The organism is Ectothiorhodospiraceae bacterium BW-2 (genome assembly GCA_008375315.1).
GTDB lineage: Bacteria > Pseudomonadota > Gammaproteobacteria > Thiohalomonadales > Thiohalomonadaceae > BW-2.
Window position 1 is genome coordinate 3,507,510 of the sequence record CP032507.1, and the last position, 57,671, is coordinate 3,565,180.

Here is a 57,671-nt window from a genome sequence, read left to right on the forward strand (position 1 = left end):
CTCGCTAAGCCCTGAAAATAGCGCTTATCTGCGGTAGTGCTTTGGGTATTAAACCGCGCTAGCCGTAGCGCCGCCGCTGCGGTATAGACAAAAGCGACCAGCCAGCCAATTTTGCCAAGGCTGTACAGCGACCACTCAAAGATCACCAAAGCGGGCGCTAAACCGAAAGAGATCATATCGGCCAGACTATCGTACTCGGCCCCAAAAGCGCTTTGGGTATTGGTCATGCGGGCTATGCGCCCATCGAGACCATCAAAGATCATCGCCAAAAAGATAGCGATAGCCGCCTCGCTAAAGCGATCTTCCATCGCCGAAATAATGGCAAAAAAGCCGAAAAAGAGTGCGGCGGTCGTAAACAGATTCGGTAACAGGTAGATACCGCGCCGACGCTCTCCCTCACTCTTCTGCTGCATAGCTCCCCCTGATGTGAATCACAATGGCACCCATTATCTCACCGTTATCGGTGAAAGGGTACAAAAAACCCCGCCTTAGGCGGGGTGAGTTGAGAATTTATCGCCGTCAAGCTAGCCTCAAACCGCAGGGGCATCGCCCCCCTTATCGCTCTCTTTTTTAAAGCCGAGCGCCTTGAGGATAAAAAACATCGGGCAGAGGCCGGTAAAGGCGGTCTGAAACAGATTCAGCCCCACAAAGGCGGTAAAGAAGAGCCAGTAGGAGTGGTGATAAATCGGACTCGCCTCCACTCCTAGCGCCAGACTTAACATGATGAAAAAGCCGGCCACGGCAAAAACGATACGCTCAATAGACATAGTAGCACTCTCCTGCTTTGGTTAATGAGTAAAATCTAATTTGTTTATATTGAACCGGTTTGATCTCAAGATCAATAGCTGCGCCGTAACGCATTAGCCATATTGTGGCGATATTTCACCGCCAATCAACCATCAGATATTCGCCGCTCGCCAAATAAGCGGGTATAATCCCCGCTTTCAGTCCGATATTTGACCATATTTCAGCCATTAAGGAGAGAATCGCATGGGTTTTTTGCAAGGAAAAACCGCGCTCATTGTTGGGGTAGCTAGTAACCGTTCTATTGCTGCCGGAATCGCGACCGCGATGCACCGCGAGGGCGCCTCGCTCGCATTTACTTATCAAAACGATAAACTACAGAGCCGCGTTAGCAGAGTCGCTGCCGAGTGTGGCTCCTCGTTACTCTATCCTTGCGATGTTAACGACGACTCTGACATTGATGCCCTCTTTAGCGCACTACAGCAGCAGTGGGCTCAACTCGATATCTTAGTCCATGCGGTTGCCTTCGCCCCAGCAGGCCAGCTTGATGGCAACTATCTCGACGATGTCACCCGAGAGGGATTTCGCATCGCCCACGAGACCAGTAGCTACAGCTTTGTCGCCCTAGCTAAAGCGGCACGCCCCCTGCTGACGGCAGGTAGCTCACTCATGACCCTAAGCTACTTAGGAGCCGTGCGCGCGGTGCCTCACTACAATGTGATGGGGCTGGCCAAAGCCTCACTAGAGGCGAATGTCCGCTACATGGCCTCCAATATGGGGCCAGAGCGGATTCGAGTTAACGCTATCTCCGCAGGGCCGATTAAAACGCTAGCTGCCAAAGGGATTAGCGACTTTAACAAACTACTCGACTATGGTGAGAGAAACTCCCCCCTGCGCCGCAATGTCACGATTGAGGAGGTCGGGAACGCAGCCGCCTTTTTAGGCTCCGATCTCGCCTCCGGCATCACCGGCGAGGTACTCTATGTCGATGCCGGCTACCATGTGCAGGCGATGTCGGTACCGGAGGAGGTTCAGTAGCCCTGTTCGAGCTGCGCCCTAGCCGCCACAACTGCCAAACGCACCTGCGCCGGTGCGGTGCCCCCTAGGTGGTTGCGGGCGGCGACCGACCCCTCGGGGGTTAAAATCTCATAGACATCGGCGGTGATCACCTCGCTAAACTGCTGTAGCTGCTCTAGAGCCATTTCAGCGAGATCGGAGCCGCTCTCTACCCCTAACCGAACCGCCTTACCGACTATCTCATGCGCATCGCGAAACGCGACCCCTTTACGCACTAAATAGTCGGCTAGATCGGTCGCTGTCGAGAAGCCCTCCACGGCGGCTTGACGCATCCTCTGCCGATTAAAGCGCAAATGGGACTCCCCGCCCCCCCCCTCTTTCGGGCCGAGCATATCGGCATAGACGCGCAAAACCCCTCTGACCGTATCGACAGTATCGAACAGCGGCTCCTTATCCTCTTGATTATCCTTGTTATAGGCCAACGGCTGCCCCTTCATTAAAGTTAGCAGACTCAGTAGATGGCCATAGACACGACCACTCTTCCCTCGCACCAACTCCGGCACATCGGGGTTCTTCTTCTGCGGCATAATCGACGAGCCGGTACAGAAGGCATCGGAGAGCTCAATAAAGTTAAACTGCTGCGAACTCCATAAAATCAGCTCCTCTGAAAAGCGCGACAGATGCATCAATAGCAGCGCTGCCCACGCCGTAAACTCAATCGCAAAGTCGCGATCGGAGACCCCATCTAGCGAGTTACTACAGACAGAGGCAAAACCGAGTAGCTGTGCCGTGCGCTGACGCTGAATCGGATAGGTCGTCCCTGCTAGAGCAGCAGAGCCGAGCGGCATCACATCGACCCGCTTGCGACAGTCCATTAGCCGTTCACTATCCCGTTGCAGCATACTGTGCCACGCCAGCAGATGGTGGCCTAGGGTGATCGGCTGAGCGATCTGTAGATGGGTAAAGCCGGGCATAATCGTCTCGGCCTCGCGTTCGGCGTGGTCTATGATATTGCGCCGCAGCCGCTGTAGCTCCTGCTGGAGCAGATCGATCTCATCGCGCAGATAGAGGCGAATATCGGTCGCCACCTGATCATTACGGGAGCGGCCGGTATGGAGCTTTTTACCAGTCACGCCAATCAGCTCGGTGAGTCGCTGTTCGATATTCATGTGGACATCCTCCAGCGCCACCGACCACTGAAACTCGCCCCGTTCGATCTCAGCCTCAATCTGCTTTAGTCCAGCCACGATCTGCCCAGACTCAGCATCAGTCAACACCCCCACCTCGGCGAGCATAGTCGCATGGGCTATCGAACCGCGAATATCGTGCTGATAGAGGCGGTAATCGAACCCAACCGAGGCACCAAACGCCTCCACAAAAGCGTTAGTCGGTTCCGTAAAGCGGCCAGTCCACGGCTTAGCAGCTATTTGACTCATCGTTTAACTCCGTGTTTTAACAGTTTTCGACCGCCTCGGGGCGCCAATATTTTAATAGCGAATCGCGTACCCGATTAAGACGACCATGAAAAAAGTGATCCGCATCGCTCATCCAGCGCAGAGTCGGCCGCTCCGGCTGCTGTTTTACCCACTCGGCCACTTTAATCGGCTCAATAACCTCATCTTTACCCCCCTGAATGACCATCCACGGAACATCGATCTCAGGCAGGGTATTAAAATCGAACAGCGTTACCGGTGGCGCGACGAGCAACAATCGCTTCGCACCGACCTGGTGATAACTCTTTAGTACAATGTATGCACCGAACGAAAATCCGGCCAACCAGAGCGGTGTGCGGGGATAGCGCCTTTGAAAATAGTGGCAGACAGCGATAAGATCCTCACTCTCGCCTCGGCCCTGATCGTAACGCCCCTGACTTCTGCCGACCCCGCGAAAATTAAAGGTCACACTCATCAATCCCATGTTCGCAAAGGTCTCAGCTAAGATATGCACCACTTTATTTTTCATCGTCCCCCCATGAAGTGGGTGGGGGTGACAGGTAATAACAATCGGCAGCTCACCCCGATAACAGTCGGGACAGGAGGTTAAAACCTCTATCCTACCGCTCGCCCCAGAGACAAAGATCGTCTCCCCGGTGCAGAGATCCTCCTCCAAGCCATCGTAAATATGGTGCAGGTGCAGATTATCAAAATAGATATCGCTCATTACAGCGATCTATCGACCAATAACCGCTCGACCACTTTGCCACGCTGTAGGTGCGATTCGATAATCTCATCAATATCATCGCGATCAACATAGGTGTACCACACTGCATCGGGATAGATAACGAGTACCGGCCCCGCCCCACAACGATTCAGGCAGCCAGCACTATTGACCCGAACACCACGACCCTCTTGGGTCAAATTGAGCTCCTTACAGCGCTTTTTAGCATAGTCGCGCAACTTATCGGCGGCAAAGCGGCCACAGCAGGGCTGCTCCTCATCGCGGCGATTTTGGCAAAAAAAGAGGTGGTGCTGATAGTATGACATGGCGCATCCAATAACAGACTATGTTTAAGTTTAAGTTTAATTAGGGGGGAAAGCTCCGCTCGCCGCCAGCGGACGGCGAGGGGCTCAACCCAGACAATAGCTCGCCACGAACAGAGCGTTCACAGCGAGCTAAACAGAGCAGGATGACAAGGTAACCGAAGTTACTCGATAACCCCGCGTTCCTGCGCCACTTTAATCGCCTCAGCGCGACTTTTGACTTTAAGAAATTTATAGATTTGGGTCAGATGGGAGCGAATTGTCTTCTCTTGGCAGCCGATCTGATCGGCAATCTCCTGATTAGGCAGCCCTTGCGCAATCAACTCCAGCACCTGGGTCTGGCGTCGGGTCAGATGACCTGTGCGCTCCCCACACAGCGGCATGGCCAACACCTCGCTAGGAATGTAGTGGCCACCGTAGTGAATAATCTTAAAGGCCGCCTCCATCTGCTCAGGGCGCATCCCCTTACAGACAAAGCCCCTCGCCCCCATTTTGAGCGCATCCCAAATCATTTTAGGATCTCTTAGGGTCGAGACTATCACCACCGGATTACCGACACGACGCAGAACCTGCTCCAGACACTTCAATCCTTGGGTATCGGGCAAGTAGATATCGAGCAGCACCATGTCGAAGACATCTTGCGAATTAATAATTTCCATGGCATTTTCGCAGTCCACTGCGTCAACAAAATTAGCATTTTCATCGATGCTTTTCAGGATAGCTTTTAGGCCATGGCGTACAAATGCGTGATCATCAACAATTAAAATCTTCATAAAATCAATACTTTCATCACTTTTAAGGTTAGTTAGTCAGGAAGGATGTTAAGCCAAGAAAAAAATAAACATTCATACATGAATGTCTTTAGACCATCAACAAAACATTGGCAGCCGCATTTTTTTTGGCTAAGATAGCCCCGTTGTGACAGCACATCAGAGTTTGACATCCCTACTTGGTTTTCATCTCCAGCTTCATTGAGAAGCTGATTTTCAAGCCTTCCCCTAGTGGCATGGGGGGAGGTTTTTTTTTGCCAGTTCAGTGCAGCAACATTAGCCGCCCATCCCCAGCTTCTCCTTAATCGCCTCAACCACCGCATCGCTTGAAGTGGCGTTGACATTAAGCAGATTGCCCTCTTGCTGATAGAAATCGACCAGAGGAGCCGTCTTTTCATTGTAGGTGTCGAGCCGCTTGCTAATCGCCTCTTCGGTCTCGTCATCCCGCTGTACGATCGGGCTGCCACACTTATCACACACCCCCTCTACTTTAGGCGGCATGCTTTTGACATTGTAGATAGCCTGACACTCAGGGTTAACGCAGGTACGACGAGTGGTGAGACGATCAAGGATGACATCGCGCGGGACATCCAGATTAACCGCGCCATCTAGCGCAATATCGAGCTTCTGCAACATCCCTTTGAGCGCTTCAGCTTGGGGAATGGTGCGGGGGAAGCCATCGAGCAGAAAGCCCTTTTGACAATCCTCCTGCTGTAACCGCTCCGCCATAATATCCAGAATCAGCTCATCAGGAACCAGATCACCGGCCGTCATATAGCCCTCAGCCTTCTGGCCTAGCTCAGTACCGGCACGAACCGCGCCGCGTAAAATGTCACCGGTGGAGATCTGTACCGAACCGTCAAGTGCGGTTAACCTCTTCGCCACAGTCCCCTTGCCAGCGCCAGGGGCACCTAACAGAATCAATCTCACGAGTCAACTCTCCTTACAATCAAATTTAGAACACTATTTGTGAAATGTAAGAGTATCAGAAACCGGCCAAAATGGAAAAGAAAATCGTACTTTTATTTCAATAAATTTGCCCCGATTTTTTCTCTAAAATGGACATGTTCAGAGACATTATAAACTTACTGACTCAAAAACATTAAGCTAACTTACGATGCTTATTAGGGTGTAAATCAGCGCCCACAGCCCATCAAAACCCACTTTTACGGCTCTTCGATTAGGCCTTGAATCGACTGCAAAATCTGCGCCTGATCCCACGCTATCGCGCGATTGACTGAGTAGCGGGCAGCGCCGCTGCGATCTAGGATAAATGAGCTAGGAAAGCTAAAGACCCGCCAAGCGTGCGCCACTCTACCGTCACTATCCATCATGATCGGAAACTCCACCTGAACCCGCTTAATGAACGCCTCAATCGTCGCCGTTGACTCACGAAAATCGACCGAGACCACCTTAAAATCGTTATCTGAGAAGCGACGCTGTAGTCGATTCATCGAGGGAATCTCCTCCACGCAGGGGGGGCACCAGCTAGCCCAGAAGTTGAGCAGCACCACCTTGCCCCGATAGTCGCTAAGGCGTAGTAGCTCGCCACTGACCGCCTCTTGCAGCTCAAAATGGCTATAGTGTTGCGGCGGCGATAGCGGCACCAGTTCGGCGACGGTGTGCTGCTGATTCGACTCTGGCAGCGGCTGCTGCGGTGCCTCGGCCTCAAGACTCAGCAGCAGAGTCGCATAGCGCTGTAGCAGCGGCGCTAGTCGATCAATTTGGTACTGATGCGCTGCACTCTGCGGCGGATGCATAATGTACCAGTCACGCACCCCCGGGAGTAGCTCAATAAAGGCCGGTCGCCGCTGCTGCCACAACTGCGCCATCACCGGCTCAATCAGCCAACGGTGGGTACCCGCCTCCGGCTGTAGTACCACCAGAGGTAGCGTGGTTCGCTCCACAATCGGGGCAATTTGCGGCAGCTCCCCCGCCTGCTCAGCCAGCCGATAGAGATTAGGGTAGAGCAGCACCGCCCCCGCTAACCGCCCTCGTCCCTGCTGCTGTTGCCAAAGGTAGGCTCCCCTTAGTAGCGCTAACGGCATTCTATCGTACCCGACGAGCAGAATCCTCTTCTCGCTCTGTCGATGCGCCTGCTCGATAACGGCCCTTACCCCCTCGCCAGAGAGGTTGACCTCGTTCTCGGCGCTACGAGCTAAAAAGTAGTCGCTCAACAGGTCGATACGCCATAGCTCGATCCCCGCTCGATGGAGCTGCTGCACCACCCTATCTAGCCCCTCGCGGCGCTCTTGGTGATCATCGAGCCAGATGACTAATAGCTCCCCCTCAGTCGCCATCCGCTCGACGCTAATCTGATTACCTTCGTTATCGATAACCTCCATCGGGGTCGCTAGCAGCGGCAGCGCGACCGAACCGAATAACAGTGCCGTCAAAAATCGGTATAATAGCGCCCTGCCTCCGCTGTTATTCAATCGAGTTGTTAGTCTCACCATGTTTATCGCTCTCCTATTACACACCCTCATCGGGATCGTTATCGCCCTGCTGCTCAATGTAGGGGGCTGGTTCTATCTTGTCTGGATCATTCTACTTCCACTGCTGCTGCTGCTGCTACAGTTAGCCCTACAGCGCTGGCGAAAGAGAGGCGATCATTCTAACGGCCACGATAGCACAACTGACCATTGACCCGCAGCAGGCACAGCGTTACCCTGCTCACGACTCTTTGATAAGCCTAACCATAGCGACAGGATACCTTATGAAACCGGAACTGATTAGCTTTAAACTCTGCCCCTTTGTGCAGCGCTCCCTCATTGTGCTGCTAGAGAAGGGGGTCGATTACGATATCACCTATATCAACCTTAAAGAGCCGCCCGACTGGTTTGGCCAAATATCCCCGCTCGGCAAGGTGCCGGTTCTTAGGGTGGGCGAGACGGTGCTATTTGAGTCGGCGGTGATTATGGAGTATCTCGATGAGATATCGCCCCCTTCGCTGCATCCTGCCGATCCACTCCAAAAGGCGCAGCATCGGGCTTGGATTGAGTTCAGCTCCACCCTGCTTATGAGCCAGCATGGGATGATTCATGCCGCCGATAGCGATATGTTTACCAAAGCGCAACAGGAGTTAAAGGCGAAACTAGCCACCTTGGAGGCTCAAATTGACGGCCCACTGTTTGCCGGTGAGTCGTTACACCTGATCGATGCCGCCGCCGCCCCCCTCTTTATGCGTCTAAACCTACTGGAGTCGTGGCGACCCATGGCGCTGATGGCCGATACCCCCCACACGGCCCAGTGGGCAGCGCAGCTACTACAACGAGAGGCGGTAAAACAGTCGGTAGTGCCCGAGTTTGCCGAGCTCTACTACCGCTTTGTCACCGGTAACGGCAGCTTCGGCGGCTCCCAATTTGCCACTGAGGGTGAGAGCGCGTGACGATAAAAGCTGACCGTTGGATAAGAGAGGCGGCAGCGGCGGGGATGATCGAGCCGTTTGAGGCCGGTCAGATCCGCCAGCGTGATGGTGAGAAGATCGTCTCCTACGGCACATCGAGCTACGGCTACGATGTCCGTTGCGCCAATGAGTTTAAAATTTTTACCAATATTAACCACGCTATCGTCGATCCTAAATCGTTTGATGAGAACAGCTTTGTCGATCTCTACAGCGATGTCTGCATCATTCCACCCAACTCCTTTGCCCTAGCGCGAACGGTGGAGTATTTTCGTATTCCGCGCAATGTGCTGACCATCTGTCTCGGTAAATCGACCTACGCCCGCTGCGGTATTATCGTCAATGTCACCCCGTTAGAGCCGGAGTGGGAGGGGCATGTCACACTAGAGTTCTCCAACACCACTCCGCTACCGGCCAAAATTTATGCGAATGAGGGGGTGGCGCAGATGCTCTTCTTCGAATCGGACGAGGTGTGTGAGGTCTCCTATCGAGATCGGGGCGGCAAATATCATGGTCAAACCGGCGTCACGCTACCTAAGGCGTAACGCTGTTAGCAGCTAGCACTCCGAACTCAAAATCGCCGCAGTAAAGGCCGGTCGCAGGTAGAAACCGCGCGGATTGGTCTGAATCAGCTCCCCCTCGCTGCCGATAGCGGTGACTCGAACGCGGCTGTGGGCCGCTTTGGGGCGAATCTGTAGCACCTGCCCCATTTTGCCGTGAATCTGCTCAATCTGCCCCTGCAAAATGAGTTCGGTCAGCTCCTCCCAATCGCACTGTAGTCGCTGCTGCTGGCTCTTTGAGGGGCTCCAGAGCTTAGGCCAGCCGATACGCCGCTCGGCAACCGTTAAGGTTCGCTCCCCCTGTAGCGGCAGCCACAATACCCGTGACAGTTTTCGACTCACCCACGAATCGAGCCAGCAGCCACAATCCTCCCCCAACATCGGTACGGTGCAGACATAGGTGCTCTCCAGCGGCTGCCCCGAGTGCGACAGCGGCACTGTCTTCAGTTCGACACCGATAGCGGTAAAATCGGGCTGCTGACGACTTTTGGCATCGGCACCTAGCGCCTGCTCTAATAGCTGTCCTGCCCACCCCTTATGGTGTAACAGCGTCTTTGGCACCTGATGGTGGAGCGAGTCGGCCAGCTCCGCCAAGCTGAGCCCAGCTAGCGCCAGCGCTCGCTGCCACAGCTCCGCCTCTGAGTGGGGCGCAGCCGCCTTAATCGGACTCGATAGCGCCATCCTCTGGTGCCAACCCTTTAGGCCAAAGCCCCTGATTCGCCTGACTCAGCCCGCCATTACCGACCACCAGCGAGACAAATAGCGCAATAATCGCCGGCATCACCCCAATGCGAATGAGCGCCACCGCCAAGAGCTGCTGTGGGCTATGGCCGGTCACACTCGCTTCAATGAGATAGCTCAACAGCAGCAGCGCCACCGTTATCCCATATCCGATAGCCATAATAGTGTACCGCCGCAACGCCAAGCGCCAGTGAGCGGCGACAAAGGGCGGCTGTGACCGATTTAGACGCTGTCGGGTCATAAGCCAAAATAGCATCCAGACCGCCAGCGGCAGCGCAATGCCCCAGCGCCCTAAATCGACAAACAGCGCCACCGGCCCGAGCAGTAGCTGAATACCGATACCGACCATAAATAGCTCGTGCCCCTTTTTTGCCTGCCGACGCAGACTAAAATCTTCAACGACTACTGAAGTTGCCATAGTTCACTCCTTGCTCTCAAACTAGGGGCAGAGAGTAGCATGAACGCCCATGTGGGGCCATATTTCTCATGACGACGGGTGTGATCGGCGACACATCGGTATAGCTTTCACATCGGGCTCTGGTAAACCGCGCTGGCCGCTTGATCAGCTACGCCCACCTATGGCATAACACACACTTAAACCAACAAAGGAGTCCCTTTTATGTCAAATACCCCCTCCACCTCCCTGCTTCTGCTCTCTGCACTCACTTTAGGTGCTACCACATCCGCTACCGCTAGTGGCTGGACCTTTGCCCCCTTTCTCGATGAGGGGTGGCAGGCTGAACCAACCCTAGCCATTACCGCTGGCCCAATCTCGTTTGAAGATGAGAGTGAGAGCAGCTACGGCATACAGCTTTCACTAAACTGCCCCTGGTTTGCCCCGCCTGAACTGCGCCTGCGACAGCAGATTAACTACCGTGTCAGTGATCTTGGTAATAGTAGCGACTATAGCTCACTGGAGATTAACCCCCGCTTCTTCTTCGACTTTGCGATGGAGGGGCTTACCTGGGGCATCGGTCCCGGTTTTGGCTATGCGTGGCTAGACGATGGTCAGAACAGAGAGGGTGGCTGGTCGCTACAGGCCGGTGCAGAGGTCGAGTATCGCAGCGGCGCCCTGTTTGCCGGAGCCGGTGTGCGTTATCAGGCGACCGAAGATTTGGAAAATAGTAACGATAATATAAATAACACCACGGCCCAGTTAAAACTGGGGGTTAATTTTTAGAACAGGGTGTGTAGGTCGGGTTAGCGCAGCGTAACCCGACAATCCTCCGAATCTATCCGGCTGTCGGGTTACGCCCCGTGGGCTAACCCGAGCTACATAGCTACATAACTACCACGCTTTCGCTTTAAAACCTTTCCGGTTCACTAGCGCCGCCGAGCTACCGGTCGCACGAATACTGAGCAGGCCACGCTTTTCGACCATCTTCTCCGCACCAGCATCGGCCTGCAACCACGCCATAGCACCACGCACTCGACCATCTTCTCCGCACCAGCATCGGCCTGCAACCACGCCATAGCGCCATAAATCGTGTTATGGCTATAAGGCTTTAACATCGTCTGGGCGCAGGGTGGTTTTGACTTCGATAAAGACCACTTCGTTGCCATTATGGGCGATGATATCAAACTCATAACTGCCACCATCTTTGCGTTGCCCCTTCAGGCGGGTGGTGGTATCGGCTACCTCGATACCATAAGCGATCACGCACCACACACTATTTACAGATCTTCTGGTTTTAACCCGGTATGTTTAGCAATACGCGCCAGCATATGTGGACCAATATCTTCTGAATCATGAAAAGCGAAGGTAAAATTAGGCCAACCTTCACGCACCAAAGTTCGATGAGAACCGCTTTGGCGCTTTAGCAACCAGCCTATTCGTAGCAGAGCAGCATAGAGACGCCGAGCTTTAACCGAACCCCACTGGCTCATGCAGCTACTGATAATGAAAGGTTAATCACCACTGGCCCGGTTTCACTATTCTCCAACTGCTCTGCGACGACCCGAAGAGCCAAAATCTCAGCTCTGATCATCGCCTCACTCTCGGTTTGACCATAAGCTAACACACCAGGCAGTTGAGGCACTTCCGCTATCCATCGACCATCATTTTCCTGTTCACACTCAAGGGTAAAATTCATTTTTTCACTCATCTATAACTCATAATTTCGCTGCATTAAGGATCATCACTATCTATCACAGATCGAATTAGCACAGCATAACCCGACAATACCCCTACCACGCTTTCGCTTTAAAACCTTTCCGGTTCACCAGCGCCGCCGAGCTACCGGTCGCACGAATACTGAGCAGGCCGCGCTTTTCGACCATCTTCTCCGCACCGGTATCGGCCTGCAACCACGCCATAGCGCCATAAATCGTGTTATGGCTATAGCGCGGTACCCACTGTTCAATGTGGTTTAGTTTATGCAAAAACGCTTTAACATCGTCCGGGCGCAGGGTGGTTTTGACTTCGATAAAGACCACTTCGTTGCCATTATGGGCGATGATGTCAAACTCATAACTGCCACCATCTTTGCGTTGCCCCTTCAGGCGGGTGGTGGTATCGGCTACCTCAATTCCATAAGCGGTCAAAAGTGGTACTAAGTCCCCTTCAACTAACGACTCCATTAACCGACCCCACTGGCTGGTAAAGAGGTCGTTAAGCTTTTTAATTCGCTTATCAGTCTCTTTAAAGCGTTTATCGGTCTCTTTAAAGCATTTATCGGTCTCCTCCCTTTGCTCTTTTATCAGGCGGTCGTTCTCCTGAATGCGGCGGTCGGTCTCTTTAGATTGCTCGGCCACTTCGCGCAGGATTTTCCAGACCTCTTCAGGGCCGACTCTCTCTTCTGTGTTCATATTCAACTGTTCCTAAAAACCTAAGCAAAGTTGCTCATGGCGGTTTTTGGTAATTCGCTCTCCGTTGATAACACCCTTGCGGGCGAGCAACTGGAGTCCTGGTTGAGCAGTCCCAACCGGATGGCCGGTCAACACCGGCAACATGGGCAGTTTCAGCCATCGAAACCCAGCTTGCGCCATAAAAATTGCCTCGATGTTCATCCTGAACAGAGAACAACCTTGCGATTCGACTTCGACTCTAACCATGGCACGCAAAACTTTCGCGCTTGTAGATAACCTATCTACGGTGGAAAATTCTAATGACAAATAAATAAAAAATCAAGAACTGTTTTTTGCTCCTGTAGCGGTTCGGTTAAGCGTAGTCATTATAACCTGAACCCAATAAGTTGGGCACGCTGTGCTTCAACCCCTACCCGTCACAAAACAAAAGCACGATCCGCATTCCCACGCCAGAGCGTGGGAACGAGATAAAACAGAGTCAACCATACCCCCACAGCCACAGCGGAAGCAAAGGATAAAAAATAAAAAATCAAAATCACTGTCCGCTACGAAACAGCCGCACACCGAAAGAGTTGGCACGGTTGCCGTTGTCGGAGTTGCCATAGTTGAAATCGACATACCAGGCATTGCCACTATTGTAGGCATTGGCCGAAGCCGACCAGACAAAAGCCGATGGCGTATTGGGAAATATCGTCTCATTAATGGCAGGATTGATACGACAGTTTTCCACCAAAGTTAACAGCTCTTTAAGGTTGGGCAGGTGCCAATCTGTATACCCAGCAAAACCACCACCGGCATTTAGGGTTACCGGACGCTGTAGTGCTACATCCCAGGTTAGGTTTTCTGCACCGCCTGTGGCACAATCAGGATCACTTAAACCTTCAACACACTGTTTCCACATCAGCAATTCAGAGTCACCGCCAAACCAGCATCACTACATAGCCTTGCTTTCTTGGCGACAATAACCCCCCCTCTTCTCAACATTTCCTTGTTGAAAAGTCAGCTATTTCAAATTGTACAGCGGTGTTGAGTGAGCTTGTCTCCAGTGTGTAATGAGGGTTATCCCGAATTTCGGAGCGGGGATCTCCATCGTCTTTTAATTATGGCTCTGCGATAGCGGGAAATTCGTGGTTTAAATCGGCCAATAGGGGCATCATATTCTCCGCTTAATGGGAGGAGCTGTTAACAGTTGTAGCTGCATTCGCTAGGCTGTTTAACCCGCTTACCCCTGCCCTATTCTCGAGTTTTTGGCTCAGGTGTTAGTTTTTAATGCGAATTTATCTCGATAACTGTTGCTTTAATCGACCCTACGATGATCAGTCTCATCTGACTATTTTGTAAGGAGTACATTCAATGACCGATACCGAAATCAGGCTGCGCGGCATGGAGCTTTTAGCTAATGGCCTCGGCGAGGTAGAAGCCGAGCGGTTTATTGCCCTAATGATGCGCGAACCCTTTGATTATACTCAATGGCGCCAAAATAACCTGCCACAAGAGACCTCGGTTGCTGAGTTAAGCCGGTTAGCGATGAAACATCAAGATATGATTCCCCCCTCCAACCTCCCCCCGCTGGGGGGTCCCTAACCGATCCTACACAGATCACGACTAGACTGCCGCCATGCGCCACCACCGACTCTACCAACCCCACCTGAGTGCGGCTTGTCAGCTAGCGCTCTCTGCTGACAATAGCCACTATCTTTGCCATGTCGTCAAAGCGCGTGTCGGGGAGTCGATTAGGCTATTTGACGGCCACTCTGAGGGTGAATATCACGCGACCATCGTGCAAATGGATCGCCGCCACTGCCTCGTCGAAGTCGGCGCTTGGCAGCCGGTTGAACGCGAATCGCCTCTGCATATCACCCTGCTACAGGGGGTCTCTAAAGGGGATCGCATGGAGTGGGTCGTACAGAAGGCGACCGAGCTAGGGGTGAGTCGCATCGTGCCCATTTTGAGCGACTACAGCGTAGTCAAACTCAACCTAGAGCGGCAGCAGAAGAAGCAGCAGCAGTGGCAAGCTATCGCTACCGCCGCCACAGCGCAATCGGGGCGCTGCCGTATCGCTACCATTGAGCCGTTGCAGAGCCTACAGGCGTGGTTACAGACCCACCCCCCCGAACCGCAGCAGCTGCGTTGGCTACTCCACCCGACCCCCCTTGAGGCCCCTTTGCAGCCACCGCCTCCCCTCCATCCGGCCACGGCTCTGCTCTATATCGGCCCAGAGGGGGGGATCAGTGACAGTGAAATTGAGCTGGCACGACAGCAGCAGTTTATCCCTATTACCCTCGGTCGGCGGATTTTGCGCACCGAAACGGCGACGATTGTGGCGTTAAGCCGACTACAGTTAGCCTTTGGCGATCTGGGGGGTGGGTAGCGAATCGTCACTCTCTGCCGTCACTGCCTGCTCAAACTGAGTTCGCTCCTGCTGTAGCTGCTCCCACAGCGGCTGGTAGTGGGCTGAACAGTTCGCTTTGGCAGCCATTTCGAGCTGTAGCGCCGCTACTCTCAGCCTCTCAGCGGCGACATTGCCCGCCATCCCTTTTAATTTGTGGCAGGCTTGAACTAGCGCGTCGCTATCGGCTGCCACCACGGCGGCGCTAATCGTCTCCATCGTCTCTGGCAGTAGCTTGATCACCTCCGCTAACACTAGGCGCAAAATCGACCAGTCGCCACCGAAGTTACCCTCCACTAGCTTCGCGGCAGGCCAGGTCGGACACCCCTTATCCACCCACGCCAAGGTAGCTCCCTCTAGGTCGTTCGAGCCCTCGTCCGCCCCACAACCCTGCCCCTTCAGCCAGCGCTGCAATTTATAGCCAAGATCGGCTTCGGTCACCGGTTTAAGAACAAACTCATCTAGCCCCGCCTCTAACACCCGTTCGCGCTCACCGGCTAGGGTATTGGAGGTCATCGCAACCACGGGAACAGTCGCGGCTGTCGCCCCCCCTGAGCGTTGACGCAGCCGCTGAGTCGTCTCCACTCCATCCATTGTGGGCATTTGAATGTCCATAAGTACCGCGTCATAGGGGCTCTCGGCTAGCTGTTGCAGCGCCTCGGCACCACTGGCGGCGACATCGACCTCCAAGCCGAGGCGCTGCAACACCAACCGCGCTAACATTCGGTTAGGCGCGACATCATCGACCACCAAGACCCGTCCATGTAGGCGGGTAACCGGCTGCGAGAGCTGACTCCGCTCTAACGGTAACATCACTGCGAATATCGTCCCCTCGCCTAACTGACTCTCTAGCTCAATAGAACCATCCATGAGTTGAATCAGGCGGGCGCTAGTTGCCAGCCCCATCCCCGCCCCCTCATAGGATCGCGATAGGCGGCTATCGAGCTGGGTAAGGGGCTGAAACAGCCGTTTTTGATCTGAAGCGCTAATCCCGATGCCGCTATCTTCGATCTTAAACCGCACTTTGCAGCCGTTTTGGGTCAGCTCAGCGAGACGGCACTGTAGTAGCACTCGCCCAGTGGGGGTAAATTTAAGCGCATTGTCGAGTAGGTTAGAGAGGAGGCGGGTGATGCGGGGCAGATCACCTCGCAACACTAGTGGCTGGTGGTGGAGCATATCGATCTCAAACTGTAGCCCCTTCGCTTCGGCTGGGGCACGAAACTGCCGCTCTAGCGAGTCTAGCAGCTCGGTTAGATCAAAATCGACCGGTTCTAGTTGCAGTCTCTCCTCTGCCGCTGCCGAAAAGTCGAGCACCTGTTCGACCAGATCTAGCAGTACCTTGCCACTTCGCTGTACTAGCAGTAGCGCTTGGCGCTGCTGCTGTGACAGTGAGTCATCGAGTAGCTGCTCACTCAACCCTAACAGAATATGTAGCGGGGTACGCATTTCGTGGCTCATCGTCGCCAGAAAGTGGGCTTTACTCTCGCTCACCTCTTGGGCAATCTCGACGCGACTCTCTGCCGCAGGGGGAGGCGGTTCGGGATCAACTTGGGGGGGGGTGTGGCTGCCCAACCAGAACTGTAGCTGCTGCAATAGCGCTTTTATCCCTATCGGTTTGGCGAGGTAGTCATCCATTCCCGCCTCTAGTGCCCGCTGCCTGTCGGAGCTCATCGCGTTAGCGGTCATCGCTACCACGACTAGTGGCACCCGCCCCTGCTCACTCTCCCACTGCCGCAGCCGTCGGGTCGCCTCTAGCCCATCCATAATGGGCATCTGTACATCCATTAATACCAGATCGTAGGGGTGCGACTCAATGAGCGCTAGTGCCTCCTGACCACTATCGGCATAGTCAACTGTTAAGCCGAAACGGGTTAGCATCATTCCCGCCACCATCTGATTCGCTTTCACATCATCGACTACCAGTACTCGCCCCTGCAGCGATTGTGACGGCTGCGGTTGCAGATCCGACAATAGGGCTCTTGCCTCTCCCTGTTCTAACCGCAGTTTGACCCGAAAGGTGCTCCCCTCCCCTTCATGGCTAGTGAAGCTAATGTCGCCCCCCATGAGCTGGGCTAGTTGACGACTAATTGCCAACCCCAGACCGGTGCCGCCATATTTGCGGCTCTGCGAGCTATCGGCTTGGGAAAAGGTCTGAAACAGTTGCGACTGCGATTCAGGGGGGATGCCGATGCCGGTATCGCTCACCTCAAACTGTAGCTCAATGTTGCCATCGGTCATATCGATCATGCGACAGCCGAGCCGCACCTCACCTTGTTCGGTAAATTTAAGCGCATTACCGAGCAGATTGGTCAATATCTGTCGTAGTCGGTGCGGATCGCCTAGTAGCCAGAGCGCTGGCGGCTCCACACAGGTTAAGAGTAGTCGTACCCCCTTTTGCTGCGCCTGCTCTTTAAATAGCGCCATCAGTTCGGTTATCAGCGTGGTCAGCTCAAAATTAATTCGCTCTAACTCGATTTTACCCGCCTCCACCTTGGAGATATCGAGAATATCGTTAATAAGCGCTAATAGCTCAGTGCTGCTTTGATGCGCTAACTGTAGCTGCTGCTGTTGAGTCGGATCCTGCTCACTCTGTAGCAGCAGTTCAAGCATCCCTAAAATAGCGTGCATGGGGGTACGAATTTCGTGGCTCATGCTGGCTAAAAACTGGCTTTTGATCTGATTCGCCCGCTCGGCCTCCTCCTTGGCCTGCTGTAGAGTGGTCACATCTAGCAGCCACGCTAAAACGGCTCGCTGCCTATCAAACTCAACCGTGGTATAGCTAGCCAATACCCATACCGCGTGGCTACGGCCGGGCAGCCGCAGTTCGACTAGGCGGTTAAGCACCGACTCCCCTTGGGCTAGCTGCTGCTTAATCGTCTCATACTGCGCCGGTTTGGCGTAGTAGTGGCGAATATCGTCCTGATTGAGGCGGGCATTTTCGATCTGTAGCAGTTCGACATAGGCGCGATTCATAAATAGCAGCCGATTATCATCAAAGGCGGAGATCCGAATAGCTACCGGTGAGACCGATAAAATTTGCGCCATCGTCTGCTGCTGCGCTAACTGTTCGGTCTCGGTCTGTTTGCGGGAGGTGATATTCAGATGGATCCCCGATATCCACTCCGGTTCGCCCGTTTCGGTACGGCTAAAGAGCTTACCGTGAACATAGATCCAGACCCAGTGCCCCTCCTTATGGCGCATTCGCAGTTCACACTCATACTGCGCTGTCTTGCCGGCAAAGTGGTCGGCTAGCGCCTGCTGCGCCAACTCTAGATCTTCGGGATGAACTCTGTTCGCCCATGTCTCAAAGGTGATCGGTGCTACCTCCTCTTGGGTATAGCCTATCATGCTTAACCACGGCTGGTTAAAATAGACCTCGCCGCTGGCGACATTCCACTCCCAAAAGGCGATATGCGTCCCTAGCAGCAGCTCCTGCATCTGCTGCAGTCGCTGATTATCATCAAGCCGCGCCATCGTTCCCTCCAACGCTCTTGGTTTCGCTAGCCAGCCGACGAATATAGCCGTGCCACAGGGTGCTACCATCGGCCATCCGCTCTGGGGTCGCCTCTCCTTCGACCCAAATCGTATCGCCACCTACTCGATTGATCCGATAGGTGTCGCGCCATAGGGTTAGCTGCGTCATGGAGGCCGTAATCGATTCGACCACCCGCATTAAATCATCGGGGTGGAGCAGTTTAAATACCGCGGCAGCATCACTCATCACCTGCTGCGGTGAGAGGCCATAGATAGACTCCATTGCCTTGCTAGCGTAGGGGAAGGCGGTACGACCATCGGGCCACTGCTGATACTGGTAGAGCACCCCCGGTACATGGTTAGCCATGCTCTCGAAGCGTCGTGTCGCCTCCTTTTGCGCCACTTCGGCGCTCTTATCGACCAACAGTAGTAGTAGCTGGCCGCTCTCCAGCTCCCTTGCCGACAGCGGCATCAGATGAACATCTACCCACCGTCCTCTCTGATGGCGCTGGCTGCGCAGTTCGAGCGGGCCGACAGAGCGCGGCTGAGAGCTAGGGGTTAGGGCGCTAAAGCGCAGCAGCTCATAGAGCTGTTCGCGCGAGTCGTGTTCAAATAGTTGCAGTACCGGCTGCTGCTGTAGTGAGGCGAGGGCGCTGATATTGAATAGCTGCCGCGCCTGCCGGTTAAGTTCGATCAATACCCCGCGACTATCGACCACCAGCGCCGGCAGCGGCATCTGCAAAAAGAGCTGCCGATAGCGAGCTAGGTGGAGCGTCGTCTGCGTCTGTGACTGCAACAGCTCCTGATTCTGTAGCTCTAGTTCGGCCTGATAGAGGCGCAGCTCCTCTAATAGCCAACGCACCGACTCGGGATCCGAGGCGATCGCCTCCTCGCGTAACCACTCCCCCTGCTGCTTAAGCGCCGATTCTGCTCGCTGTCGTAGCTGCTGTAGATTAACTCTCGGTTTTGTCATGGCTCTCTTCATCAGCGTACCAATCGGTAATGTTGACATGGCTCACCACCGCACCGAACGCCTCGCCTCGCACCGGCACCGCGTGCATTATGAACCAGCGCCGCTCCCCTGATGAGTGGCAGGGATACTCCATCGCAAACTCCGGCCGGCTCCCCTCTAGCACCTCCCGAATCCCCCACTCTGCGCGAGAGGAGTCACCATCGCCCATCAGTTCGCTATGCTGGCACACCTCTAGGTAGTTAGTCCCGACCCCGGTATGCGCCAGCTCCCGATCCCCGTTCGCTTTAGCAAACCGAATCCAGGCGCTATTGACCATCTCGATACGGCCATCAAAGCCCAACACGGCGATATGTTGCGGCAGCGCATCGAGCACCGCCTGTAGCCTGCGAGCATCGTGAATCGCTGTCACTTCGATAAAGGTCGCCACCGCCCCCAGCCTCTCAGAGGAGGGGATTTGGTAGGGGAACAGACGCACCAACCAGGTCTGCTGCTCATCGAGCGACTCCACCTCCCGTTCAATCATCCGTCGCTGATTGAGCGTGGTGCGTAGATCGGCCATTAATGACGGATAGTCGAGCCGGTGGGAGATATCGTCCAGAGGCCGCCCTAAATCGCCCTCTCGGAGTTTGAAAATTTGCGTTGCATCGGGGCTATAGCGGGTAATCATCAGTTCGCTATCGACAAAGAGGGTCGCAATACCTGCGGCTTTGGCCATCCCGTCGAGATCGGCATTGACGCGGTTAAGCAGAATCACCTTCTCCTGAAACTCAGCGTTAACGGTACTCATCTCCTCGTTAACCGACTGTAGCTCTTCGTTGGCGCTCTGTAACTCCTCGTTAGAGGCCATTAGCTCTTCATTGGTCGCCTGTAGCTCCTCATTGGAGGTCTCTAACTCCTCAATCGTCGCTTGCAGACTCTCACGGGTGGCATCGAGCTCCTGCTCTAGCGTCTGAATCCGCCCTAGCGTCTCTACTTCGACATTGATATTGACTAACGGCGGCGGGTGCTGAAGCTGTTCGGCCACCTCAAAACAGAGCAGCACTTGGGCGCTCTCATCACTGCCACAGGGGTGAACTGAGAGCCTTAGCCGCTCAACTCTCCCCTCCTCTAGCGGTAGATCGATGAGATCTGAGGCGAGCGAGCAGTGATCCCGAAACGCCTTGTGCAGCAGGGCGGTGGCGATTGGCACCAACTTTTCCGGCAAAATACGGTTAATGTGGAGGCTGGCGCTGCCAGATCGGGCACGAAAGTAGGGGCCTAGCTCGCCATAGAGGTGCACGACCTCTTGATTCTCATCAATTAACAGCGCCGGCGGGGCGAACTGTTTAATCAGTGTTGAGAGAGCCCGCTCTTCAGGCCGCAGTTCGTTCTGGTCGGCAACACTGTGTCTGGTTAGAGGGCGTAGGGCGCTTTGACGACTTAGCGATGGGGTAAAGTAGCGCGGCAGCGGCGGCATCACACTACCGATGCGACGAAACAGCTTATGGCGGGCGCTGAGGGTCTCGAAGCCATCTTCACTCCCCGAGAGCGATTCGCTAATACCGAGTAGCAGCGCTCCCCCATCACGAAGGGCGTATTGCAAAGAGCGCAGCGCCCGATCTTGGGCGCCGTTACGAAAGTAGATGAGCGTGTTGCGACAGGAGACTAGATCCATTCGGGTAAAGGGGGGATCGGAGAGCAGGTTATGCCGGGCAAAGACGATGCACTGCCGCAGCTCGTTTTTAACCACAAAGCTATCCCCTTTGCGAATAAAAAACCGCTCTAGCCGCTCCGGTGAGAGCTCTGCTGCGGCCGATTCGGGATAGTGGCCGCTACCGGCGGTATCGATGCACTGCTGTTCGACATCGGTAGCAAATATCTTCAGACTCGGCCAGCGGCGCTGACTCTCAAACGCCTCCAGAAATAGCATTCCCAGCGTATAGGCCTCCTCCCCTGTCGCCGTACCGGCCACCCAGATCCGAATCGTCTCCCCCACCTGGCAACTAGCAACTAGCGGCAGAATCACTTTAGCGTTTAAGCTCGCAAAGACCTCGCTATCGCGAAAGAAGTTGGTCACCGAAATCAACATATCGCGCCGCAGCGTCCTTAGTTCGGCGGTATCGCTCTCTAGCAGATCGAGATACTGGTGCAGCGTCGGGGCGCGGCGAATCTGCATCCGCCTCTCGATACGGCGCATCACGGTAGAGGGTTTGTAGTCACTAAAATCGATCCCACCTACCGATATCAACCGCTGGATAATTTCGGCTAGCAGCTCCTCTTCCGTCATGGTGATATAGGGGATCGTCAGTCGCAAAGACTCACTCTCCTCATAGGGCTGCTGCTGTATGTGGGCCATCAGCCGCACAGGTAGCTCCTCAGGGGGTAAGATCGCATCGACCAGTCCGGTTGCGATCACACTTAACGGCATACCGTTAAACGCGGCGCTATCGGGGTTCTGCGCTAACAGCAGCCCCCCGGCGGCATTAATCGTTACCGCCCCGCGAGTGCCGTCGGTACCGGTACCTGACAAAATAATGCCGATTGAGCGTGAGCCGTAGGCCTCCGACATAGCGGTAAAGAAGATATCGATAGGCAGAGTTAGCTGGCGCGGCTTTTTAGGGGTTAACAGCAGTCGCCCCCGACTAATCCGCATCACCACCCCGGGCGGAATCAAGTAGAGGTGATTTTGAGTGATCGCCATTCCCTCCTCGGCCACACTCACCCCCATACGGGTGTGGCGGGCGAGCAGGTTGTTCATAATGCTTTTATGATCTGGCGAGAGGTGTTGAATCACCACAAAGGCCGCCCCGCTATCAGAGGGGCAGTGGCTGAAAAAGCGCTCTAACGCATCAAGACCGCCGGCTGAGGCGCCAATAGAGACAATATAGCCGCTAAAGGGTTCTGGCTCCTCATTAACTAGCACCTCGCTAGTGTCGTCGCTCGTTGTGGATGAATGTTTAGTCTCTAGTTCGGTATCCATAGCTGACCTGAAAGTATCAAATTAGAGTGATCATCAGCTATTGCAACCGAGCTTTAGGCTCATGACACCCCTCTACAATAAATATTAGTTTTTCAGCCTATTAGCTTTTAATTAAGCGGGGAGTATAACCGAAAAGCCGCTTTTTGTACAGCATAAAAATATACAAAAAATCGCAAAAAAAAAAAAAAAAAAAAAAAAAAAAAAATAAAAAAAAATAAAAAACTAAATGAAAAACCCCTATCCTCGCAAAGAGGGGCACCTCGCCTCCGGTAGCGACATCATCTTCGACATCAGCGGCACCAACGGCTCTAAAGCCTCTATCGCCTCGGTCACACTATAAAAACGACGACAGCGCGACGGTAACTGCACCACCTTAGCCGCTCCTGCTCCACCCAACCAGATTTCGCACTGCGGTGACAAGCCGCGCGACAGCGCCTGTAGCTGCCCATCCACCGCCCGCTTAGGGTAGGCAAGACTGATTGACAGTGCGACAATAGCCGGCTGACATAGCCTTGCGGCGTCAATAATCTGCTCTACCGGTAGCGAACTTGAGATTAGGGTGCAGGGGATGCCTCGCTCTAGCAGCACGGTATGAAACATCTTTAACCCCAGCGTATGCCCCTCTCCTGAGAGGGTCGCTAACAGCAGCGACTGCTGCCCAGCGCAGAAGGGGTGGGGATGGAGTGCCCGATTGAGCAGACACTCCATGTGGCTAGTGAACAGGTGCTCTAAATGGACTGATAAGAGCCCCTTTGCCCACGCATCACCGACAGCTTGCGCTAACGGGGCGGCGCACTGCTCGATAAACTCTAACAGCGTCTCAAAAGAGAGCCGCGCCTGCTCCATCTGCTGATAGTAGCGAGCTGGGTGGTGGATCAGCGCCTCAAACAGCACGACCTCCCGTGGCGTTAACGAGGCAAAAATCGTCTCAAAATCACCCTCTAGCCGCGACTCAGAGTCAGCGTTAGTCGCCTCAGCAGCTAATATCTCCTTAATCACCCCCCCTACCCGTTCACCGGCGCGAACTCGTAATACTACCTGTCGCAGTAGCGCTACCTCCGAGTCGCTATAGTGGCGCTGCCCCTTAGGGTGGCGCTCTGGACGGGGAAACTGGTAGCGGTTCTCCCACTGTCTAAGTGTACCTACTTCAACCCCTAACTGGCGTGAAACGACACCAATTGACACCATACTCAACCCTCCAAAACGGTTTTTTATTGGCTATAACCACCGCAATCCAAATCATTAACAGAGAGAGTACGGCCTGAACAGGGGGGATAGAGTACCTATTTTTGCAATTTTTTGCCACTCTTTACAGATTTCCGGGTGTGATTTAGGTTGTGCTTTTTCGACGGCCGCCCCTACCAAACCCGAAACCGCCCAGTTCGTCGATGTCCAAACAGAGGGCCTCACTAATCGTAGCTTAAACAGGCCAAAAGTAGCATAATCTCCGGCAGGGGTGGGCAACCTGTGAGGTTGCTTGTTTTTTAGAAACTAAGCATATCCCCTTACCCCACCCCACTCTCCTTAAATTTTGGCGAAGCTATTTTTTATACAACAGACAGGATTAAGTGATGATGAATGGGCTGACAAGACGAGCATTTTTAATAGCGATGGCGCAGGCAAGTACAGCCTGTGTGATCTCTTTGGGTCTGACAGGATGTAACGACGATGATAAAGAGGCGAGCTTTGAGCATGGGGTAGCCAGCGGCGACCCGCTCAGCGATAGCGTGATCATCTGGACTCGCGTAACGCCAGTTAACAGTGGAGAGGTAGTCGTCTCTTGGGAGGTGGCGACCGATAGCGGCTTTACCAATCTAGTCAACACCGACAGCACCACGACTGAGGCTAGCAACGACTATACGATTAAGGTGGATGTACGGGGTCTGACTGCCGGCACGAAATACTACTACCGCTTCAAAGCCGGCAATAGCTATTCGGCAACCGGTGAAACCATGACATTGCCAACCGGCAGTCTGGATAGTCTCAAGATGGCTCTGTTCTCCTGCGCCATGTGGGAGCATGGCTATTTTCACGCCTACGCCGATGCCGCAAAACAGTCTCCGGATGTCGTATTCCATAGTGGAGACTATATTTATGAGTATGCTAGTGGCAAATATCCCTCTCCAACAGGTAGCCCGATACGGGTATTTGAACCGACCCACGAGATCGTCACCTTAGAGGACTATCGTCAACGCTACGCCCAGTACCGAACCGATGCGGCGCTACAGGAGCTCCACCGCATCGCCCCTTGGATCGTGATTTGGGATGACCATGAGGTGGCCAACGATAGCTACAAAGAGGGCGCGGAAAATCATGATGAGTCAGAGGGAGACTATATCACCCGTAAAGCGGCGGCTCTTCAAGCCTATTATGAGTGGCTACCGATTCGTATCCAAAATCCGAATGACCTAGCGCAGGCCTACCGCAGTTTCGATTTTGGCGATCTGCTCAGTCTCCATGTTTTGGAGACCCGGCTTCTAGCTCGCGATCTGTCGGCAGCCGGAAAGCAGAGCCAGCTAGCTCTTATCCAAGACCCAGCAGAGCGACAGGCAGCGATGGCCGATCTCACCGCGACACTAGCCGACTCTTCCCGCAAATTGATGGGAGAGACCCAGATGGCTTGGCTGCAACAGAAAATGAGCGCCTCAATGGCTTCGTGGCAAGTCTTGGGGAATGAGACAATGATGGCGCAGATGAAACTTCCACAATCTATTTTGCTATTTGAGCTAGATGCGACCGATTTTGCCGCTATCGCAGCAATGCTGCAATACAATGCCACCATGGGCGGAGCTCCAACGGCGGCAACAATGACCGATGATGGATTGGAAACTGCGATTGTGGCGGCTCTAATTCAAGCCGGTCTGAGCGAGGAGCAGGCCGCTGCTATGGCTCCCGAAAAGGTGACGAAGCTGGAAAAGCTAGCCCAAGAGACCAAATTGCCCTACAACTTAGATGCGTGGGATGGCTACCCCTACGAACAGGCGACAGTGATGGGAATGGCCGCTCAGATCCACCAGACCAAGATCGCGGCGGGCATTCATAGCAACCTAATCGTGTTAACCGGCGACTCCCACAACTCTTGGGCTAACAACCTCCGTTTTGTCGATCCGACAAGCGGTGTTGAAACGCCGGTAGGAGTCGAATTTGCCGGCAGCAGCGTCTCCTCGGTCGGACTGGAAAAGGAGTTGCAAGAGCTGCTAGTTAGCGGTGGAGTCATCACACCGGAGCAGTTTGATGCCGATCTATTTGCCGGCATATTTAACTACTATATCGAAGATAATCAGTTTTTGGATATGAAGCATCGCGGTTACACCCTAGTGACCTTCACCAAAGAGCAGGCTAAAGCGGAGTATCATCAACTAGATAATATTTTGACCAGCCACTACGACACCTCGGCCAAACGCATCACCACCATCACCGTTAAAAACGGTGCCCATAAAATCGACTCTATCGCCTAATTGAAATTGAAGCGCTCGGGGGCTGAACTGTTCAGCCCCCTACCTTTTTCACCCAGTTAATTTAGCCCCCAAACGCTGTGCTAGCACCGTTAACTGCCGATGCGCCTCTTCATACTCAAACTCATCCACCAGCGCCGCCACCCGCTCTAGCTGATCCTGTTGTCGTGAGCCGAGCAGTTTAAACAGCGGCTGTAGCTTCTGTGCCGTATCGTACTGGTAGCACTGCATCGCCTGCGACACGCTATTGAGCTGCTCAGTTAACGCCTCCCTATCGAACGATGATATCTCCGCTTCATCGCTATCGTCCCCAACGGGGGTTAGCTCCTCCCAATGACAGGCCTTTAGTGCCGCCATCACCCGCTCTAGCTCCTGCTTAAGCGCCAAAAACGACGACTCACAGTCAGCGCTCGACTCGCGGCACTGCAGCTCCAGCACGCTAGCTAGCTCAGAGAGCCGCTCGGCACCTATATTCGCCGCCACCCCCTTTAGGGTATGGGCTAAACGGATAAGTGTCTGCGGCTGCGACTCCTCTAACGCTTGGGTAAACGACTCGCTAAAGTGGCCTTGATTGTCAATAAATCGGTAGAGCAGTTTTTGATAGAGCTTCGGGTTACCGTTAGCCGCTTTTAGCCCCTGATGAACATTAATCACCCCTTCTAAAGGCGCTAAACTGCTCGCTACGCCTCTTAAGAGGAGATCAGCCTCAATCGTGGCGCTAGCTGGATTAACAGAGCCGCTCTCTGCCGCTAACCACTTCATTAAGGTCGCCTCAAACTGTTCGGTATCAATCGGTTTCGTAAGATAGCCATTCATGCCGGCGGTAAAGGCGCGTTGTCGATCTTCGGCCATCGTGTTTGCGCTCATAGCAATAATCGGCACCTGAAACGGCACTTGGGCAGAGGCACCGCGGCGCCGAATCTCCCGCGTCGCGCTGTAGCCATCCATCACCGGCATCTGAATATCCATTAAAATCAGATCAAACCGCTGCTGTTCGAACTGTTGCAGCGCCTCAGCGCCATTATTGACACTCACCACCTGTAGTGGATACTGAGAGAGCAGCTCTAGCGCTAACTCACGATTGAGATCATTATCCTCCACCAACAGTACCCGTCGCCGAGGCAGGGAGTGGGGCACAGTCGCTCGCCGCCGCCGTGGCATATCACCGGCTACGATGAGTTTCAGAGTCGTGGTGGCCAACAGCGCCTGCTTTAACACCGAGGGGAGCAGCGGTTTATCGAGCACCGCCACCACACTCGGCATCGTTTGGGTCTGTTCGGCAACTAGCTGTGCATTGTGGCAGGTCACAAAGATCACCTTAGGCAGCTCGAAACGAGGTTCAATACACATTAGCCGCTGCACCAGCTCAACGCCGGTCATCTCAGGCATCCTCCAGTCTAGCAGCAGGTGGGTGTAAGGCTCTCCGGCTCGCGCCTGCGCCTCTATTTTGGCTAACGCCTGATAGACTAAACTCTCACTCTCGAAACGGACACCCAAAAGCTGTAGCTGTGCCACATGGGCATTCATTGACACCCGATTATCGTCAATGACCAGCAGTTTAAGCCGCTGCAAGCGTTTACTATCACCCGCAGAGCTAACCACCCTCTGCCGCCCTAGTGTCACGGTAAACGAAAACCGACTCCCTTGGCCAAGCTCACTCTCTAGCCAGACCCGCCCCCCCATTAGCGTCACTAACTGCTGGACAATCGACAATCCTAACCCCGTACCGCCATATTGGCGCGTGGTAGTGCTATCGGCCTGCACAAAGGGCTGAAACAGAAACTGCTGCTGTTCAGGCGAGATGCCGATACCGCTATCACACACCGAACAGAGGAGCTCGACCGACTCAGGCGAACACTGTTCGTTAGCGAGAGAGATCGTGATCTCTATCTCCCCCCCCTTAGGGGTAAATTTAATCGCATTTGCGCTAAGATTGGAGAGAATCTGCTCTAGGCGCAGTGGATCACCAATGAGATTGAGCGGTAGCTGTGGCTGTAACACGATATTGAACTCTAACTGCTTCTCCTTTGCCTGCAACCGAAGCTGATTAGCGATACTATCGAGCACCGACTCTAGGTTAAACTCAATCTTCTCTAAGGTAATTTTCCCAGCCTCCCCTTTAGAGTAGTCGAGTATATCGTTAATAATACGCATTAAGTTTCTACCCGAGAGGTGGATCTTCTCTAAAAAGTTTCGCTCTCTGGCCTCTAACGACCCACTGAGCGCGAGTTGACTCATGCCGATAATCGCATTCATCGGGGTGCGAATTTCGTGGCTCATATTGGCTAGAAACTGACTTTTGGCTCGATTAGCGTTCTCTGCGGCGATAATCGCCTGCTCTAAACGCTGTCGGCTCTGCTTTAACTGCCGATCAGCCTCCTGCCGCTCGGTCACATCGCGATTGGAGGCGCGGCGGCTAATCTCGCCCGACTCGCTATCGACCACCGCGCGGCAGATATGCTCTAACCAGCACACACTGCCATCGGCTCGATAGATGCGAAAGGTGATCGCCCCGGGGGCCTCATTATCAAAGTGGTTCGCAAAGTGGTGCCTAACCTGTCGCTGATCGTCGGGGTGGACAATCTCTAGTAGTAGATCGGGCTGCTGCTGAAACTGCCTCTCATGGTAGCCGGTAATGTGGTAGCAGGAGGGGGAGCAGAAGAGCAGCTCACCATCGGCTCTAATCCAAGTCTCCCAATCTACCGTATATTGCAACACAGTGGAGTAGAGCTGCTGTGACCGTAACAGTTCGGTTGAACGCTCGGCGACCAGCCGCTCCAGATGTCTCTGGTGCTCTACTAGCTCGGCACTCGCTTGCTGTAGCGCAAACTCGGTCTCCTTATCAACTAACAGTAGTAGCTGCTGTCCGACCGCCGTCTCCCCTCCCGGCAGTGCCATGAGATGAATATCGACCACGCCCTCCTCGCCACGGTTGTCAAGCGATCCAGCTAGCCGCACAGGGCCTAAGGTATAGGGCTGCCCCTCGGTATCTCGTTTCAAAAGCTCATGCAGCACCTCCCTATCTTGTCGTTGAAATAGGCGTAGTAGCGGTCGATGGAGAAGCTCGCTACTTTGTAGCTGAAACAGCTTTTGCGCCTGCTGATTTAACTCCACCAAAATACCACGACTATCGACCACCAGCGCCGGTAGTGGAATCAGATGGAACAGTAGCCGGTAGCGCTCTAAGTTGAGACTCGCCTTCGATTCGGCCACCAATAGCTCCTGATTCTGCTGCTCCAGCTCGGCTTGATAGAGGTGTAGCTCCTCTAAAAGCTGCTGCACCAGTGCCGACTCGTCGCTCAGAGGCTCGGTCGGATTATCGTGCTCGGCTAACCAGCGCTGATGGCTCTCCATCGCCTCTTTAACCCGTTGGCGCAAACGATGCAAATTGACCTGTTGCCCCGATCTCTCTCTCATCAACCTTGCCCTCTCCTAGAAAAAATCCCCCCTATATTCACTAGGGGTATTGTAACATAGCACTCTTGCGAACCCTTTTTCCGTTTCGATAACGACCCACCAACACAGCAAAGGAGCAGCGCGGTATGAAGCAAGCGGTTGTCATTTTATCAGGCGGGCAGGACTCCACCACCTGCCTCTATTGGGCGCTATCGCGCTGGGAGCGAACGCAACTGACTGCACTCACCTTCGACTATGGCCAGCGCCACCGAGCAGAGCTTCACGCTGCCCGTCAGATTGCCGCACTAGCGGGAGTTAGCCATCTCGAACTGCCGCTAAATACCTTTGCCGCCCTCGGTGGCACTGCGCTAACCGAGGCCTCGATTGCTGTCGAGCCGCCGACAACGGGACTACCCAATACCTTTGTCCCGGGTCGGAATCTCATCTTTCTCACCTTTGCCGCCGCATTAGCTTGGCAGCAGGGGGCACACCACCTAGTCACCGGTGTCGCCCAGACCGACTACAGCGGCTATCCCGACTGCCGCCAACCGACGATTGCGGCCCAGCAGCGAGCGCTACAACTGGGGCTAGAGTACGATATAACTATCCATACCCCGCTCATGGAGCTCACCAAAGCAGAGACGGTGACACTAGCACAACAGCTCGGAGCGATGGAGGCGCTCGCTTGGAGCCATAGCTGCTATAACGGTAGCATCCCCCCCTGTGGCCACTGCGCTGCCTGCCAACTACGAGCGGCCGGTTTTGCCACCGCCGGCGTGGTCGATCCACTACGACAACGATTAGGCCTAACCCCATGAGCAGCCCTCTCTATGCCGTAGCCACCGCATCGTTCGAAGCCGCCTGCCGCCTCGAATCGCTACCTGCCCACCACCCGGCACGGGCACTCCACGGCCACTCCTATCTAGCGCAGCTGCGTTGTCGCTATCCCGATCATAGCGATCCCGAAGCGCTACGACAGCAGCTACAGCAGGCGGTTACCCCGCTCGACTACTGCGATTTAAATAGGGTGATCGCCGAACCGAGCGATGAGAATATCGCCCGCTGGCTGCATACCCAACTTAAACCGCTTCAGCCACAACAGATCGGCATCCAGAGCGTTGCCACCCAAGGGGTCGATCTCGATAGTCAAGAGAGTGCCCATATCTGGCATAGGTTCCGCTTTGAAGCGGCCCACCAGCTACCTAATGTCCCGCCAGGACACCCATGTGGTCGAATGCATGGCCACGGTTTTGAGGTCATTCTCCATCTACAACAGCCCCTCCATGGAGCCATCATGGGCTACGACTATCGCCAGCTACAGCAGCTATGGCAGCCGCTACATCAACAGCTACACCAGCGCTGTTTGAACGATATTGCCGGACTGGAGAACCCCACCAGCGAACAGCTCTGCCGTTGGATTTGGCGCCAGCTAAAACCCAAACTACCGCTACTCTCCTGGGTAACTAGCTACGAGACCCACAGCTCAGGCTGCCACTATAATGGCGAACAGTACCATATCTGGAAAGAGCTGCGTTTTGAGAGCGCCCTAAAACGCGCCGTGGCCGGTCAACCACGACTCTATGGCCACAGCTACCGTATTCGGCTCCATCTGACTGCCCCGCTCGATGCCGTTTTGGGCTGGACAGTCGATTACGGAGAGGTCAAACAGCTCTTTCAACCGATCTATCAGCAGCTCGATCACCAGCTACTAAACCAACAGCTTGCCGAGCCCTCGCTGCCCAACCTGCTCTACCACATTGAGGCGGCGCTAGTGCCAAGGCTACCGCAGTTAAGCCGAATCGATCTGCTGCAAACGCCCGAGATCGGGGCGGTGTTGCAGCGCGAGACGGGGGAGCCGGTGGTACCGGTTTAGGCCAAAGGTGCCGAGTGTCGGTTATTGTGGGTCGTCACACTGGCTAAACGCCTCTTCTAACAGCTGCCGCTGCTGCACCGCGTGCAGCTTAAATGAACCGACGGCAGGCGCCGCACTACAGGAGCGTCCCACATATTCAAGCTGCTGCTGTGGCAGCAGACATTGACGAATAGGGTGCTGGCTAGCATACCACGCCCCCTGATTTTTTGGCTCCTCTTGACACCAAACGACCTGCGTGGTGTAACGGTAACGCTGTAACACGCCGGTTAAACACGCTTTAGGAAAGGGGTAGTGCTGCTCTAAGCGAATAATCGCCACCTGCTTGCAGCCTAGTTCACGCCGCTTTTGCAGCAGCTCGTAGTAGAGCTTGCCGCTACAGAGCAGCAGCCGCGTGACCTCTCGCGGCTTAGGGGCATCGCTATCATCCATCACAGTGAAAAACTCCCCCTGATAGAGCTGCTCTAAGGATGAGATCGACTCTTTGTGACGCAGCAGCGATTTGGGCATCATGACAATGAGCGGCTTGCGATAGGGGCGCACCATCTGCCGCCGCAGCAGGTGAAAGAGCTGTGCCGGAGTCGAGGGGAGGCAGACCTGAATATTCTGTTCGGCACAGAGCTGTAGATAGCGCTCCAGCCTAGCTGAACTGTGCTCCGCCCCCTGCCCCTCATAGCCGTGGGGGAGAAACATCGTCAGACCACACAACCGCCCCCACTTCGCTTCGCCCGAGCTGATAAATTGATCGATCACCACCTGCGCCCCATTGGCAAAGTCGCCGAACTGCGCCTCCCATACCACCAGCGTCTTCGGCTCTGCGGTAGCGTAGCCATACTCATAGGCGAGCGCCGCCTCTTCCGATAGCAGCGAGTCGATGACACTACACTCCGGCTGCTCCGGTGCAAGGTGTTGCAGCGGAATATAGGCCTCCGCCTGATGTTGATTATGCAGTACCGCGTGGCGGTGGGAGAAGGTTCCTCGCCCCGAATCTTGCCCCGAGAGACGAATATCGAACCCCTCCATAATCAGCGTAGCGTAGGCCAAGGTCTCGGCCGCCCCCCAGTTAATAGCGAGGGCACCTGCGGCCATTTTGCGCCGATCCTCTAACACTCGCGCCACACGGGGGTGGAGCTTAAACCCCTCCGGTAGCTGCTGTAAGCGCTCTGAGACTAGCCGCAGACGCGCTAAAGAGACCGCACTTTGACACGGCAGCTCCCAGCTCTGTTCTAGATAGGGACGCCAGTTGACCCGAAACTCACTCTCAATCCGGCTCGGCCCGATATCAAGCGCTACCACCTCCCCCGCCACTAGCCGCTGACGATAGTCGTGCTGGAGCCGTTTTACCCCCTCTTCAGTCAATAGCTGCTCGGCTATCAGCCGCTCACTGTAGCGCCTCACCAGAGTTGGGTGGGTGGCGATCTTTTGGTACATCATCGGTTGGGTAATTGCCGGCTCATCGGCCTCATTATGGCCGTGGCGCCGATAGCAGACTAGATCGATAACCACATCTTTATGGAAGTGTTGTCGATACGCCAGCGCCAGCCGTCCGACCCACACCACTGCATCGGGATCATCGCCATTGACATGCAAGATGGGTGCCTCGACCATCTTCGCCACATCGGTCGCATAGAGGGTCGAACGGGTATCGCGGCGATGGCTAGTGGTAAAGCCTATCTGGTTATTAATCACAATATGGAGTGTGCCACCGGTGGTATAGCCTCTAGCCTGCGACATCTGTAGCGTCTCCATCACCACCCCTTGAGCGGCAAAAGCAGAGTCGCCATGCACCACCACCGGCACGACCCGCTCGCGACGATGGTCACCATAGCGCTGTTGGCGAGCCCTCACCGAACCCTGTACCACAGGGGCAACAATCTCCAGATGGGAGGGGTTGAAGGCCAACACGAGATGGAGCGGTACGCCGGCGGTATTTATATTAGTGGAGTAGCCCTTATGGTACTTCACATCACCGGCACCGGGCTGCTCTAGCTCCCCCTCAAACTCATTAAAGAGCCGTTGGGGCGCTTTACCTAAGATATTAATCAGCACATTAAGCCGCCCCCGATGGGCCATACCAAGGACAATCTCCGCTATCTTCTGCTCACCTGAACGCTGTATTAGATCATCTAGTAGCGGAATCAGCGCCTCCCCCCCTTCGAGCGAAAAGCGCTTTTGGCCGACATAACGGCTATGGAGATAGCGCTCTAGCCCCTCAGCCGCGACAATGCGCTGTAGTAGCCGCTGTCGGGTCAGGCTATCGAGGGGGGGACGAGGACGCTCAATCCGCTGCTGTAACCACCGCTTTTCGGCCGTATCGCTCAGGTGCATATAGTCATACCCGATCGTGCCGCAGTAGCTCTGGCGGAGCTGGGCGAGGATATCTTTGAGCATTAACTCCTGCGGAGCGACTAACGAGCCGGTATCAAAAAAGAGGCTCATATCCTCCTCAGTTAGCTGATGATAGGCCGGATTGAGCTCCTCGATACCGCTCGCTGGATAGTGCTTTAACGGATCGAGATCGGCACACTGATGGCCACGAACACGATAGGCGTCAATCAGCCGCAGCACCGCCCCCTGTTTAGCCGCTGTCGGTCGGGGTGCGGTAGTCTCGGCAACGAGAGTGGCCACAGGCGGTGGAGCGTTTAACTGCCTTGATTGTTCAATCGCTACTTGGGGCGGCGCTGAGGCGTGGGGATCGTCAAAATAGCGCTGCCACCTTAACGGAACTCGCTGCCTATCTTGAAGATAATCGTCGTAGAGCGCCTCAATATAGGGCGCATTTGCACCATACAAAAATGAGCTGCCGAGCAGCTCGGTGACGCTTTTGCTCATCCTCTCACCCATCGTTGCTATTAAACCGCGCTAACAGTACCACAACAGCTAGCCCTTGAGCCATACATTGACACGCTGTTCATCATTCCCCTAAAGTTGAGCCCTCCCCAGTCGATAGATAGGGTAACAATAGAGCTGGAAAAAAGCGTTACCAAGACGCCTGTTCAGCATAATCAGCCTGTCCTTAGCCTTGATAAAAATAACCCGCCCTCTGGCGGGTTCTGTTTTTTCTGATCTTACCGAACGCCCTTTGTTACAATCGGCCCCATTCTCGTCCCGATTCACCAAAAAGCACTTAACAGATGGCTACTTATGGATAGTTACTACCCCTCACCGGCCCCCGATCTACTCACTTGGGTCATTGCCGATCTACACCACCAGCGCAGCGCAGAACTACAGCAGACGCTACTTGATATCCACCCGCAGGATATCGCCGCGCTACTCGAGGCGCTGCCGTTAGAGCAGCGGCTACAGCTATGGGAGATCACCCCGACAGCGCTGCACGGCGAGATATTGCCGTGGATACACGATGAGGCGCGTGCCACCATCATTAACCGCATGGCGCAGAGCGAGCTCGCTGCCGCCGTCTCTCAACTTGAAGGTTCAGATCTAGCCACCGTACTAGAGGAGCTCCCACCACAGACGGTCGAGCCGCTGCTAGAGAGCTTAGATGAGGACTACCGCCGCCGCATCACCCAGACCCTCGCCTTTGAGGAGGGGAGTGCCGGACGGTTAATGAGCACCGAGCTGCTTAGCGTGCGTGCGAATGTTACTCTAGCGGTAGTGACACGCTGGTTGCGCCGCCGTCACACCACCCTCCCCCCCTATAGCGATACTCTCATGGTCACCGATGCCGATGGCCACTACTGCGGCACCCTTACCCTAGCTAGCATAATCACCTCCCCTCCCGAGACGGTCGTGGCGGAGATTATGGAGACCCATCGTGAATCGATTCTACCCAATCTCCCCGAACGGGAGGTGGCGGGGCTCTTTAAGCGCCAAACGATTGCAGCAGTCGCGGTAGTCGATAGCGATGGCCGACTGCTCGGCCGAGTGACAGTCGATGAAGTGCTCTCTCTCATCGAAGAGGAGGTCGATGAGGCTTGGTTAAAGGGGACAGGATTGGATGAGGAGGCGGATCTATTTGCTCCAGTCTGGTCGAGTGCCCGCCGCCGCGGGCTCTGGCTCGGGATTAACTTAATTACCGTCTTTATGGCCGCTTGGGTGATCGGCCGTTTTGAGCAGGCGCTAGACGAGATTGTCGCTCTGGCGGTACTGATGCCGGTTGTCGCGAGTATGGGCGGTATCGCCGGCAGTCAGACGCTAACCCTAACCATTCGGGCTATGGCACTCAATCAGCTCGCGAGCGGTAATATTCGCTGGCTAACCATGAAGGAGTTGGCGGTAGGGGCGATTAATGGTCTGCTGTGGGCGGCGGTGGTGGCTCTAGTAGCCTATCTCTGGTTCGGTAATAGTGGCATTACGCTCATTATCGCCATCTCCATGCTGCTTAATCTGCTAGCTGCGGCGCTATCGGGAGTGATCGTACCGCTGACACTGAAGCGGCTCCATATCGATCCGGCGCTATCAGGGGCGGTGATCTTAACGACCGTGACCGATATTGTCGGCTTTCTCACCTTTTTAGGGTTGGCGACACTCCTGTTACTGTAACCGTTTAGCTATCGGTGAATTTGCTGTTAATGGCCCCTCTTTTTGCTGCGATTAAGGCGTGAGGCAAGACGACGCGCCAGCTCACCAAACAGTTCGGTTTGGGTCGGATGGGGGTGGATAGCGCGGCCAACCTGCTCTAAAGTCATCTCGCCACTGACCATCAGCACCGCCTCCCCGATGAGGGTATCGGTATGGTCGGCTAACAGATGCACCCCGATAATTTTATGGCTCACCCTATCGGCCACTAGCTTAATCAGACCGTGGCTCTCACCGGTAAGCATCGCTTTAGCATCGATACTCATAGGAACCTTGATCTCAACGGCATCGATCCCCCGCGCCTTGGCCTGCTCCACCGAAAGACCGACAAAACCGGCCTCCGGTCGGGTAAAGATAACCCCGGAGTCTTTGCTCTCATCGTAATAGCTCTCCTCACCCAAAATAGCCGCTGCCGCAACGCGTCCCTGCTCTCCGGCAGTGTGGGCTAACATCAAGCCGCCAATCACATCGCCTACCGCAAAGATATGCGGCACAGAGGTACGACAGCGGCTATCGGCTCGAATGACCCCCTTAGCGACAGCCACCCCGGCGTTTTCGAGCTTTAGTGGCTCCAATACCGGCCGCTTACCGGTTGCCATGATGACATAGTCGCACTCAAACTGGCGCGACTGGCCGTCACTATCGTCGAACTCCATCACCATCGCCCCAGGCTTGCCCCTAAGCTGGGTCACCTTAACGGAGGTATAGAGGGTTAAGTTAGGGTCTTGATTTAGAACCGCTGTGAGCTGTGTGGCCACCTCCGACTCTACTTCGGCTAACACTCTATCCTTGCCTTCGAGCAGCACCACTTCGGTACCAAAATCTTGGAAGATTTGCGCCATCTCCATTCCAATCGCACCGCCACCAATCACTCCGAGCCTCTTCGGTATCTCAGGCAGGCTCCAGACACTATCCGATGTGAGCAGGCCACCACAGCTCACCCCCTCATCGACGCCGGCAATAGGGGGGAGAAACGGCGGTGCGCCGGTAGCAATGACGGCGCAGCCGAAGGTTAGGTGACGCCCCTCAGAGCCATCGCCAACTAAGGCTCGCTGGTGGGGATTATCGGCATTCGCTGAGGTATCAATGAAGAGCCTATGATCGGTCTCAAACCAAGCAAACCCCTGAATAACATCAATTTTAACGCCGCGATCAGTATTGAGTGCCATCTTACCGCGCGTCTCTAATACAGAACGGCGATGCTGCTCTAGCACCGGCCAGTTTAGCGTTGGCCGGTTCGTCCCTTCAACGCCTAACAGCGCATCGTGAGCGCGATCACGCATCCTATCCGCGGCCGCCCGCCACGCTTTAGAGGGGATACAGCCGCGCCAGAGACACTCGCCGCCCGGATAGGGGGCATCATTAATCATAGCGATTTTCAGCCCGTGACCGGCCAGATCGCGGGCGCAATCCTCACCCCCGGGGCCACCGCCAATGACCACGACATCGTAGTCCCACTCCCCCTCTGGAATCGCAGGGCCTAACGGCCCCATCCAGCTCTCAGGCTGCTCAATCTTCTCCTTCACCGTATTGAGCCAAGCCGCCACCTCCGCCCCGTTCACCACGCGGTGATCTGCCGTGACTGTGACCGGCATGCCAGCAGCCCCCGCAGCGGCAATGGCGACAATAGCCGCCGTTCCGGGGGTAGGAATGGCATCGAAGTAGTCAACCCCCATCATCCCCATATTGGAGATCATAAAGGTAGGATTGGCATACTCCTCTGGTGCAAGACGCCGCTTACGCGCCCTATCGACCAAATCTTTCCAGTTACTATGTAGCTCCTCCAGTGGCCGCGACTCCACCTGTCGGAGCACCGGCACGACTAGACCGTTCCCCTCGGCCGTCACCGCCATACCGATATCGACCTGACTGCGTTCGACAATTTTATCGACCGGCTGATAGCACCAATTGAGGGAGGGGTGGGCTTTAATCGCCTCGGCACACGCCTTAGCAATCGCAATGGTCACCGAAACACCGACCCTTTTTGCCGCCTTAATCAACGCTTCGGGTTGAATCGTTCGGGTCACATGGAATGTCGGCATGGTGAGTGAAGCGGTCATCGAGGCTGAGACTGCTCGCTCCATCGCGCTCATCGGCCGCCCCTCACCGGGCACCTGCACCTGCGGTAAAATATGCGCCGGCACCGGTTCGACAATTTGGGTCGGCCGACTCACCGGCTGGGCACGACGCACATCCTCGGCGTTAATTTCGCCTTGGGGGCCGCTGCCGTTAAGATTATTCAAATTGACCTGCAGCGAGGCGGCCACCTTGCGCGCATAGGGGGTCGCGCTCTTATTGGCTGGACGAGGAGCCGGAGTCACCGCGACAGCCATCGCAGCCGGTGCGAAGGCGGGCGCTAGCTCAGATTGGGAGTTTGGTTTTGCAGCGACGGTGACAGTGACCGACTGCGCAACCACCGCCTCTCTGCTATCGACAAGGTAGGCGATCGCCTCACCGACGGCGACCACCGAATCGATGGCGGCAATAGGCCCGGAGAGATACCCTTCACGAAAGACCTCGACATCCATAATCGCCTTATCGGTCTCGACTTGGGCGACAATATCGCCTCGCTCGACTCTATCGCCAATCGACTTCTCCCAGCCAACGACCACCCCCTCGGTCATGGTATCTGAGAGCTGCGGCATCTTAATAGTATGGCTCGCCTTTGCAGAGGCCGGTTCCGGTTCAGCCACTGCGGCGATATCGCGCCCCACCTCTGCCGCACTAGCCACTAGATAACCGAGGGCCGCACCCACGGCAACTGTGGCGTCGATTTCGGCTAGCGGGCCAGAGAGATAGCCCTCCCGAAACACCTCGACATCCATAATCGCCTTGTCGGTCTCTACGGTGGCGACCACATCCCCCCGCTCGATCTTGTCACCGGGTTGCTTCTCCCAGCTCACCACAACCCCTTCGGTCATGGTATCTGAGAGCTGCGGCATCTTTATGACATAAGGTTCGGCCATCGGTTATGGTTCTCCGGTTTTGGTAAATACAGTTAGGTAACAATCAGACTTTGCCGACTATCTTCAGCACAGCCTGAACCACAGCGCCAGCATTCGGTATCGCCGCCTTCTCCAGGCCATGGTTATAGGGGATCGGGACATTGGCGGCTGAGACCCGAACCGGTGGTGCATCGAGTTCGAAAAAGCACTCCTCGTTAATAAGGGCCATCACCTCAGCGCCGACACCCACAGCAGGCTCGGCCTCTTCAGCAATGAGCGCCCGATGCGTTTTGCTGACCGACTCACGAATACCTACCCGATCTAGCGGATTGAGGGCATAGAGATCGACCACTTCGCAATCGATGCCATGCTTTTTAGCCAGCGTCTCTGCCGCCTGTAGGCACCAGTGTACCGAAACATTGTAACCAAACAGGGTGATATCTCTCCCCTTGCGGGCCACTTCTGAGCCTTCGAGCGGGTGGAAGTACTCCTCATCGGGCACCTCGCCTTTCATATTGTACATCAGCTCATGTTCGTTAATAAAAACCGGATCGTTGCAACGCACTGCGGATTTAATTAAACCATAGGCTTGGCGTGGATTGGAGGGGGTCACCACGCGCAGGCCGGCAATCCCCATAAAGACCTTCTCCATTCGCGCCGAGTGCTGGGCGCCGAGCTGGTGCGCCGTGCCGCCGGGGGAGCGAATCACCACCGGTGCCTCTAGCTGACCACCCGACATATAGCGCACTTTGGCCGCCGAGTTGACAATCTGGTCGGTCGCTAGCCAAGCGAAGTTAACCGACATAATTTCGATAATGGGTCGCACGCCAACAAAAGAGGCCCCAATACCGAGACCGGTATAGCTATTTTCTGAGATCGGCGTATCGATCACTCGCTCCGGGCCATACTTATCATAGAGCCCTTGGGTCGCCTTGTAGGTTCCGCCAGCGATACCGATATCCTCTCCCATACAGATGACTAAAGGGTCTCTAGCCATCTCCTCATCGTGAGCGCGACGAATCGCCTCCCAGTACATGATCTCAGCCATTATGCCACCCCTCCTTTGACCCATGGGTCGTTCTCCGCCAATACATACCGCTCTAGCTCCGCGACATCGGGCTCGGCTGACGCCTCACAGAAGGCGATAATATCGCGCTCAATCGACTCGATAATCTCCTTATCTAGCTGCTGATAATCGATATCGGTCATCTCTCCGGCCTCAATGAGGCGGTTGCGCAAAATCGTAATCGGATCGCGTTTGCCCCACATCTGCTCCTCATCCTTACTCCGATAAGCATTAGAGTCAGACATTGAGTGGCCACGATAACGATACGTCATTAACTCCAGCATATAGGGGCCTTGACCAGAGCGAACATGATCGACCGCGATTTTGGCCGCCTCATAGACTTGATCGATATCCTGCCCATCCGCCTGCGCTGAGGGGATATTGTAGCCACAGGTGCGTTTGTATTGGTCTTGCACTGCCGTGGAGCGATCAATGCGAGTCCCAATCCCATAGAGATTGTTTTCAGTTACAAACAGCACCGGTAGCTCCCAAATAGCCGCCATATTCATCGATTCGTGAAAGGTGCCCTGGTTATTAGCCGCATCGCCTAGAAAACAGATGGAGATCTCATCGCCCCCCTTTAACTTAATCCCCTTAGCCATCCCAACGGCTAACGGGAACGGGCCGCCAACCAGCGCATAGCCCCCCATAAAACGGTGCTTAACATCAAAAATGTGCATCGAACCGCCACGCCCTTTCGAAGAGCCGCTCTCCTTACCATAGAGCTCCGCCATCACCGCCTTCGGATCAGCCCCGCATTTAAGCGCATGGACATGATCGCGGTAACCGGTAATCACATAGTCCACTCCGGGTCGCGCGGCCTCCATCACTCCATGGACACACGCCTCCTCCCCCGGATAGAGGTGGAGGAACCCCCCAATTTTGCGTTCTACATAGGCCTCGTAGCACCGCTCCTCAAAGCGGCGGGCAAAGAGCATCTCCCGCAATAGTCGTTTTTTATCCGCAGCGTTCATATCGCCTCTCTAGTTGTCGTCTCAAGCATTCAATGATTTCGTATAGGGATCGCGCAATACAATCGTATCGGCCCGATCCGGTCCGGTAGAGATAATATCGACCGGCACCCCAATCAGCTCCTCAATTTGACTGATATAAGCTTTAGCATTAGCTGGTAGTTGATCATAGTCGCGCACGCCAAGCGTCGATTCCTGCCACCCTGGTAGTTCGATATAGTCGGGGCGGCACTCCTGATAGGCATCGGCACCGATGGGGGGCTCAGTAAGCACCTGCCCCCCGCGACGGTAACTGACCGCCACTTTCAAGCTTTCCAGTCCATCTAGCACATCCATTTTAGTCAAACAGATACCGCTTAGGCTATTAATCGTCGCCGAACGGCGCAGCGACACCACATCGAGCCAGCCACAACGCCGTGGTCGTCCGGTGGTCGCCCCATACTCACAGCCGGTATCGGCCATCTGTTTACCAACCGCATCAGTCAAATCGACGCCATCATAGAGTTCGGTTGGAAATGGCCCTGCACCAACTCGAGTGGTATAGGCTTTGGTAATCCCCAAAATATAATCCAAATCGCGCGGACCGACCCCAGTACCGGTCGCCGCCCCCCCCGCCGTTGGGCTCGATGAGGTGACATAGGGATAGGTACCGTGATCGATATCGAGCAGAGCCCCCTGCGCCCCCTCAAACATCACATTTTTACCCTCACGGCGTAGTCGGTGCAGTAGAGCGGTCACATCCCCCACCATAGGGCGAATCGCCTCGGCCATCTGCAACCCCTTATCGAGCTGCTGCTGATAATCGACCTGCGGCCGCTCAAAGAGCCTCTCTAGGACAAAATTGTGGTAGGCCATCACCTCCTGCAATCTATCGGCAAAGCGCTTCTCATCCAGTAGATCGCCCACTTTGAGTCCCCGACGGGAGATCTTATCCTCATAGGCAGGGCCAATACCGCGACCGGTTGTACCAATCGCCCGACTGCCACGGGCAAACTCCCGCGCCTGATCGAGCGCGACATGGTAGTCGAGAATCAGCGTCGCCGCTGCGCTAATCGTCAGCCGCCCGTCACTCTCGACACCGGAGTTATGCAACATTTTAAGCTCATCTAGCAGCGCATCGGGAGCTAGCACCACCCCGTTACCGACCATACAGGCGACATCGGGGCGCAAAATACCGGAGGGAATAAGATGCAATACCGTCTTTTTGCCCTCAATCACCAAGGTATGACCCGCATTATGCCCCCCCTGAAACCGCACCACGGCATCAGCCTTTTCGGTTAACAGATCAACAATTTTTCCCTTGCCCTCATCACCCCACTGGGTACCGACCACGACCACATTTTTTCCCATAGCTTTCGTTTTACCTACTCTCCAGTGGGCGACAACGCCACTGATCTTGTTCAAATACGAGCTGTTGCCGACAGTGATGCGGCGGCATCTCAGCTCCCTCTCCTAGCTGCTGCACCACTCGCACTCCCTCAGAGCGCAGTTTTGAAATCGCCTGCTGCAGCGCCGGCGCATAGCCCGCTGGTGCCCAGACCCCCTCCGGCTCTTCCGGTATCGGTCGGGCGGTTAAATCGATAATCTGTTTCAGATCCATACTAAATCCGGTCGCCGCTCGATGGCGTCCAAAAACCTCACCAATCCCATCGTAGCGCCCCCCCTGAGCCAACGACTGACCACTCCCCCGCTGATAGGCGCTAAACAGCAGGCCGTTATGGTAGTGGTAGCCCCGCAGCTCCGCTAAATCGAGATGGAGCGCAAAGCTTACCCCCGGTAGCTGATTAAGGCTATCCACCACCTGCCGCAGATAGTCGAGCGGGGCGGCAATGGCTGCCGAAGCATCGATGAGGGCACCCGCCCGTTCTAGTACCTCTTCCCCCCCCTGCAGATCACACAGCAGGGCTAACGCCGTTGTCAGTGGCTGCGCTAGCTCTCGCTGACGGCAAAAGGCGCTCACCTCATGCACCGCACGGGCGGAGAGGAGCCGTCGCAACTCAGCTTCGGTCTCTGAATCAACGCCCTCCTCGCTCATCAGGGTACGAAAGATGCCGACATGGCCTAAATCGAGCGTAACGGCACCTAAATCGAGCTCCTGCAAAGCGGTTAACATTAGATGGATAATTTCGATATCGCTGTTAACCCCAGCATGGCCGTAGAGCTCCGCCCCCACCTGTCTAGGTGTGCGGCTGCCGCCGCGCTCCCCCGGCAGGGTATGCAGAACCGTACCGATGTAACAGAGACGATTGGGGCCTACATGGTGTAGTCGATGGGCATCGATACGAGCCACCTGCGGCGTCATATCGGCCCGAATACCAAGCATTCGCCCGCTCTGTTGATCAATTAACTTAAAGGTCTGTAGGTCGAGCTCGGCACCGGTGCCGATTAATAGCGACTCGATATACTCAACTAGAGGGGTAATGACCTGGTTGTAGCCCCAGAGATTAAATAGCTGCAACAGCCGCTGGCGCACCTGCTCAATTTGGCGCGTCTGGGCGGGTAATAGCTCTTCAATGCCTTGGGGCAATACCCATTGATGAGATTGATGAGATTGAGTTCGATTCATAACAGCCTATGGGCTACTTCCAGTTGGATTCCATACCAAAACTCCTTAGTCGTCTGAATCAATGCCTAATGACATAGAGCAGCAGCGCCCCTAGCACCATGCTGACCACACCCATGCTGCGCAAGGAGGTATGTGACATTTGGGTCACTGCTGCCATGGTGCGCTGATAGAGCCCGGGCACAAGTGCGGGTAAGAGTCCCTCAATCACCAGCACTAGCGCTAGGGCTGCAAGTAGATCATCCGACATAGAAGCGACAGACTAACGCCGAACCGGCGCAGGTGAAGGGGATCTATTGGTAAAGTAGCGGAAGAAGTCGGTGTTGGCATCTAGCAACAACATATCGTCTTTACTCTGAAACGCCTGCTGATAGGCCTCTAACGAGCGATAAAACTCATAAAATTCGCGATCTTGCCCAAAAGAGGCCGCATAGATCGCCGCCGCGCTTCCATCCCCCTCGCCTCGTAGCATCTGCGCATCGCGCTCCGCCTCGGCAAGAATAACGGTTCGCTGACGATCAGCTTCAGCACGAATCTTCTCGGCCTTCTCCGCCCCTTGGGAGCGCAGCTCGGTCGCTACTCGCTGTCGCTCAGCCCGCATCCGTTGGAAAACCGACTCTGAGACCTCAACCGGCAGCTCAATACGCTTAATTCGCACATCGACCACATCAAGACCAAACTCAGCGACTTGGGAGACTATTTTTTCGGAGATAACCCGCATAATCTCGGCCCTCTCACCCGAAATCGCCTCTTGAATCGTCCGTTTGGCAAACTCATTGCGCAGCCCCTCCTGAATGACCTTGCTTAACCGCTCAGTCGCATTGGCCTCTAAGCCTCGCATCGAACGGTAGTAGAGACCAACATCACTAATGCGCCACATCACAAACGAATCGACTAGCAGATTCTTCTTTTCGAGCGTCAGATAGGGCACCGGCCGTGAGTCGATAGTCATAATCCGCCGCTCAAATTTGCGCACCTTTTGGAAAAAGGGGATCTTAAAGTGGAGCCCCGGTTCGTAGTCACCGCGAACAAACTCTCCAAACTGGAACTTAATCGCCAACTCCCGTTCGGTAACGACAAAGAGCGACATTGAGACCAACCAGAGCAGGACAATCACTCCAATGAGTTTAAACATAGTCTTGCCTTCCATTAACGCACCTCCCGCCGACGCAGTGTATCGCGCAACCGCTCTTCAGTGGAGCGGCCACTCTGACTCCCCTCCCCCATCTGGGAGAGCAGCTCCATTGTCTGCCGCATCGTCTCGCTATCGGCCGTAGTCGCTGAACGGCGTAGCTGATCAAGTGGCAGATAGACCATATTATTGCCACCTTCAACATCGATCATCACCTTGCTGCTACGGCTTAAAACCGACTGCATCGTATCGAGATAGAGTCGGGTACGCATCACCTGTGGCTCCTGCTTATACTCGGCTAATAGCTGATTAAACCGGCTAGTACGACCCTCAGACTCGGCAACCACCTGCTCTTTATAGGCGCTAGCTTCGGCGACAATACGAGCGGCCTTACCTCGCGCTTCTGGCAGAACATTATTCGCATAGGCCTCAGCCTCATTCTGGAATCGCACCGAATCCTCTCGCGCCTTGACGACATCATCAAAAGCCTGCTTCACCTGTTGTGGTGCTTGGGCATCCTGCATGGTCAACTGAATAATGTTCAAACCGGTTTGATAGAGATCGAGCGTCTCTTGCAATATCTGCTGCGCCTGAATCGTCACCGGACTCCGCCCCTCGGTCAGAATGAAATCCATAGAGCTACGGCCGATCACCTCCCGTACGGCGCTAGCAGTCGCATCCTGTAGTAGTCGCTGCAATCGCTCCTCATGGCTGGCCATGCGACCATCAATACCACGCACATTAAACAGAAAGTCGCGTGCCGCTATCGGGCTAGGTTTAATCTGGTACTGCACATCGAATTTAATGTCGATAATGTTCTCATCCTGAGTCAACATCAGCCCTTCGCTGGTCTGGTAACCGAGCTTAGCGCTACGAATACTGCTGACATCGACCTGCTCTACCGTCTGCAGCAGGCGGGGGTACCAGTGTAGCCCCGGTTCGGTAGTACTTTGATAGGAACCTAGCTGTAGCACGACGCCCCGATACCCCTCCTCGACGATATAGAGACCGGAGACAAACCAGATAAGCGCCACGACAATGGCTATCAGCGAGGCACCGATACGGCCAAGACGACCGCCGCCCCCGCCATCGGAGCCGTTGTTATCTTCCTTACCACTGCCACCCGCTCTCCCCCCTAATAGAGAGGAGAATCGCTGCTGCAGCTTACGCACTATCTCATCTAGATCGGGCGGGCCTTCACCACTACCCCCTCCCCCTTGTCCCCAAGGGTCACGATTCGATCCACCCGGTTCATTCCACGCCATAGAGTCTCTCCACTTGGCTAAATTTTAAAGTTCCCGCAGTATTGCAGACACAAATTGGTCGCGATTCTACACTTTTTTGGCCCGTTTGTTGAGTCATCTTTACAATAACAGACCAAAATCACGCCTAAAAGCTACATTCCGCTCTTCAGGCTCGCCTCAATAAAGCGATCTAAATCGCCATCTAGCACCGCTTGAGTATTGCCGCTCTCAACGCCGGTACGCAGATCTTTAATGCGCGACTGATCGAGTACATAGGAGCGAATTTGCGAACCCCAACCGATATCGGCCTTGTTCTCCTCTAGCTGCTGCTGCTCAGCACTGCGCTTCTGTATCTCTAACTCATAGAGCTTCGCTTTAAGTTGCCTCATCGCCTGCTCCCGATTTTTGTGCTGCGAGCGATCATTTTGGCACTGAGTCACGGTATTGGTCGGCAGGTGGGTAATTCGCACCGCCGATTCGGTACGATTAACATGCTGTCCCCCTGCCCCTGAAGCGCGATAGACATCGATGCGTAGATCGGCTGGATTGATGTCGATCTCTATTGAGTCGTCGATCTCCGGCGAGACAAAGATCGATGCAAACGAGGTGTGGCGACGGTTTCCCGAATCGAACGGCGATTTACGCACCAGCCGATGGACGCCGATCTCGGTACGCAGCCAGCCAAAGGCAAATTCGCCCTTAAAGTAGATAGTCGCGCTCTTAATACCGGCCACATCCCCCTCAGAGAGCTCCATCAATTCGCACTCATAGCCGTGCGCCTCCCCCCAACGCAGATACATTCTTAGCAACATATTAGCCCAATCCTGCGCCTCAGTCCCCCCCGAACCGGCTTGAATATCGAGATAGGCGTGATGGGAATCCATCTCGCCGGAGAACATACGCCGAAACTCCAACTGCGCTAGCTGTTGATTCAACCTATCGAGATCGACCCCCACCTCCTGTAGCGTCGCCTCATCGGCCTCCGCCGCCGCCATCTGCAGTAGTTCGCTACCGTCACGCAGACCGTTATCGAGGGCGTTAATAGTCTCGACCACCCGCTCCAACGCCACCCGCTCTCTCCCTAGCTGCTGCGCTCTAGCCGGATCGTCCCAAACCGAAGGCTGCTCTAACTCCCGATTGATCTCAAGTAGCTGCTCCGCTTTAGCCTCATAGTCAAAGATACCCCCTTAGCGCATCGGTGCGCTGTTGCAGCTCTTTGATTTGATTTAGATAGGGGTTAAGTTCCACACTCATCTCCTTAAATTACGATTTTATTCACCGATGGCAAGTTTACCACAGTCGTGCTGGCGCCCCCACTAGACGCAATTCAATCAAGTGGGATATCATTAACCCCACTACCCACTACCCACTACCCACTACCCACTGCCCACTGCCTACCCCCTGATGATTAACCAAGATTTAACTCAACTCCACCCCTACCCGTTTGAAAAACTGCGCCAACGGCTAGGCAAGATCACCCCGCCTAGCCACCTAGAGCCGATACAGCTCTCTATTGGCGAACCACAACACGCCCCGCCCCCTTTTGCCACAAAGGAACTCTGTCAACAATTAGAGAGCGATCTCGCCCGTTACCCCCTCACCCAAGGGGAAGCGGCACTCAGAGAGGCGATAGCTCGCTGGCTACAGCGCCGTTTTAAGCTAAAGTCGGTTGACCCCGACACAGAGGTGCTACCGGTAGCCGGCACCCGCGAGGCGCTGTTTGCCGTCGCTCAAGCGTTAACCAACCGCGCCGACAGAGCGATTGTGATGATGCCCAACCCCTTCTACCAGATCTATGAAGGGGCGGCGCTGTTAGCCGGTGCTGAACCCTACTACCTCCACTGCCACCTAGAGAATAACTTCCTGCCCGATTTAGAGTCGATACCCACAGAGATCTGGCAGCGCTGTCAACTCTTCTACCTCTGCTCACCGGGGAACCCTAGCGGCAGAGTCGCGCCGCTAGCGTACCTAAAACGGCTACTAGAACTGGCCAGACGCCACGATGTTACCCTCGTTGCAGATGAGTGCTACTCCGAAATCTACCCTAATGAGAGCGATCCCCCCCCGGGCCTACTACAGGCCGCTCAAAACGACTACCGTCACTGTCTGGTCTTTCACAGCCTCTCGAAGCGCTCTAACCTCCCCGGCCTGCGCTCGGGATTTGTCGCCGGAGATAGCCGACTCATTCGCCAGTTTCTAAGCTATCGCACCTATCACGGCTGCGCCCTCCCTCTAGCGACCCAACGCCTCAGCCGCGCCGCTTGGGAGGATGAGAGCCATGTCATTGCCAATCGCGACAGCTATCGGCAAAAATTTGCCGCGGTGACCGACATCCTCACCCCCCTCCTACCGATAACGCCGCCGGAGGCCGGATTCTACCTCTGGGCTCGTTGCCCCGGTGATGATACCGACTTTGCTGCCGAACTCTACCGCCAGTGCCATATTACCGTACTGCCGGGACAGTACCTCTCTCGTAGCGTAAAGGGGTATAATCCCGGCTTTGGCTATGTTCGCATGGCGTTGGTCGCTCCTCTGGAGCAGACAATCACCGCCGCTAAGCGCATTCACCACTATTTGGCCACTATTTAGCCACCTACTGACCCCCACTAAACCCCCACTAAACCCCCACTAAATTGGAGTATTTATGTCGCAACTACAAACAACGATTGAACAGGCTTTTGAAGATCGAGCCACCCTTACCCCCCAAAACGCCCCCGTAGCGCTGCGTGCAGCGGTCAATGAGGTGATGCTACAACTTGATCGGGGTGAGGTGCGTGTCGCCGAACGGCGTGGCGTTGGCGACTGGCAGGTCAATGAGTGGCTAAAAAAGGCGGTACTGCTCTCGTTTCGGATAAATGAGAATGAGATAATAGCCAGCGGTTCGACCACCTATTTCGATAAAGTCCCCTCTAAATTTGGCGCGATGAGCCGCGATGAGGTGATTCAAAGTGGTGTGCGGGTAGTACCACCGGCGATGGCGCGACGCGGTGCCTATATCGCCCCCGGTGCGGTACTGATGCCCTCCTATGTCAATATCGGTGCCTATGTTGACAGCGGCACCATGGTCGATACTTGGGCGACGGTCGGCTCCTGCGCCCAAATTGGCAAAAATGTCCACCTCTCCGGCGGAGTCGGTATCGGCGGGGTACTAGAACCGCTACAAGCCTCCCCAACCATTATCGAGGATAACTGCTTTATCGGTGCCCGCTCTGAGGTCGTTGAAGGGGTGATTGTCGAAGAGGGCTCGGTCATCTCCATGGGGGTCTATATCGGCCAATCGACCAAAATCTATGATCGTGACAGCGGTGAAATTCACTACGGTCGCATCCCCGCCGGCTCGGTCGTCGTCTCGGGCAACCTCCCCGCCAAAGAGGGCAACTATAGCCTCTACTGCGCTGTCATTGTCAAAAAAGTCGATGAAAAGACCCGCTCTAAAGTCGGCATTAACGAACTGTTACGCGATATTTAACCCCCCTATTTAAGGAGTCCACCGTGAGCCCAACCCTTGATCTGGCGCGACAACTGGTCTCACGCCGCTCCCTCACCCCCGACGATGGCGGCTGCCAGCGGCTACTAGCCGAGCGACTCACCCCGCTCGGATTTACTCACCACCCCCTCCCCTTCGGTGAGGTGACCAACCTCTGGAGTCGGCGGGGGCAGAGCGCCCCCCTATTCTGCTTTGCAGGCCATACCGATGTGGTACCGACCGGCCCCATCGAGTCGTGGCAACACCCCCCCTTTGAGGCTGTCATCTCTGATGGCGTGCTCCACGGTCGGGGCAGCGCCGATATGAAAGGCTCCCTCGCCGCCTTTATCACCGCTTTAGAACGCTTTATTGCCGACCACCCCGACCACCTAGGCTCCATCGCACTGCTCATTACCAGTGATGAAGAGGGGGCGGCCACCCATGGCACTGTCAAGGTGATTGAGACCCTACAGCAGCGCCAAGAGAGGATCGACTGGTGTCTAGTCGGAGAGCCGACCAGTGTTCAGCGGCTCGGTGATGGGGTCAAAAATGGCCGCCGAGGCTCATTGAGCGGCGAACTAACCCTCTATGGTACCCAAGGTCATGTCGCCTACCCCCATCTAGCCGATAATCCGATTCATCGCGCCGCCCCCTTTCTAAGCGAGCTGATCGCGATTGAGTGGGATAGAGGCAACGACCACTTCCCCCCCACCACGCTCCAGATCACCCATATGAGTGCCGGAACGGGGGCCGGTAATGTCATTCCCGGACAGATCGAGATCGACTTCAACTTTCGCTTCTCGACCGAACAGAGCGCTAGCGGCCTTCAGCAGCGGGTGAGCGAGCTGCTACAGCAGCACCAATTAGAGTACGATTTGAGCTGGAACCTCTCGGGGAACCCCTTTCTCACCCCCACCGGGGAGCTACTCTTAGCGACAGCGGCCGCCATAGAGGAGATCTGCCACCTTCAGACCGACATCAATACCGCCGGCGGCACCTCTGATGGCCGTTTTATCGCGCCGACCGGAGCACAAGTGGTCGAACTAGGGCCACTCAATGCCACCATTCATAAAATTAACGAACAGGTTGCCACAGCCGATTTGGAGATATTGAGCCGCCTCTACCAACGCATTCTCGAAAAGCTGCTTCTCCCCTGAGCGCTAACGGTTATAATGGCTGCCAATCGTCGCAGCGACAGGAGCATATCTATGGTTCAATTTAACGATAAACCCTTGCGTACTCGGGTAAAACTGTTTGGTAACCTGCTAGGGGACATACTGCAACAACACGCCGGAAGCGAGGTACTACAGGCGGTCGAGACCCTGCGCAAAGGCTATATTAGCCTGCGCAAGAAGGAGGGATTTTTTAAACGCCACCGTCTGAGCCAATTTATCGAAAAACTCGATCAAAACACGCTCAACCATGTCATTCGTGCCTTTAGCATCTACTTTAGCCTAGTTAATATCGCCGAAGAGTCCTACCAACACCGCCAGCGGCGGCGCATTATGCGCAGAGGTGGCCCACTCTGGTTCGGTTCGTTTGACTATGTTATGCGTCAATTTCATGCCGAAGGGGTCACCCCAGAGCAGCTACAGCAGCTACTAGAGCAGCTCACCTACACGCCCGTATTTACCGCTCACCCCACCGAATCGAAACGGCGCACGATTAAAGAGAATCTGCGTCGAATCTTTATCACCAGTGAAAAACTGAACGATCCTCGTCTTGGCAAAGAGGATAAAGATCGCATTACCGCTGAACTTAAAGCCGAAATTCTGGTGCTCTGGCGCACTGATGAGGTTCGTAGCCACAAAATTGAGGTAGCCGATGAGATTGAAAATGCCCTCTACTACTATCGCCACAGCCTGTTTGAGGCGGTTCCTACCGTCTATCGCAATCTCAACAAGGGGGCTGTGCGTCTCTATGGCCAGCCGCTTGAGGTGCCGACCTTTCTGCGTTTTGGCTCGTGGATAGGGGGAGATCGCGATGGCAACCCCTTCGTCACCCCCGATACCACCGCTCTCGCCGTACGGCTCCACCATAAAGAGATTGTGCAAGAGTATATTCGCCGCATAGAGCACCTTAGCCATATTCTGACCCACTCCTACCGCCTCTGCCAGCCGAGCGAGGTATTTCTCGCCTCGTTAGAGCACGATGAGGCAGCCTACCCCAACATTTTTGCCGACAAACCCACTCATCTGCAATATGAGCCCTATCGGCGCAAACTCTATATCATGCGCTACCGCCTGCGGCGCAATTTGGAGCTAGTCTTAAGTCGTATTGAGGGGAACGATCCGAGCGAGCAGGCGACCGGTGCCCGCTATCGCACCGAAAAGGAGTTTTTAAACGATTTAAAACAGATCTACCAATCACTCCTCTCCCACAACGATCAGGCAGTGGCCGAGGGCGAACTGCTCGATCTGCTGCGCATGGGAAAAACTTTCGGCTTCTATCTAGTACAGCTCGATGTGCGCCAAGAGTCGGTCCACCATACCGAAGCGGTCGCCGAACTGCTAAAGAGCCGCGACAACCAGTTTGACTATCTAGCGCTAAGTGAGGAGGAGCGACTCACCCTACTCGGTGATCTCATCGCCAGTGAAGAGAGCTTAAACTCCGATCGCAGCCATCTGAGCGAGGCCACCCGCCAGACCCTAGCTGTGTTTGAGGTGATGCATAAAATGGGCGAAGAGATTAGCGCCAACGCCTTCGGCAGCTATGTGATCTCCATGACCCACGCCGCCAGCCATGTCATGGAGGTGATGCTACTCGCCCGCTGTGCCAAACTGATTCAGTGCAAAGGGGGCAAACTACAGTGCCGCATTAGCGTCAGCCCGCTGTTTGAGACCATCGAAGATTTAAGCCACATTCAGCCGGTGATGGAGCAGCTCTTTCACAACCCGACCTATATCCGCCTGCTGCAGCAGCTAGATAGAACCCAAGAGGTGATGCTCGGCTACTCCGACTCCTGTAAAGATGGAGGGATCGTCTCCTCTAGCTGGAACCTCTATCGCGCCCAGCAGCAGCTAACCGAGTTGGCCAAAACGCACCAAATTCGCCTCCGACTCTTTCATGGTCGTGGCGGCACCATCGGTCGCGGCGGTGGCCCGACCCACCAGGCGATTATGGCCCAACCGGAAGGGACTCTCTCCGGACAGATCAAATTTACCGAACAAGGTGAGGTGCTCTCCAATAAATATAGCAATGTCGAAACAGCCGTCTATGAGCTGGCGATGGGGGTGACCGGACTGATTAACGCCAGCCGCCACCTAATTACCTCCGCCCCTGAACCGCAGCAGCACTATCAACAGATTATGGAGCAGCTATCACAGCTAGGCGAACAGGCCTATCGCGACCTGACCGACCGCTCGGAGGGGTTCCTCGACTACTTCTATGAAGCGACACCGGTCACCGAAATTGCCCAAATGAATATCGGCTCCCGCCCCTCCCACCGTAAGCAGGGAGATCGCTCCAAAAGCTCGGTTCGCGCGATAGGCTGGGTCTTTGGCTGGGCGCAGTCGCGTCACACACTACCGGCTTGGTATGGTATCGGCTACAGCCTCTGTCAGTGGATGGGGGAGAATCCAGAGCGCCTAGCGCAGCTACAGCAGATGTATCAGCAGTGGCCCTACTTTCGCTCTCTAATTAGCAATACCCAAATGTCCCTAAAAAAGGCCGATATGGGTATTGCCGCCGAGTATGCTGCCCTCGCCACGACTCGACCTAAACAGGCCAAACAGATCTATAAAACCATCGCCGCCGAATATCAGCAGACCCTTAAAGCGGTACTTAAAATCACCCAACAGCAGCAGTTAATGGAGGATAATCTGGCGTTAGCGCTCTCGCTCGATCGGCGCAACCCCTATCTCGACCCGCTGAACCATATCCAAATTATGTTAATCAAGCGCTATCGGGCCGCAGTCGCTGCAGAGGCAGAGCAGGCGCAGATAGAACACTGGCTTGAGCCGCTGCTACGAAGTATTAGCGCCATCGCTAGCGGTATGCGCAATACCGGCTAACCCTCTACCCTCTCTATATCAGGTATCACCATGACGGCTAAAGTGACTATTTTAATAGTCGATGATCAACCACAAAACCTACTCCTTCTCGGAGAGATTCTGCAACCACACTACCGAGTGATCGCCGCAAATTCGGGAGAACACGCGCTACAGCTAGCTGACAGCAGCTCCCCACCGGCACTGATTCTGCTCGATATTATGATGCCGCAGATGGATGGCTATGCCGTGCTACAGCAGCTAAAACAGAGACCGAACACCTGCGAGATTCCGGTGCTCTTTGTCACCGCCCTCAACGATACCGATGACGAAGCCTACGGGCTCGCACAAGGGGCGGCAGACTATATCACCAAACCGCTAAAACCGGCCATTATCCTAGCCCGTATCGCCAATCAGTTAGAGATGAAGCGTATGCGTGATCTATTAAATGATCGCGCCTTGCAGCTAGAGCATGAGGTACAGAAACGGACTGAGGAGCTACAAAGGGCGCTACAGGTCAAACAGCAGTTTCTCTCCAATATCAGCCATGAGCTCAATACCCCAATTAACGGTATTTTAGGCATGATCAATCTAACGATGACTTGCTTTGAGCTCCCTGCCGACGCTCAAACCTATCTCGAACTGGCCTTTAAATCGGGCGATGCACTCAACGAGATTTTAGATAAAATTTTTGAGTATAGCGACACCCTAAAACATACCGGTGACGATCTCTACGCCACCGCTAGCTCCCCGAAAAAACTCGCTGAAGAGGTAGTCAACTACTATCGGGCATCGGCCACAGTTAAAGGATTAACCCTCTCTCTGGAAGTGGCAGAGGATCTGCCGCAACTACTGCTGTTAGATAACATGAAGATTCAACGAATTTTAATTCAACTGGTCGATAACGCCCTAAAATATACCGCTAAGGGAGGGGTCGCACTACAGTGTGAGTTTCGCCACAACCAGCTACACTACACCATTCAAGATAGCGGCTGCGGTATTGAGCCGTCACAACAGCAGGCGATCTTTGCCCCCTTTAATCAAAGCGATAACTCCACCCGTCGCCACCACTACGGTACCGGACTGGGATTGGCGATTGTACGGGAGTTAGCCATCCAGCTCGGTGCCACGCTTGAGCTAGAGAGTGCCCCTGCTCAAGGGAGCCGGTTTAGCCTCGCCATTCCGGTACAATCGCCTCACCCTCGACAGAGTTTATAAAGCCATCTCGCCAAAAATCAGCGCCGCTGCATGACTCGCCGGAATCCTTCATGAAAATATCGTCTCCCCACTATCTTCAGTTCAATCCATTGTGCGGTGGCCTAGATGCGACAGAGGATTGACATGCATATCCATAAACATGATGAACGAAGGACGAAGGCTATGGATGGGAGATGGCTGACGGTCGATGATATTTGCAAATATCTGAATGTAAGCAATGAGACGGTCTATAAGTGGATCGAGCAACGGGCTATGCCCGGTCATCGTGTCGGCCGTCGCTGGATGTTTAAACAAGACGAAGTGGACGAATGGGTCCGCTCCGGCGGTGCGGCTGATAAATCCGATAAGCCGGACACCGAGCAATAAGGAGCGACCATTGGCCGAGCCGATACACGACAAGATAAAACGATCCTTGCAGGCAGCCGAAGGCTTGTATCACCGTCTGGTGTTGCTGGTGGGTGAGACCGGTTCCGGCAAGACCAGCGTTCTTCGGGATGTCGCTGAAGAGTTCGGGGCATCCGTCATCAATGTCAATCTGGCGCTTTCAAGCGAGCTCTTGGAACTGACAGCCAAACAGCGGTCACTTCGGTTGCCGGGCATCCTCGATCAGATCGCCGACGAGGCTCAAGGATTAGTAGCGCTGGATAATCTCGAAATCCTTTTCGACAAGACCCTCCAGCAAGACCCTTTGCGCCTGTTGCAGAGCCTTTCGAGAAACCGGGCCGTGGTGGCTTCGTGGAACGGAACCATGACCTCCGAGAGGCTTTTATACGCCGAAACCGGCCATCCCGAGTACCGCAGCTATGACTCGGTTGATGCCCTGATTGTGGGCATGGATGGCTCTGCCACGGTCGATTCGGCAAAAAACAATAGAGAGGCGGGACAAGCATGAAATACGGAGATCTTATCCAATTCGACCCGATTGAGTCGGTCGTTCAGTTGCGTGACGCGGACAAATCGAGCGCCGCGCACACTCTCGTGAACACCTATGTCATTTCCGAGGAAATGGCCGAACGGCTCACCCAGCTTATCATTCCTCAGATGCAGTTCGACCAGCCGGTCGACAACAAGGGACTGCTGGTCGTCGGTAACTACGGCACCGGTAAGTCGCACTTGATGTCGGTGGTCTCCAGTCTTGCCGCAGACGCCTCCCTGCTGGATGGGCTGAACCACGCCGGTGTCCGCGATGCAGCCTCTCAGATCGCAGGTCGGTTCAAGGTTATCCGTACCGAGATCGGAGCCACCACCATGTCCCTGCGTGACATCCTGGTGGCCGAACTGGAAGAGCATCTCGAAAAACTCGGCGTGGAGTATGTGTTTCCCGAGGCGGGCACCATCACCAGCCACAAGCGGGCCTTCGAAGACATGATGGCCAAGTTCGGCGAGGTCTTCCCCGAACACGGCCTGCTGCTGGTGGTCGACGAGCTGCTCGACTACCTGCGCACCCGCAAGGACCAGGAGCTGATCCTCGACCTCAACTTCCTCCGCGAGGTCGGCGAGGTCTGCAAGGATCTGCGGTTCCGTTTCATGGCCGGTGTCCAGGAAGCCATTTTCGACAGCCCGCGCTTCGCCTTTGTTGCTGACAGCATCCGCCGGGTGAAGGACCGCTTCGAGCAGATCCTGATTGCCCGCAGCGATGTGAAATTCGTCGTGGCCGAGCGTCTGCTCAAGAAGACCACCGAGCAACAGGCCAAGATCCGCGACTACCTGATGCCCTTTGCCAAATATTACGGCGGGCTCAACGAGCGCATGGATGAATTCGTCCGGCTCTTCCCGGTGCATCCCGATTACATCGACACCTTCGAGCGTGTCACCGTGGTGGAAAAGCGCGAGGTGCTCAAGACTCTGTCCATGGGCATGAAAGGCATCCTCGGTAAGGATGTGCCGCAGGACGAGCCCGGCCTGATCGCTTTCGACAGCTACTGGAACACGCTCAAGCAGAACGCCTCGTTCCGCGCCATTCCCGAGATCCGTGCGGTTATCGATTGCAGCCAGGTGCTTGAATCCCGCATCGAGAACGCCATCACTCGCAAGCAATACAAGCCGATGGCGCTGCGCCTGATCCATGCGTTGTCTGTCCACCGCCTTACCACCGGCGACATCTATGCCCCCATGGGCGCGTCCGCCGAGGAACTGCGCGACCGTCTCTGCCTGTTCGATCCGCTGATCGCGGAGCTGGGCAGCGACGAACCCGACAAAGACCTCCAGACCCATGTGGAAACGGTCCTGCGCGAGATCCATAAAACGGTCAGCGGCCAGTTCATCTCCTTCAATGCCGACAATCGCCAGTTCTATCTCGACCTGAAGAAGACCGACGACTTCGACGCCCTGATCGACAAGCGGGCCGAAAGCCTGGGGCAGGCTCAGCTCGACCGTTTCTACTACGAGGCACTCAAACGGGTCATGGAATGCCAGGACGCCACCTATGTGACCGGCTACAAGATTTGGCAGCACGAACTGGTCTGGCAGGAGCACAAGGCAGCCCGCTCCGGCTACCTCTTTTTCGGGGCACCGAACGAGCGTTCCACCGCCGTGCCGCAGCGGGACTTTTACCTCTACTTCATCCAGCCCAACGATCCGCCGCGCTTCAAGGACGACAAGGTCAACGACGAGGTCTTCTTCCGCCTGAAAGGCACCGACGAGGAATTCCAGACTGCGCTGAAGAGCTATGCGGCCGCCCTGGACCTTGCAGCCACCTCATCGGGCCATGCCAAGGCCACCTATGAATCGAAGGCCAACGGTTTCCTGAAGAAGCTGGTCCAGTGGCTACAGAAGCACATGAGCGATGCCTTCGAGGTCACTTACCAGGGCCGCGCCAAGTCCATGACCGAATGGGCCAAGGGCAAATCGATCCGCGATCTGTCCGGTCTGTCGCCCCACGAGACTATCAATTTCCGTGACTTGGTGAACACCATTGCCGGTGTCTGCCTGGCACCGAACTTCGAGAATCAGGCTCCGGACTATCCGTTCTTCTCGGTCCTGATCACCGGCAACAATCGCGCCCAGGCCGCGCAGGACGCCTTGCGGGCCATCGCTGGACAGAATCGCACCAAGCAGGCCACCGCCGTGCTGGATGCCCTGGAGCTGCTCGACGGCGAGAAGATCGACCCTTACAAGTCGAAGTACACCAAGTTCATCCTCGATGCCGTCAAAGCCAAGGGGCACGGCCAGGTGGTCAACCGCAGCGAGATCATCCAGGACGACCACGGGCTGGAATACATGAACCCGGGCGGTTCCCGTCTGGAGCCTGAATGGGTGAGTGTCCTGGTGGCGGCGCTGGTCTACTCCGGAGACATTGTGCTCGCCATCCCGGGCAAGAAATTCGACGCTACCGGGCTGCAGCAACTTGCCGCGACCGGCATGGACGAGCTGGTCCGCTTCAAGCACCTGGAACAGCCCAAGGAATGGAACCTGCCCGCGCTCAAGGCCCTGTTCGAACTGCTCGGCATGACGCCGGGCATGGCCCAGCTCGTCACCCAGGGCAAGGACGAGCCTGTGC

Annotated in this window: 48 protein-coding genes (2 of these 48 cut by a window edge); 18 read left to right on the plus strand and 30 right to left on the minus strand. The window is 55.1% G+C overall.

The window, feature by feature from the left end; genetic code table 11:
* Together pssA and D5085_16485 are read right to left on the minus strand one after the other, a co-directional pair.
* On the minus strand, window positions 1–413 hold the 5' portion of the coding sequence (gene pssA / locus D5085_16480; protein ID QEP44588.1) for a CDP-diacylglycerol--serine O-phosphatidyltransferase. It extends 331 nt beyond the left edge of the window; 413 of the gene's 744 nt are visible here — the first part of the coding sequence; its start codon is at window positions 411–413; its stop codon lies beyond the left edge, outside the window.
* A gap of 117 nt (window positions 414–530) precedes the next feature.
* A complete protein-coding gene (locus tag D5085_16485) occupies window positions 531–767 on the minus strand; it encodes a DUF2892 domain-containing protein (protein QEP44589.1) in 237 nt (78 codons plus the stop codon).
* 223 nt (window positions 768–990) lie between these two features.
* On the opposite strand from D5085_16485, the gene D5085_16490 reads away from it, so the two are divergent.
* Window positions 991–1,782: an enoyl-ACP reductase gene (locus D5085_16490; protein ID QEP44590.1), complete on the plus strand. Its 792-nt coding sequence runs from the start codon at window positions 991–993 to the stop codon at window positions 1,780–1,782.
* On the opposite strand, the gene argH is transcribed toward D5085_16490, so the two are convergent.
* From argH to D5085_16520, 6 genes are all read right to left on the minus strand, one after another.
* Window positions 1,776–3,197, minus strand: coding sequence for an argininosuccinate lyase (gene argH / locus D5085_16495; protein QEP44591.1), 1,422 nt, complete (start codon window positions 3,195–3,197; stop codon window positions 1,776–1,778). The genes D5085_16490 and argH overlap by 7 nt on opposite strands.
* A 16-nt stretch (window positions 3,198–3,213) precedes the next feature.
* Entirely contained in the window at window positions 3,214–3,921 is a 708-nt protein-coding gene (locus tag D5085_16500) for an alpha/beta hydrolase (protein QEP44592.1), read from the minus strand.
* Window positions 3,921–4,244: a (2Fe-2S) ferredoxin domain-containing protein gene (locus D5085_16505; GenBank protein ID QEP44593.1), complete on the minus strand. Its 324-nt coding sequence runs from the start codon at window positions 4,242–4,244 to the stop codon at window positions 3,921–3,923. Before D5085_16505 ends, D5085_16500 begins: the two co-directional genes overlap by 1 nt.
* A 161-nt stretch (window positions 4,245–4,405) precedes the next feature.
* Complete coding sequence (locus tag D5085_16510) at window positions 4,406–5,014, minus strand: DNA-binding response regulator (protein ID QEP44594.1); 609 nt, start codon at window positions 5,012–5,014, stop codon at window positions 4,406–4,408.
* A gap of 273 nt (window positions 5,015–5,287) precedes the next feature.
* Complete coding sequence (locus D5085_16515; GenBank protein QEP44595.1) at window positions 5,288–5,941, minus strand: adenylate kinase; 654 nt, start codon at window positions 5,939–5,941, stop codon at window positions 5,288–5,290.
* Window positions 5,942–6,177: 236 nt separating this feature from the next.
* Window positions 6,178–7,497: a TlpA family protein disulfide reductase gene (locus tag D5085_16520; GenBank protein QEP44596.1), complete on the minus strand. Its 1,320-nt coding sequence runs from the start codon at window positions 7,495–7,497 to the stop codon at window positions 6,178–6,180.
* A 230-nt stretch (window positions 7,498–7,727) separates the two neighbouring features.
* Between D5085_16520 and D5085_16525 the strand changes: the two genes are divergently transcribed.
* Together D5085_16525 and D5085_16530 are read left to right on the plus strand one after the other, a co-directional pair.
* Window positions 7,728–8,399: a glutathione S-transferase family protein gene (locus D5085_16525; protein ID QEP44597.1), complete on the plus strand. Its 672-nt coding sequence runs from the start codon at window positions 7,728–7,730 to the stop codon at window positions 8,397–8,399.
* Window positions 8,396–8,959 carry a dCTP deaminase gene (locus D5085_16530; GenBank protein ID QEP44598.1) on the plus strand — a complete coding sequence of 188 codons (564 nt, stop codon included), beginning with the start codon at window positions 8,396–8,398 and terminating at the stop codon, window positions 8,957–8,959. Before D5085_16525 ends, D5085_16530 begins: the two co-directional genes overlap by 4 nt.
* 12 nt (window positions 8,960–8,971) lie before the next feature.
* On the opposite strand, the gene mutH is transcribed toward D5085_16530, so the two are convergent.
* Both mutH and D5085_16540 read right to left on the minus strand, forming a co-directional pair.
* Window positions 8,972–9,655 (minus strand): DNA mismatch repair endonuclease MutH, encoded by a 684-nt coding sequence (gene mutH / locus D5085_16535; GenBank protein ID QEP44599.1) that lies wholly within the window; start codon window positions 9,653–9,655, stop codon window positions 8,972–8,974.
* Window positions 9,633–10,133: a hypothetical protein gene (locus D5085_16540; GenBank protein QEP44600.1), complete on the minus strand. Its 501-nt coding sequence runs from the start codon at window positions 10,131–10,133 to the stop codon at window positions 9,633–9,635. The genes mutH and D5085_16540 overlap by 23 nt, the downstream gene beginning before the upstream one ends.
* Window positions 10,134–10,334: 201 nt before the next feature.
* Here D5085_16540 and D5085_16545 point away from each other — a divergent pair, with 201 nt between their 5' ends.
* Window positions 10,335–10,895, plus strand: a complete 561-nt coding sequence (locus D5085_16545) for a hypothetical protein (protein ID QEP44601.1) — start codon at window positions 10,335–10,337, stop codon at window positions 10,893–10,895.
* Window positions 10,896–11,389: 494 nt separating this feature from the next.
* Here D5085_16545 and D5085_16550 read toward each other — a convergent pair whose 3' ends face one another.
* From D5085_16550 to D5085_16570, 5 genes are all read right to left on the minus strand, one after another.
* On the minus strand, window positions 11,390–11,602 hold the full coding sequence (locus D5085_16550) for an addiction module toxin, HicA family (GenBank protein ID QEP44602.1): 213 nt from the start codon (window positions 11,600–11,602) through the stop codon (window positions 11,390–11,392).
* Window positions 11,599–11,808 (minus strand): type II toxin-antitoxin system HicB family antitoxin, encoded by a 210-nt coding sequence (locus D5085_16555; protein ID QEP45200.1) that lies wholly within the window; start codon window positions 11,806–11,808, stop codon window positions 11,599–11,601. The genes D5085_16550 and D5085_16555 overlap by 4 nt, the downstream gene beginning before the upstream one ends.
* 94 nt (window positions 11,809–11,902) lie before the next feature.
* Window positions 11,903–12,481: a hypothetical protein gene (locus D5085_16560; protein QEP45201.1), complete on the minus strand. Its 579-nt coding sequence runs from the start codon at window positions 12,479–12,481 to the stop codon at window positions 11,903–11,905.
* A gap of 54 nt (window positions 12,482–12,535) precedes the next feature.
* Window positions 12,536–12,769, minus strand: coding sequence for a hypothetical protein (locus D5085_16565; GenBank protein QEP45202.1), 234 nt, complete (start codon window positions 12,767–12,769; stop codon window positions 12,536–12,538).
* A gap of 289 nt (window positions 12,770–13,058) precedes the next feature.
* A complete protein-coding gene (locus tag D5085_16570) occupies window positions 13,059–13,424 on the minus strand; it encodes a DUF1566 domain-containing protein (protein ID QEP44603.1) in 366 nt (121 codons plus the stop codon).
* 452 nt (window positions 13,425–13,876) lie between these two features.
* On the opposite strand from D5085_16570, the gene D5085_16575 reads away from it, so the two are divergent.
* Both D5085_16575 and D5085_16580 read left to right on the plus strand, forming a co-directional pair.
* Window positions 13,877–14,107, plus strand: a complete 231-nt coding sequence (locus tag D5085_16575) for a hypothetical protein (protein ID QEP44604.1) — start codon at window positions 13,877–13,879, stop codon at window positions 14,105–14,107.
* A 34-nt stretch (window positions 14,108–14,141) separates the two neighbouring features.
* Entirely contained in the window at window positions 14,142–14,894 is a 753-nt protein-coding gene (locus D5085_16580) for a 16S rRNA (uracil(1498)-N(3))-methyltransferase (GenBank protein QEP44605.1), read from the plus strand.
* Here D5085_16580 and D5085_16585 read toward each other — a convergent pair.
* The 4 genes from D5085_16585 to D5085_16600 all read right to left on the minus strand — a co-directional run bounded on the left by D5085_16585 (window position 14,865) and on the right by D5085_16600 (window position 23,506).
* The gene (locus D5085_16585; GenBank protein ID QEP44606.1) at window positions 14,865–18,455 is read right to left on the minus strand and encodes a response regulator; all 3,591 of its coding nucleotides are present in this window, start codon (window positions 18,453–18,455) and stop codon (window positions 14,865–14,867) included. The genes D5085_16580 and D5085_16585 overlap by 30 nt on opposite strands.
* Entirely contained in the window at window positions 18,373–19,398 is a 1,026-nt protein-coding gene (locus D5085_16590; GenBank protein QEP44607.1) for a PAS domain S-box protein, read from the minus strand. The genes D5085_16585 and D5085_16590 overlap by 83 nt, the downstream gene beginning before the upstream one ends.
* Window positions 19,340–22,318, minus strand: a complete 2,979-nt coding sequence (locus D5085_16595) for a chemotaxis protein CheR (GenBank protein ID QEP44608.1) — start codon at window positions 22,316–22,318, stop codon at window positions 19,340–19,342. Before D5085_16595 ends, D5085_16590 begins: the two co-directional genes overlap by 59 nt.
* A 237-nt stretch (window positions 22,319–22,555) precedes the next feature.
* Complete coding sequence (locus tag D5085_16600; protein QEP44609.1) at window positions 22,556–23,506, minus strand: MerR family transcriptional regulator; 951 nt, start codon at window positions 23,504–23,506, stop codon at window positions 22,556–22,558.
* A 383-nt stretch (window positions 23,507–23,889) separates the two neighbouring features.
* Between D5085_16600 and D5085_16605 the strand changes: the two genes are divergently transcribed.
* Window positions 23,890–25,776 carry an alkaline phosphatase gene (locus tag D5085_16605; GenBank protein QEP44610.1) on the plus strand — a complete coding sequence of 629 codons (1,887 nt, stop codon included), beginning with the start codon at window positions 23,890–23,892 and terminating at the stop codon, window positions 25,774–25,776.
* Window positions 25,777–25,824: 48 nt separating this feature from the next.
* Here the strand turns inward: D5085_16605 and D5085_16610 are convergent, their stop codons facing one another.
* Window positions 25,825–29,190 carry a response regulator gene (locus D5085_16610; protein ID QEP44611.1) on the minus strand — a complete coding sequence of 1,122 codons (3,366 nt, stop codon included), beginning with the start codon at window positions 29,188–29,190 and terminating at the stop codon, window positions 25,825–25,827.
* A 125-nt stretch (window positions 29,191–29,315) separates the two neighbouring features.
* Between D5085_16610 and queC the strand changes: the two genes are divergently transcribed.
* Both queC and D5085_16620 read left to right on the plus strand, forming a co-directional pair.
* Complete coding sequence (queC, locus tag D5085_16615) at window positions 29,316–29,987, plus strand: 7-cyano-7-deazaguanine synthase QueC (protein QEP44612.1); 672 nt, start codon at window positions 29,316–29,318, stop codon at window positions 29,985–29,987.
* Window positions 29,984–31,042, plus strand: a complete 1,059-nt coding sequence (locus tag D5085_16620) for a 6-pyruvoyl tetrahydropterin synthase (protein QEP44613.1) — start codon at window positions 29,984–29,986, stop codon at window positions 31,040–31,042. The genes queC and D5085_16620 overlap by 4 nt, the downstream gene beginning before the upstream one ends.
* A 21-nt stretch (window positions 31,043–31,063) precedes the next feature.
* Here D5085_16620 and D5085_16625 read toward each other — a convergent pair whose 3' ends face one another.
* On the minus strand, window positions 31,064–33,871 hold the full coding sequence (locus D5085_16625) for a 2-oxoglutarate dehydrogenase E1 component (protein QEP44614.1): 2,808 nt from the start codon (window positions 33,869–33,871) through the stop codon (window positions 31,064–31,066).
* Window positions 33,872–34,183: 312 nt separating this feature from the next.
* On the opposite strand from D5085_16625, the gene mgtE reads away from it, so the two are divergent.
* Entirely contained in the window at window positions 34,184–35,542 is a 1,359-nt protein-coding gene (mgtE, locus tag D5085_16630; GenBank protein ID QEP44615.1) for a magnesium transporter, read from the plus strand.
* 26 nt (window positions 35,543–35,568) lie between these two features.
* Here the strand turns inward: mgtE and D5085_16635 are convergent, their stop codons facing one another.
* The 9 genes from D5085_16635 to prfB form a co-directional block, all read right to left on the minus strand.
* Window positions 35,569–38,544, minus strand: coding sequence for a pyruvate dehydrogenase (locus D5085_16635; GenBank protein QEP44616.1), 2,976 nt, complete (start codon window positions 38,542–38,544; stop codon window positions 35,569–35,571).
* Window positions 38,545–38,587: 43 nt separating this feature from the next.
* Window positions 38,588–39,571 carry an alpha-ketoacid dehydrogenase subunit beta gene (locus D5085_16640; GenBank protein ID QEP44617.1) on the minus strand — a complete coding sequence of 328 codons (984 nt, stop codon included), beginning with the start codon at window positions 39,569–39,571 and terminating at the stop codon, window positions 38,588–38,590.
* Window positions 39,571–40,563: a pyruvate dehydrogenase (acetyl-transferring) E1 component subunit alpha gene (gene pdhA / locus D5085_16645; protein QEP44618.1), complete on the minus strand. Its 993-nt coding sequence runs from the start codon at window positions 40,561–40,563 to the stop codon at window positions 39,571–39,573. Before pdhA ends, D5085_16640 begins: the two co-directional genes overlap by 1 nt.
* A 21-nt stretch (window positions 40,564–40,584) precedes the next feature.
* Window positions 40,585–41,910 (minus strand): adenylosuccinate synthase, encoded by a 1,326-nt coding sequence (locus D5085_16650; protein QEP44619.1) that lies wholly within the window; start codon window positions 41,908–41,910, stop codon window positions 40,585–40,587.
* A gap of 10 nt (window positions 41,911–41,920) precedes the next feature.
* Window positions 41,921–43,126, minus strand: coding sequence for an ATP phosphoribosyltransferase regulatory subunit (locus tag D5085_16655; protein QEP44620.1), 1,206 nt, complete (start codon window positions 43,124–43,126; stop codon window positions 41,921–41,923).
* Window positions 43,127–43,184: 58 nt separating this feature from the next.
* A complete protein-coding gene (locus D5085_16660; GenBank protein QEP44621.1) occupies window positions 43,185–43,373 on the minus strand; it encodes a DUF2065 domain-containing protein in 189 nt (62 codons plus the stop codon).
* A 12-nt stretch (window positions 43,374–43,385) separates the two neighbouring features.
* A complete protein-coding gene (gene hflC / locus D5085_16665; GenBank protein QEP44622.1) occupies window positions 43,386–44,273 on the minus strand; it encodes a protease modulator HflC in 888 nt (295 codons plus the stop codon).
* The gene (gene hflK / locus D5085_16670; GenBank protein ID QEP44623.1) at window positions 44,273–45,520 is read right to left on the minus strand and encodes an FtsH protease activity modulator HflK; all 1,248 of its coding nucleotides are present in this window, start codon (window positions 45,518–45,520) and stop codon (window positions 44,273–44,275) included. The genes hflC and hflK overlap by 1 nt, the downstream gene beginning before the upstream one ends.
* Before the next feature lie 131 nt (window positions 45,521–45,651).
* Window positions 45,652–46,753, minus strand: a protein-coding gene (gene prfB / locus D5085_16675; GenBank protein QEP44624.1) for a peptide chain release factor 2 whose coding sequence is annotated in 2 segments (ribosomal slippage) — window positions 45,652–46,674 and window positions 46,676–46,753 — 1,101 coding nt in all. Because the reading frame shifts where the segments join, the coding sequence is not laid out codon by codon here.
* 153 nt (window positions 46,754–46,906) lie between these two features.
* Here prfB and dapC point away from each other — a divergent pair.
* The 8 genes from dapC to D5085_16715 form a co-directional block, all read left to right on the plus strand.
* Window positions 46,907–48,088: a succinyldiaminopimelate transaminase gene (gene dapC, locus D5085_16680; protein ID QEP45203.1), complete on the plus strand. Its 1,182-nt coding sequence runs from the start codon at window positions 46,907–46,909 to the stop codon at window positions 48,086–48,088.
* A 55-nt stretch (window positions 48,089–48,143) separates the two neighbouring features.
* Window positions 48,144–48,968, plus strand: coding sequence for a 2,3,4,5-tetrahydropyridine-2,6-dicarboxylate N-succinyltransferase (gene dapD / locus D5085_16685; GenBank protein QEP44625.1), 825 nt, complete (start codon window positions 48,144–48,146; stop codon window positions 48,966–48,968).
* A 23-nt stretch (window positions 48,969–48,991) separates the two neighbouring features.
* Window positions 48,992–50,122: a succinyl-diaminopimelate desuccinylase gene (locus tag D5085_16690; protein ID QEP44626.1), complete on the plus strand. Its 1,131-nt coding sequence runs from the start codon at window positions 48,992–48,994 to the stop codon at window positions 50,120–50,122.
* Window positions 50,123–50,137: 15 nt separating this feature from the next.
* Complete coding sequence (locus D5085_16695; protein ID QEP44627.1) at window positions 50,138–52,978, plus strand: phosphoenolpyruvate carboxylase; 2,841 nt, start codon at window positions 50,138–50,140, stop codon at window positions 52,976–52,978.
* Between the two features lie 30 nt (window positions 52,979–53,008).
* Entirely contained in the window at window positions 53,009–54,172 is a 1,164-nt protein-coding gene (locus tag D5085_16700; GenBank protein QEP44628.1) for a response regulator, read from the plus strand.
* Window positions 54,173–54,334: 162 nt separating this feature from the next.
* Window positions 54,335–54,538 (plus strand): DNA-binding protein, encoded by a 204-nt coding sequence (locus tag D5085_16705; protein QEP45204.1) that lies wholly within the window; start codon window positions 54,335–54,337, stop codon window positions 54,536–54,538.
* 10 nt (window positions 54,539–54,548) lie between these two features.
* Window positions 54,549–55,064: a BREX-3 system P-loop-containing protein BrxF gene (brxF, locus tag D5085_16710; GenBank protein QEP44629.1), complete on the plus strand. Its 516-nt coding sequence runs from the start codon at window positions 54,549–54,551 to the stop codon at window positions 55,062–55,064.
* Window positions 55,061–57,671, plus strand: partial view of an ATP-binding protein gene (locus D5085_16715; GenBank protein ID QEP44630.1) — the 5' portion only. Its footprint extends 1,199 nt past the window's final position; only the first 2,611 of its 3,810 coding nucleotides appear in the window; its start codon is at window positions 55,061–55,063; its stop codon lies off the right edge, out of view. Before brxF ends, D5085_16715 begins: the two co-directional genes overlap by 4 nt.

What these genes read in the sequence shown, in the direction of transcription:
- D5085_16485 (QEP44589.1), bottom strand. Translation starts at nt 767, where the DNA reads ATGTCTATTGAGCGTATCGTTTTTGCCGTGGCCGGCTTTTTCATCATG.
- D5085_16490 (QEP44590.1), top strand. Translation starts at nt 991, where the DNA reads ATGGGTTTTTTGCAAGGAAAAACCGCGCTCATTGTTGGGGTAGCTAGT.
- argH (QEP44591.1), bottom strand. Translation starts at nt 3,197, where the DNA reads ATGAGTCAAATAGCTGCTAAGCCGTGGACTGGCCGCTTTACGGAACCG.
- D5085_16500 (QEP44592.1), bottom strand. Translation starts at nt 3,921, where the DNA reads ATGAGCGATATCTATTTTGATAATCTGCACCTGCACCATATTTACGAT.
- D5085_16505 (QEP44593.1), bottom strand. Translation starts at nt 4,244, where the DNA reads ATGTCATACTATCAGCACCACCTCTTTTTTTGCCAAAATCGCCGCGAT.
- D5085_16510 (QEP44594.1), bottom strand. Translation starts at nt 5,014, where the DNA reads ATGAAGATTTTAATTGTTGATGATCACGCATTTGTACGCCATGGCCTA.
- D5085_16520 (QEP44596.1), bottom strand. Translation starts at nt 7,497, where the DNA reads ATGAGGGTGTGTAATAGGAGAGCGATAAACATGGTGAGACTAACAACT.
- D5085_16525 (QEP44597.1), top strand. Translation starts at nt 7,728, where the DNA reads ATGAAACCGGAACTGATTAGCTTTAAACTCTGCCCCTTTGTGCAGCGC.
- mutH (QEP44599.1), bottom strand. Translation starts at nt 9,655, where the DNA reads ATGGCGCTATCGAGTCCGATTAAGGCGGCTGCGCCCCACTCAGAGGCG.
- D5085_16540 (QEP44600.1), bottom strand. Translation starts at nt 10,133, where the DNA reads ATGGCAACTTCAGTAGTCGTTGAAGATTTTAGTCTGCGTCGGCAGGCA.
- D5085_16545 (QEP44601.1), top strand. Translation starts at nt 10,335, where the DNA reads ATGTCAAATACCCCCTCCACCTCCCTGCTTCTGCTCTCTGCACTCACT.
- D5085_16550 (QEP44602.1), bottom strand. Translation starts at nt 11,602, where the DNA reads ATGAGCCAGTGGGGTTCGGTTAAAGCTCGGCGTCTCTATGCTGCTCTG.
- D5085_16555 (QEP45200.1), bottom strand. Translation starts at nt 11,808, where the DNA reads ATGAATTTTACCCTTGAGTGTGAACAGGAAAATGATGGTCGATGGATA.
- D5085_16565 (QEP45202.1), bottom strand. Translation starts at nt 12,769, where the DNA reads ATGGTTAGAGTCGAAGTCGAATCGCAAGGTTGTTCTCTGTTCAGGATG.
- D5085_16570 (QEP44603.1), bottom strand. Translation starts at nt 13,424, where the DNA reads ATGTGGAAACAGTGTGTTGAAGGTTTAAGTGATCCTGATTGTGCCACA.
- D5085_16575 (QEP44604.1), top strand. Translation starts at nt 13,877, where the DNA reads ATGACCGATACCGAAATCAGGCTGCGCGGCATGGAGCTTTTAGCTAAT.
- D5085_16580 (QEP44605.1), top strand. Translation starts at nt 14,142, where the DNA reads ATGCGCCACCACCGACTCTACCAACCCCACCTGAGTGCGGCTTGTCAG.
- D5085_16585 (QEP44606.1), bottom strand. Translation starts at nt 18,455, where the DNA reads ATGGTAGCACCCTGTGGCACGGCTATATTCGTCGGCTGGCTAGCGAAA.
- D5085_16590 (QEP44607.1), bottom strand. Translation starts at nt 19,398, where the DNA reads ATGTCAACATTACCGATTGGTACGCTGATGAAGAGAGCCATGACAAAA.
- D5085_16595 (QEP44608.1), bottom strand. Translation starts at nt 22,318, where the DNA reads ATGGATACCGAACTAGAGACTAAACATTCATCCACAACGAGCGACGAC.
- D5085_16600 (QEP44609.1), bottom strand. Translation starts at nt 23,506, where the DNA reads ATGGTGTCAATTGGTGTCGTTTCACGCCAGTTAGGGGTTGAAGTAGGT.
- D5085_16605 (QEP44610.1), top strand. Translation starts at nt 23,890, where the DNA reads ATGATGAATGGGCTGACAAGACGAGCATTTTTAATAGCGATGGCGCAG.
- D5085_16610 (QEP44611.1), bottom strand. Translation starts at nt 29,190, where the DNA reads ATGAGAGAGAGATCGGGGCAACAGGTCAATTTGCATCGTTTGCGCCAA.
- queC (QEP44612.1), top strand. Translation starts at nt 29,316, where the DNA reads ATGAAGCAAGCGGTTGTCATTTTATCAGGCGGGCAGGACTCCACCACC.
- D5085_16620 (QEP44613.1), top strand. Translation starts at nt 29,984, where the DNA reads ATGAGCAGCCCTCTCTATGCCGTAGCCACCGCATCGTTCGAAGCCGCC.
- D5085_16625 (QEP44614.1), bottom strand. Translation starts at nt 33,871, where the DNA reads ATGAGCAAAAGCGTCACCGAGCTGCTCGGCAGCTCATTTTTGTATGGT.
- mgtE (QEP44615.1), top strand. Translation starts at nt 34,184, where the DNA reads ATGGATAGTTACTACCCCTCACCGGCCCCCGATCTACTCACTTGGGTC.
- D5085_16635 (QEP44616.1), bottom strand. Translation starts at nt 38,544, where the DNA reads ATGGCCGAACCTTATGTCATAAAGATGCCGCAGCTCTCAGATACCATG.
- D5085_16640 (QEP44617.1), bottom strand. Translation starts at nt 39,571, where the DNA reads ATGGCTGAGATCATGTACTGGGAGGCGATTCGTCGCGCTCACGATGAG.
- pdhA (QEP44618.1), bottom strand. Translation starts at nt 40,563, where the DNA reads ATGAACGCTGCGGATAAAAAACGACTATTGCGGGAGATGCTCTTTGCC.
- D5085_16650 (QEP44619.1), bottom strand. Translation starts at nt 41,910, where the DNA reads ATGGGAAAAAATGTGGTCGTGGTCGGTACCCAGTGGGGTGATGAGGGC.
- D5085_16655 (QEP44620.1), bottom strand. Translation starts at nt 43,126, where the DNA reads ATGAATCGAACTCAATCTCATCAATCTCATCAATGGGTATTGCCCCAA.
- D5085_16660 (QEP44621.1), bottom strand. Translation starts at nt 43,373, where the DNA reads ATGTCGGATGATCTACTTGCAGCCCTAGCGCTAGTGCTGGTGATTGAG.
- hflC (QEP44622.1), bottom strand. Translation starts at nt 44,273, where the DNA reads ATGGAAGGCAAGACTATGTTTAAACTCATTGGAGTGATTGTCCTGCTC.
- hflK (QEP44623.1), bottom strand. Translation starts at nt 45,520, where the DNA reads ATGGCGTGGAATGAACCGGGTGGATCGAATCGTGACCCTTGGGGACAA.
- dapD (QEP44625.1), top strand. Translation starts at nt 48,144, where the DNA reads ATGTCGCAACTACAAACAACGATTGAACAGGCTTTTGAAGATCGAGCC.
- D5085_16695 (QEP44627.1), top strand. Translation starts at nt 50,138, where the DNA reads ATGGCTGCCAATCGTCGCAGCGACAGGAGCATATCTATGGTTCAATTT.
- D5085_16700 (QEP44628.1), top strand. Translation starts at nt 53,009, where the DNA reads ATGACGGCTAAAGTGACTATTTTAATAGTCGATGATCAACCACAAAAC.
- D5085_16705 (QEP45204.1), top strand. Translation starts at nt 54,335, where the DNA reads ATGGATGGGAGATGGCTGACGGTCGATGATATTTGCAAATATCTGAAT.